Below are 53,664 nucleotides of genomic sequence, written 5' to 3' on the forward strand. Positions count from 1 at the left end.
TTCACCATGCTCACCAAGTGCCCCATCACCCGGTCCTCCAACCGGAGCCGTACGTGCTCCTACCTCAGTGTTACTCCTTTTAGCGCATCTATGAAGGCTCTTGTGGCCGGCGGGTCTGGCGGATCTCCGTAAACGGCCAAGTGGATGTGGCGGACGATGGGGAGTTCGGTGGAGCGGACGCCGGGAGTGCGGTGGGCGCGGAGGGCCAGGCCGGGGATGGTGGTGACGCCGAGGCCGGCGCGGACGAGGGCCTGCTCGACGATCACATCGTCCGTGGTGAAGGCGATCCGCGGCGTGAACCCGGCGTCGGCGCAGTGCTGCAGCAGGTCGCGCCGGCAGTTCGGGCAGCCTGCGATCCAGTCGGAGTCCCGGTGGTCGGTCAGCGTCTCTCCGGTACGGCGGCTCAGCAGGTAGACCGGGTCGTCGCGCAAGTACGTGTAGCGGATGCCGTCGTCCGGCTGTTCCTCGCCGTACCGGAAGACGATCGCGAGGTCGAGCTCGCCGGCTCTCAGCTGCTGCACAGCGACCCGCGGGTGGACGTCGGTGAGTTCGAGCTCGAGGTCCGGGTGGTCGCGGCGGAGTTCGACGGCGGCGGGCGGGACGAGTTCGCTGAGCGCCGAGCTGAACGCGCCGACCCGGACCCGGCCGGACCGCAGGCCGACGAGCGCGGCGAGCTCGGCGTCGGCGGCGTCGACCCGGCCGACGATCTCCGCGGCGCGGCGGGCCAGCACCTCGCCCTCGGGGGTGAGGCGGATGCCGCGACCGGCCTTCCGGACCAGCTTCGCACCGGTCGCGACCTCCAGCCGGGCGAGGTGGTGGCTGACGGTGGGCTGGGTGTAGTGCAGCACCTCGGCAGCCGCGGTGACCGAACCGTGTGCGGCGACCGCGGCCAGCACCCGCAGCCGGACGAGATCAAGCATGTATCGATGGTATCTATATGTTTTGCGCCGGATTGGCATTGGACGCATGAATCCAGGTGGCGCACGCTGGTGGTCATGACCGGAACAGTGATTTGGCACATGACAATGTCGTTGGACGGCTTCATCGGCGACCGGGACGACGGGGTCGGATGGGGGTTCCTCGGCGACAGCGCCCCGTCGGAGCTGGCGGCCGAGGTCGTCGCGGGGTGCGGGGCGTTCCTGTGCGGCGGCCGGCTGGTCGAGGTGATGGGCGAGAACCGCCCGTACGGTGGTGCGTGGACGGGGCCGATCCTGATCTACACGCACAAGGACCCGGCATCCAACCCGGTGCCCGAGTTCACGTACGTGTCCGGCGACATCCGCGACGTGGTTGCAGACGGCGTGAAGGCAGCCGGCGCGAAAGACCTGGTGGTCACCGGTGGCGCCGTACCGCGGCTGGCTCTCGAAGCCGGGCTGGTCGACGAGATCGTCCTGCACATCGCACCTGTACTGCTGGGCGAAGGCACCCGCTTCTACGACAGTCCCGGGGTCTCGCCGACGACGCTCAAGGTACTCTCCTCCGAAGGCTTGAACTTCCGCTTCGCAGTCGTGAAGTAGTTAGGGCCTGGCGGAACCCAGGCGCTTGCTGCAGGCAACGAACCGGACAGCACCACAGCCGCGACCTGTCGACTGGGGAGAGGTTCTATGCGATTTGCTGTGATCGGCGCCGGAGCGATCGGCACTGTGCATGCACGGTTGATTCACGCGCTGGGTGAGGGAGCCGTCTTGGTCGCGGTGGTCGATCAGAATCTCGAACGGGGTGTGAAGCTCGCCGAGCAGTACGGTGCGAAGCCGTATGCGTCGGCGGCTGAGGCCCACGAGGCCGAGGAGATCGACGCGGTGGGGATCTGTTTGCCCAGTGCGCTACACGCAGACGCTGCGATCGAGGCGTTGCAGGCCGGCAAGCATGTCATCGTCGAGAAGCCCGTAGACATCACGCTCGAGGCCGCGGATCGGTTGATCGCGGCGCAGCGGGCTACCGGGCTAACCGTGTCGGTGGTCAGTCAGCGGCGATTCCAGCCGCCGGTGGCGCAAATCCGGGCGGCAATCGACGGTGGTGCGCTCGGGCGGGTGACCTCCGGGATCGCGGAGTCGGCGTTCTTCCGGCCGCAGTCGTACTACGACGGCGACGACTGGCGCGGAACACTCGCCGGCGACGGCGGTGGGGCGTTGATGAACCAGGGCATCCACGCGCTCGACCTGCTGGTCTGGATGCTCGGCCGGCCGGTGCAGGTGAGCGCGCAGACCGGCCGCCTCGCGCACGAAGGGATCGAGGTCGAGGACCTGGCCGGCGCGTCGATCGTCTTCGAGAGCGGAGCGATCGGGCTGATGCTGGCGAGTACGGCGGCCTACCCAGGTCGTCCGGTGCGGCTGACGATCCACGGAGACCAGGGGACGGCGGTCTTCGACGATGACGCGCTGGCGTACTTCGCGTCCGCGAACGGCGAGGCACCCGACGCACCCACCCTCGAAGGCCCGGACGACTGGGGCGCGGTCGAGTTGGCGCACCTCGCGCAGTACCGCGACTTCGTCGCCGCGGTCCGCGAAGGCCGCCCGCCCGCGATCACGCTGGAGTCCGGACGCCGTTCGCTGGCGACCGTCCTGGCCGTGTACGAGTCCGCCCGTACGGGACGTCCTGTCGACCTGGAGGACTGATGCGCATCGCTCTGGTCGGTACGGAGAACAGCCACGCCGACGAGATCGTCCGGCACCTCAACGTCGAGCAGCTCGCCGGCGACACCCGCGTCGTCACGCTGGTCGGCGCCGTCGACGAGCGGAACCAGAAGCTCGCCGCCGCGGGCGGGATCACCCGGATCGTCCCGACCGCGGTCGAGCTGCTCGGCGACGTCGACGCGCTGATCGTCATGAACCGCGACGGCGCGCTGCACCGCGAGTACGCCGTACCGTTCCTCGAGGCCGGCGTACCGGTGTGGGTGGACAAGCCACTGGCGGCGAGTACGGCTGACGCGCAGGCGATCCTGGACGCGGCGAAGCGAGGCGACGCGCCGGTGACGTCGTACTCCGCGGTGCGCTGGGTCGCGGACGCCGACGCGCTCGATGCCGCCCAAGTTGACGACCTGCAGGCGGTCACGGTCACCGGCCCGGCGGATCCGGACAGCGCGTACAGCGGCATCTTCTTCTACGGCATCCACGCCGCCGACCTCGCGCAGCGACTGGCCCCGGGTGAGCCCGGACCGGTCGAGGTGCAGCGGGTCGGATCGACGGTCGTCGTCCGGTATCGCTGCAACGGCGTCCTCGTCACGTTGCAGCTCGTGAAGCCGGCCGACGTCGGGCGGGTCCCGTTCCATGCCGCGCTCGTCGGGCGCACCGAGCTCGTGAGCAGCGACGTACGGCTCGACTCGGAGTACGTCGTACCGGGCCTCAAGGTCTTTCTCCGAATGCTCGAGACCCGCGAGCAGCCGCTGGACGACGCCGCGATGCTCGCGCCGATCACCGTGCTGGAGCAGACTCACACGATCCTGCACCAAACCGTTCAGGAGGTATGAACAAGTACGAACGACGAGTCGCCGGAGCCGACTGGGAGAGCGTCACCGCCGAGGTGAACGACCTCGGCTGCGCCCTCTTGCCGCAACTGCTGACACCGAGCGAGGCGGCGACGATCGCCGGGATGTACGACGACGCACACCGCTTCCGGTCGACGATCGACATGGCCCGGCACCGCTTCGGCGAGGGCCAGTACAAGTACTTCGACGCCCCGTTCCCGGAGCCGATCGACGCGCTGCGCCACGCGCTCTACCCGCGGCTCCTGCCGATCGCGCGCGACTGGTACGCGAAGCTCGGCCGCGACGCCGAGTGGCCGGACACCCTCGACGACTGGCTCGACATCTGCCACCGGGCCGGACAGACCCGCCCGACCCCGATCCTGCTGCGGTACGGCGCCGGCGACTGGAACGCGCTGCACCGCGATCTGTACGGCGAGAAGGTGTTCCCGCTCCAGGTCGTCATCAACCTCAACGAGCCCGGTATCGACCACACCGGCGGCGAGTTCCTTCTGGTCGAGCAGCGCCCGCGCGCCCAGTCCCGCGGTACGTCGACCCTCGTGCCGCACGGCCACGGGCTCGTCTTCACCACCCGCGACCGCCCCGTCCGCCCCGTCCGCTCGGCCCGCGGTTGGTCGGCTGCCCCGGTCCGGCACGGTGTGTCCCCGATCCGCTCAGGTCGACGCCATACCCTCGGCCTGGTCTTCCACGACGCTACATAGAGCTGCAGATGTCCCACGCCGCCTGCTGAAGGAGTGCGGTGTCGACGCCCTTGACGGGTACGCCGATACCGACCGGATCCTCCTCGAACAGAGCGATCAGGAAGACGCAGGCGGCGAGGTAGCTGCCGGCCGGAGCCGGGTGACTGTTGTCGGCGTCGTGCAGCGCCGGCTCGTCATGGGTGGCGAGGAACTTCTCCCACACCATGCCGACCGGGATCAGCGTCGCTCCGAGCTCCAGCGCGGCCGCGCCGTACGCAGCGGTGAGCGCCTTCTGCGTCTCCGGAGCGTTGCGCCGCGCCCAGGTCTCGTACAGAACAGTTCGCAGGCCGGCCGCGGAGATCGCGGCGTCGAAGTCGCGGGCGCTTTCGCGGAAGCGGTCCGGGCTCTTGATCGGCAGCGTGCTCTGCTCCTGCAGTACGACGGTGTCGAAGCCGCCGCTCGCGATCGCCTCGAGCGCCTTGCCCGCATTCAGGTGCTGGCGGAGCGAGGCGCCGCCGGCGGAGATCAGCTTGTGCTCGATCTCGATGCCGCGCGCACCGGCCAGACCCTTGATCAACCCGGGCAGGTTGTTCCGCGACGTGAAGCTGTTACCGACGAAGAGGATCCGCACCCCACGGACGCTACTACTCATCTGACCAGCAAGGTATGGCGTTGCCGGCTGTCCGGATGTTGCCTACTCGAGGTCGCGTACGGCAATGAGCGCCGGCCCTGTGGTCGGCGCCCACCCGGAACCGGGTCAGAATTCGCCGGGAGTCAAGCCGAGGGTGTTGGCCGGGTCGGCCGGGTCCGGACCGACGACCTGGCCGACGTAGAGCTGCACCTGCGAGCGGAACCGCTCCACCGCGTCCCGGTTGCTCATGAACGCCTGAAACCCGGCCACATCGGTCTGGTGATACGTGGCCAGCGGCCGCAGCCCGGCCGGTGGGGCGACGTCCTTGCGCACCGACCAGGTCCACGGAGCGATCAGCTGTTGCTGGGCCGTCCGCGACGTCAGCCAGCTCAGGAACAGCTTCGCGGCGGCCTTGTGCGGAGCGTTCTTGAAGATCGCACCGTGCTGCACCCAGCTGTTGAACGGGTCGTTCGCCGGGAAGATCATGGTCGCGTTCGGCGTCGGATCGCCTGCCGTGCCGAGCGTCGCCAGGTAGTCCCCGGCCGCCACGGGTCCGGCCGAAAACGGCGTGCCGCGCACGAACGCGGGATTCTGTGCGACCAGGGAACGCAGCCAGGTCCAACCGTACTTGTCGACGGTCAGCTTGAAGTCGTAAAGGACGGCGTCGTCATCGTTCGGGTACGTGAAGATCAGCTTCTTCTTGAACTCCGGCTTCAGTAGATCGGCCGCGGTGAACGCCGACGGATCCGGCCCGGCCGCCTTGGTGTTCACCATGTCGGCGAGAGCGCCGTAGAACACGCCGGTCCAGTAGCCCTGCGAGTCCTTGGCGTTGTCGAAGACCTCGTCGGAGCCGATTGGCCGGTACTTCAGCAACTGGCCGGCGCGCTTCCAGCGGTCGAAGTCCTGCACAGTCTGCAGCACGGCCACGTCAGCCACCTGGTCGTGGGTGGCGATCTGGTTGTCGATCCGAGCGTCGTGGATCTTGCTCAGATCGGTCACCAGATGGATTTTGACGCCGGGGAACTGCGCGGCGAACGCCTTGGCGATGAAATCCCACTGTCCCGGTTTGTCGCCGCCCATGTAGACGGTCACTTCGCCGCCGTCGGCCTCAGCCTGGCGGTAGAGCGCCTGCAACTTGGCCTGCTCGCCCGACGCGCCGGCCGTTGCCTTCGTGCTCGCATCGGCGACGGCGTAGCTCGCGCTTGCCCCCACCGCCACGACGGCCGCCATCAGCGCGGTCCCGGCCTTCCTGGTGAACCTCATGACACCTCCCAAAAGTTTGAGCTTTCAAACGTTCGGGTCGACGGTAGCCCGATTTGTTTGAGAGTTCAAACCTTCGGCTATGCTGGTGTGGTGAGCGACACCCCCTGGCTCTCCGAGGAGGAGATGCGCGCCTGGCTGGCATACATCGACCTCTCGACGCTGCTGGGCGACTACCTGGAGCGGCAGCTGCAACGGGACGCCGGCCTGTCACACGCGACGTACAACCTGCTCAGCCGGTTGTCCGTGGCCCCCGACCGGTCACTGCGGATGAGCGACCTCGCCGAGCACCTGAAGGTCACCCGCAGCCGGCTCTCGCACGCACTGTCGGCGCTGGAAAAACGCGGCTGGGCGAGACGCACCGACGACCCGATGGACCAGCGCGGCCAACTCGCGGTGCTCACCGACGAAGGCTTCGCCGTCCTCACCGCTGCAGGCCCCGGTCACGTCGCGGCGGCGCGCCGGGCGATGTTCGACCACCTCACGCCTGACCAGGTCCGCCAGTTCGCAGAGATCGGCGAGGCCGTCATCAAGGGTCTCACCCATGAGGACGACTATCGGGCTGAGCTCCCTTGGCGGCGCAGATAGCGCGCACCGGGTGACGTACCTGCTGCCGGGCGACACGGTTCCGTTCGTCGAACTACGGTTGTGACCATGCGATTTTCTGTGAACATTCCGAACTTCGGGGACTTCGCCGACGCCCACGTCGTGGCCCGGGTGGCCAAGGCCGCCGAGGACGCCGGGTGGGACGGGCTGTTCTTCTGGGACCACGTCGTGCACAGCAAGGAGCACCGGCGCGGGCAGCCGTTCGGGGATCCGTGGATGCTGATGACCGCGGCCGCGCTGGCGACCTCGCGGATCAAGCTCGGTCCGCTGGTCACGCCGGTGGCACGGCGGCGGCCCGAGCAGCTCGCCCGGCAGGTCGCGACCCTCGACTCGCTCAGCGGCGGGCGGGTGATCTTCGGCGCCGGGCTGGGCGGCCCGATCGACGACGAGTTCGGCAGCTTCGGCGACGAGACGGATCCGCGCGTACTGGCCGAGAAGCTCGACGAGGGCCTCGACCTGATGGCCGCGTACTGGTCCGGCGAACGCGTGCACCACGACGGCAAGCACTACCACGCCGACGACGTTGAGTTGCTGCCGGCAACGGTTCAGCGTCCACGCCCGCCGGTGTGGATCGCCGGGTACTGGCCGCGCAAGGCCCCGATGCGCCGCGCCGCCCGCTGGGACGGTGCCGTACCACTGTTCGCCACCGCCAACCACGGCGAGGCACCCGCGGTCGAGGAGGTCCGCGACCTGATCACGTTCCTGAACGACCACCGCGCCAACCGGAGCACTCCGTACGACGTCATCGTCGGCGGAATCAGCCCCGCCAAGGACCCCCGCCCCCTCATCGAACCCCTGGCCGAAGCAGGCGCCACCTGGTGGGACGAACGCCAACTGATAACCGGCACCGACTTCTACCGCCTCGCCCCGGTCCTCCACCGCATCGAACAGGGACCACCGAAGCTCAGATAGCGAGCGGTATGCCTATTGGTATCCCTGGTTTGGGTAAGGACTGGTAAGCTGTTGGTATGTCTGAGATGACCTCCCTCAAGGTGCCGAAGCACGTGCGCGACACCGTCATGCGATCCGCGCGCGCCGAAGGGCTGACTGCTGCGGAGTTTCTGCAGCGGGTAACGGAGGAGCACGCCCGGCACCAGCGGTTCGCCGCCGTACGCCGTGCCTATGCGGACAGCGGCCGCGACAGCGACTACGAGGAATTGACCGCCGCATGGGACGAGGCAGGCGAGGACGGTCTGGCTGATGCGTGAACTGCGCCGCGGAGACGTGGTGTGGGTCGACTTCAACCCGACTCGTGGGCGCGAGCAGTTCGGTGAGCGGCCGGCCGTCATCGTCGCATCGAACGACTACTTGGACGCTGTCCCGGATCTCGCGATCGCCCTCCCGGTAACAACGAAGGATCGTGGCTGGCCCCATCACGTACGGCTCAGCGGCGCCGGTCTCAAGCTGCGCAAGGCCAGTTGGGCTCTCACCGAGCAGCCCCGCGCCATCAGCCGCGAACGAGTCAGCCGATCGGCGGGCCAGATCGACACGGGCTGCCTCGACGAGATCGACCAATGGCTCCGGGACTTTCTCGATCTCCACTGAGACCACCATCTCCGACAGGCGAGCTGTCTGTCGGCGTGTTCCGGTACGGAATCTAAGCTGCCCGTATGACCGACGAGCAGCCGTCCTGTTGTGCGCCCTCGCGGGGGGAGAGTGGGCCGGCGCCCGCGGTGCCTGTGGGGCGGGGGGAGCATGGGGTTGAGCAGGTTGTGCTTGGTGGTGGGGTGTTTGTTATGGGTAACAGCCTCGGGGACGAGAACGCTGGTGATGGTGAGACGCCGGTGCACGAGGTTGAGCTGGCGGGGTTCAGTATTGATGCGACCAGCGTGACCAATGCGGACTTCGCGCGGTTCGTGGACGCGACCGGGTACCGGACCGAGGCGGAGAACTTCGGGTACTCGGCGGTGTTCCACCTCGCGCTGGCGGCCGAGCCGGACGAGGTGATGGGGCCGGCGTCCGGTACGCCCTGGTGGGCCGGGGTTCGCGGTGCGGACTGGCGGCACCCGGGAGGTTCGCGTTCGGACCTGGACGGGCTCGAGGATCATCCCGTCGTCCACGTCAGCTGGAACGACGCGTCGGCGTACTGCCAGTGGGCCGGACGGCGGCTGCCGACCGAGGCCGAGTGGGAGTACGCGGCGCGTGGCGGCCTGGAGGGCAAGCGGTACCCGTGGGGCGACGAGCTGATCGGCGACGACGCTGAATGGCGGTGCAACATCTGGCAGGGCGAGTTCCCGCGGACGAACACTGAGGAGGACGGGTTCCTCACCACCGCGCCGGTGCGTACGTTCGAACCGAACGGATACGGCCTGTGGCAGATGGTCGGGAACATCTGGGAGTGGTGCGGCGACTGGTTCGGCCCGCGGTACTACAAGTTCTCCCCCGCCGCGAACCCGCCCGGACCGTCGCTCGGCGCGGCCCGGGTGATGCGCGGCGGCTCGTACCTCTGCCACGACTCGTACTGCAACCGCTACCGCAACGCCGCCCGCTCGTCCAACACGCCGGACTCGTCAATGGGCAACGCCGGCTTCCGCACTGTCGCTCTCTGACCTACCGGACAGGCCCGGCGTGCTCGCAGCCACCGCTGCGACGGCCGCGACACACAGCAAGGCGCCCGACGCCAAGGATGCGACCGGTGACGTCCACTGCGCGACCACACCGCCGCGGAGGTTGCCGAGGTCCGGACCGGCCTGACCGACGATCTGCTCGGCGGCACTGACTCGGCCGAGCAGCTCGGACGGCGTGTGCAGCTGGACGATCGTACTGCGGGACACGACGGCGACCGTGTCCGCTGCACCCGCGACCGCGAGGCAAACCAACGCCAGCCACGGCACCGGCGAGAACGCGAACAACAGCAGGGCGATCCCCCAGCCCGCCGACCCGCACAGCATCACCAGCCCGTGCCGCGGCAGCCGGGTGAACGATCCGGAGAACAGCGACGCGGCGACTCCCCCGACGGCGATCGCGGTCAGGAACAACCCCAGCGTCCGCGGGTTGTTGCCGAACCGCTCCGCGTTGATGACCGGGAAGAGGCTGATCGGCATCGACAACACCGTCGCGGCGAGGTCGGTGATCAGCGCGCCCCGGATCACCGGGGTCACGGCGATGAACTGCAGCCCGTCCCAGACCCCTCGTAGACCGGGCTTCGCGGTGGTCTCGATCTGCATCCGCGGCAGGCCGAGTACGCCGTACAGCGCCGCGAGGAAACTGAGGGCGTCGACGAGGTAGCAGACGCCGACACCCCACGCGCCGATGACCACGCCGCCCAGGGCGGGACCGAGCAGCATGGCGCCCTGGAACCCGATCCGGTTGAGCGCGATCCCGGCGGCCAACTGGTCCCGGGTGAGCAGCTTCGGGAGTACGGTCCGTGCCACCGGTCCGGCGGTCGCGCCGAACGATGCCTGTACGGCGATCAGCCCGAGCAGCACGCCGACCGGGACCCGGCCGAACAGCAACTGGCCCGCCATCACGGTCGCGACCAGCCACTGCCCGATCGTGGTGACCAGGTAGATCCGGCGGCGCTCCAACCGGTCGACGAGCGTACCCGCGAACAGGCCGAGCACGATCAGCGGCAACGCCTGCGCCAGGCCGACCGCACCGGTCCACGCCGGGCTGGACGTCTGGTCCCAGACCTGGAACATCACCGCGACGAACGTCAGCTGGCCGCCGAACCCGGACAGCACCTGCCCGGTCCACAACCGCCGGTACGTCCGGACCCGGAGCGGGCCGAGGTCGATGAGCGCGTTCTTCACTTCAGCTTCTCCGCGATCCGGTCGTGGAAGCTCTTCTGCGCAAGGGCTTCCTCGACATCGCGGACCACCTGGGACATCGGGTACGGCAGCTCGGCCTCGAGCTCGGCCAGCGCCGCCTCGGTCGCCCGCCACTCGGCGGCGAGCAGCTCGACGAGCTTCTTCGACTTCGCGGTCAGCGTGACCTGCTTGCTGCGCGCATCCGCCCCCGGGACCGTGCGGACCAGGCCGGCGGTGCGCATCGCGGACACCTTCTGGCTGAGGGCGGAGTGGGTCCGCCCGATCGCGCCGGCCAGCTCGGTGATCGTCATCGGGCCCTTGAGATGCAGCTGCAGCAGCTCACGGACGTACGCCGGCTTCAGGCCCTTGATCTCCCGGTCGGTGTAGATCCGGCCGATCTCGCCGTCCATCCGGGCCAGCAACTCGTGCAGCGGCCGCCACAAACTCTGCTCGGTGGGATCTTCCATACCGCGATCATAACAGTACTCATATAAGTGCTGTTACTTTTGCCGCCGGTGCGGTCCGGCTCCGGCGGGAGATCCAGGTTGCGGCCGCGGCGGCGGAGAGCAGGCTGATCACGGCGAGCGCGGCGAACCCGAACCGGGTGTCGGAGTGGCCGGTGACGATCGAGGCGATCAGCATCACGACGACGGTGGCCGCGAGGCCGTACCCGTTCGCGATCCCGAAGGCGTGCCCGACCCGGGACTCGTCGACCGACGTCATGAGCAGGGAACGGGTCGCGATGCGGGACTGGCCGAAGAGGAACGCGCCGAGCAGTACGAACCCCATCAGCTGGGGTACGCCGAAGAGTGGCTGCAGGATGAGGAGTGCGCTGCAGATGATGAACCCACCGACCGCGAGCCGCAGATCCCCGAACCGGTTCGCCGACCGCCGGTAGACAGCCGCAGCGAGCAAGAACCCGACCCCACCCAGGGCATCCGTAATCCCAAGCACGCCCGCCCCGCGATGCCACTCCCCGACGACAAGCACAGGCATCAACGCGTTGAAGACAGTCACCACCACAAGCCCCTGCCCGAACAACAACGCAAGCGGTGCAAGCGCAACCCCGGTTGCAGAGTGCGCGGCGGGCTTGGCGGGCACGGTTGCTGGGGGCAACTTGGCTGGGCGGCGGTTGGTTCCTACTGCGAACACGAAGGCGGCTGACAGGACGAAGGTGCAGGCGTTGAAGGTGAAGAGGGGTTGGGGACCGAAGTACTGGAGGGCGAGGCCGCCGGCGGCTGCGGAGAGGAGCATGCCGGACTGCAGGGCGATCTCGTAGTGGGCGTTGAAGGGGCGCAACTGGTCAGCGGGGACACGTTCGCGGATGAGGGCGGCGCTGGCGGGCGTGAACTGGGCGGCGATGACCGCGAGGGCGAAGTTGGTCGCGTAGACGATCGGCTGCTGGGGTGCGCCCAGGGCGAGACCGATCGGCAGGGCGAGCGCGACTGCCGCACTCAGTACGTCGCAGATCACCCACAGACGGCGCCGGTCGAAGCGGTCGGCGAGGCGGCCGAAGTACGGCGAGAGCACCGCCTGCGGGACCGCGACCGCGATGAACAGCCAGCCGACGTCGAGCATCGAGCCGTGCGCGCGGACCAGCAGCAACGCGGCGCCGAGGAGCTGGATGTTGTTGCCGAGAGAGGTGATGAAGGCTGCCGGAAGCAGCAACCGGGTTCGTGAAGTCACCTCCCCAGGGTGGCAGCAAAACCTGACAATCAATGGCAGCGATTAAGCCCGAACCTTATACGCTGAATGCATCAACTCTGCCCACAAGATTCATTGGACGGATCATCGTGGGGCTGGTTGGCTCGTGGGTATGGAGATGCGCACGTTGGGACGGTCAGGAATCGAGGTCAGCCCGGTCGGGTTCGGGTGCTGGGCGATCGGAGGCCCGTTCAGCAACCCGGCCGGTGAACCACTGGGTTGGGGTGAGGTGGACGACGACGAGTCGGTGCGGGCGATCCGCCGGGCGGTCGAGCTCGGGGTGACGTTCTTCGACACTGCCGATGTGTACGGCGCCGGGCACAGCGAACGAGTTCTCGGCAAGGCGCTCGAGGGCATTCGGGACGAGGTGGTGATCGCGACGAAGTGGGGCAACACGTTCGACGAGTCGACCCGAATCATGCACCACCAGGACAGCACCCCGGAGTACGTCCACAAAGCCGTCCGCGCCTCGCTCGAACGCCTCCGTACCGACTACCTCGACCTGTATCAGCTGCACTTCGACACCACCGACGAGATCGCGCTGCCGCTGCGGGAAGCCTGTGAGGAACTGGTCCGCGAGGGCCTGATCCGCGCCTACGCGTGGAGCACCGACACCGTGCACAGCGCCGAACTGTTTGCGCAGGGCAAGCACTGCGCCGCGGTCCAGCACGAGGCGAGCGTGCTGCACGACGCGCCGGAGTTCTTCGCGCTGTGCGAGCGCGAGGACCTGGCGAGCATCAACCGGACGCCGCTCGGGATGGGCATCCTCGGCCGCCGCGACGCGACCAAGCCCGCGACCGGCGCGGACATCCGTACGCTGCCGCCGTCGTGGCTGCTCTACTTCAGCGAAGGTGGCGTACCGGCGCCGGAGTGGTGGGAGAAGGTCGCCGCGATCCGCGACATCCTGGAATCGGACGGGCGGACGCTGGCGCAGGGTGCGCTCGGCTGGCTGTGGGCCCGAAGCCCGCGGACGGTGCCGATCCCCGGCTTCCGCACCGTGGCACAGGCGGAGGAGAACGCCGGCGCGATGGCCCACGGCCCGCTCAAGCCCGAACAGTTGACCGAGATCGCGACCCTGCTCGCGGACTGAGACCAAAGGCGCGGACCTCCAGCACTCATCAACCCACCGATCGCGGGCGGCCGCACGCTCAGCAGCCCCCTTCGGGACGAGGTTGATGAGTGCTGCGGGTCCGCCCCGGTCTTGCCACGATCGAGGTATATCGATATACCTACCGGCAACGAAACTGTGCGAGGTAGGTCGTGGTGTCAGTCGAGTGGTGTGGTGGTGCCGCGCTGGATCAGCCGGGCCGGTACGACCACTTCCTGCGGGTCGCCGGTCGGGCCGTCGGTGATCTGCGCGGTCAGCAGCGCCGTGATCCGGTCGGCCATCTCGTCGTGCCCGGGGTTGACCGTGGACAGCGACGGGACCAGGTACGCCGCCTCGTCGATGTCGTCGAACCCGACCACCTGGACGTCGTCCGGCACCCGCAGCCCGGCGTCGGCGAGCGCCCGCAGCGCACCCATCGCGACCACGTCGGTCAGCGCGAACACCGCATCGAACCTCGTACCCCGCTCGAGCAGCGACCGGATCGCGTCGTACCCGTCCTGCAGGCGGAAGCTGCTGCGGACGTTCAGCTCCGGGTCCACCGGGACGCCGGCGTCGGCGTGCCCCCGCGTATACCCCTCGGCGCGCAAGGCCGGCATGGTCGCCGTACCGGTGGGATCGCCGCCGAGCATCGCGATCCGTCGGGCGCCGGCCGCGAGCAGGTGCGCGGTCGCCTGGTAGGCGCCGTCGACGTTGTCCATCATCACGTGGTCGAACCGGGACGGCTGCGCCCGCTCACCGATCATCACCACTGGAGCGTCGGTGCGGAGCCGGCTCAGCTCGGCCGGGTCGGTGCCGACCACGCTCAGGATCAGGCCGTCGTACATCCGCAGCCGGGAGAACGCGACCGCGTCCAGCTCCCCCTCGCGGCTGGCGCCGGTGCGCTCCATCACGATCCGCAGCCCGTGCGCCTCGAACCGGTCCGCGAGCCGGCCGGCCAGCTGTGCGAAGTACGGGCGTTCCAGCTCGGGGACGGCGAGACCGACCACGCCGGTGCGCCCGGCGCGCAGGTGCCGGGCGGCCAGGTTGACTTGGTAGCCGAGGTCGCTGATCGCCGCGAGCACCCGTTCCCGGGTGGCCGCGCCGACCCGGGGCCGGCCGTTGATCACGTTCGACACGGTCATCGTGGACACCCCCGCGGACCGCGCCACATCCGCCATCGTCACCACACCGGACGGCTTCCCCATGCCGACAACTGTAAAGAACCAGGAGGGCTCAATGCCTGAAGCACGGATCGCGATCGACCTCGACGTGCCGGGACCGGCCATCAGCCGGCACCTGTACGGGCACTTCGCCGAGCATCTCGGCCAGTGCATCTACGGCGGGTTCTACGTCGGGGAGGACTCGCCGATCCCGAACCTCGGTGGCATCAGGCGCGACGTGGTCGAGGCCTTGCGCGCGCTGGACATCCCGAACCTGCGCTGGCCGGGCGGGTGTTTCGCCGACGAGTACCACTGGAAGGACGGCATCGGCCCGAAGGCGGACCGGCCGGCGATGGTGAACACGCACTGGGGCAACGTCGAGGAGAACAACCACTTCGGCACCCACGAGTTCATGGCGTTGTGCGAGCTGCTCGGCGCGGACCCGTACGTGAACGGGAACGTGGGCAGCGGAACCGTCCGGGAGATGAGCGAGTGGGTCGAGTACCTGACCCGCGAGGGTGACAGCCCGATGGTGCGGTTGCGCAAGGCGAACGGGAGGGACGAGCCGTGGAAGGTGCCGTTCTGGGGCATCGGCAACGAGGCGTGGGGCTGCGGCGGCAACCAGCGCGCCGAGGCGTACGCCGACCTCGCCCGGCAGTACGCGACGTTCCTGAAGGACCACGGCGGCAACAAGCTGTACCGGATCGCGGCCGGCGCGTCCGACGACGACCTGGCGTGGACAGAGGCGCTGCTGAAGGCGGTCAGCTGCCTGGGTTGCGGGCGGGACCCGAAGAACATCTTCCAGGCGATCTCGATCCACTACTACACGGTCGCCGGGACCTGGGATCACAAGGGCAGCGCGACCGACTTCGGCCTGGACGAGTACTACCGGACGATCCAGAAGGCCCAGGGCATCGAGCGGATCATCAAGGCGCACTCGGCGCTGATGGACGCGTACGACCCGGAGCGCAAGATCGGCCTGGTGCTGGACGAGTGGGGTACTTGGTGGGACGTCGAACCGGGGACCAACCCGGGCTTCCTGTACCAGCAGAACGCGATGCGGGACGCGCTGGTCGCGAGCGTGCACTTCGACGTGTTCCACCGGCACTCGGAGCGGCTCGTGATGGCGAACATCGCGCAGACGGTCAACGTACTGCAGGCGATGCTGCTGACCGACGACGAGGGAGGGCTGGTCCGGACCCCGACGTACCACGTGTTCGAGATGAACAAGGGGCATCACGACGCGGCCGCCCTGCCGGTGCACGTTCTTGATGGTCGTACCTACGATCTGGACGGTACCGCGATGGAGCTCGTGTCGGCGTCCGCGTCGGTGAAGGACGGCCGGGCGCTGGTGTCGTTGAGCAACCTCGATCCGTCGTCGGCGCTGGACGTCGTCCTGGATCTTCGGGGTGCGTCGTCGTGGGAGTCGTCCGGACGGTTGCTGACGGCATCGAAACCGCAGGCCTACAACACGGTCGGCGATCCGGACGCGGTGGCTCCGGTTCCGCTGGCGATCGAACCGGAGCCGCGCGGGTTGAAGGTGACGCTGCCGCCGCACTCGTTCGCGACGGTCAGCCTGGTTTTGTGACCTGGATCTGGAACTCGTGCACCCAGTTCTTCGGGTTGTCGGGGTCGAACTGCAGCGTGACCTCGCGCGCGTACCCCTGACTGCGGTAGCCGTTGTCCTCGATCCACCTGGCCAGCGTCTGCATGCTGCGATCGGCCTCCGTCATGTCGCCCTGATGGACGATGGTCGCAGCTTGCGGGAGCTCCGGTAGCTCCAGTGCATCCACGTCCGCCGTGATCTCGTCGTCCACGGGTACGGCGGCGTGGACCCGGACCGTGTCGTTCTCGGCGTCCTCGTAGTACGCGATCGGCGATCCAGACGGATGCACTCCGGCCGCGCCGAGCCGGTCGAACAACTGCCCGAACAGCGGCTGGATCACCGGGCCGACGTCCTCGCCGTCGTAGCTCGGCGCGATCGCGGACAGCTCCGCGACCCGGATCGGGGTGATGCGTTTCAGTACGACGTCGTCGGTAGGCATGTGACCTTCTCTCTCGATGAGCCGGAGCCTCGCCTCGACGCTGGTCAACTGGGCCGCGCTCCGCGCGAGGTCGTCCTCGAGCTGCGCCTGCCGCAGCCGGAGCATGCCTCGCAGCTCCTCCGCCGACAGCTTCACGTCGACGATCTCGCCGACCTGCTGCAGGCTGAAGCCGAGATCCTTCAGCGCGACGATCCGGTTCAGCCGGCTGAACTGGTCGGCCGAGTAGTACCGGTAGCCGGTCGCCTCGTCGACCACCGCCGGCCGGAGCAACCCGAGCGCGTCGTAGTGCCGCAACATCCGCGCAGACACCTGCCCGAAGGCGGCGAAGTCCCCAATGGTGAACATGCACCCACCTTCCGCCTTGACACAGTGTCAAGGTCAAGTGGGCTTCAGGAGTTGACCCGGGTACGGCGGCGGTCGCGGATCGCAGTGAAGGTGATCGCGGTGATGCCGAGGGCCAGACCGCCGACGCCGAAACCGGCCACCAGCGTGCCACGGCTGCTCAGCCGCGCATCGCACTGCATCGGCGTGATCCCCTCCCCCGGCCGGAACACCGAACCGCAGGCGTCACCACCGGCGCGTACCGGGCGAACACCGAGCACCACCCCGACGATCAGCAGCACCGCTCCCGCCACGCCGAGGATCCGGCTCAGCACCGGCCGCCCTCTCCGACGCCGCTCTCGGTGCCGTTCTTGGCGCTCCGCGGGCGCACGAGGACCGACCACGAGTGGTGGCTCAGCTCCCCCTTGCGCACGTTCACTCCCTGGCAGCTCATAAGATTTGATCAAATCTAACGCAGCTAGCTGCTTCCGCTGAAGCCCCGCACGACCGCTGTGCGGAATCTTCACTCTTTTCTAACGCATCCCGGCACGGACCGGTTCAGTCGTCGAGAACGGCGACCAGGGAGCCGCTCGCGCGGCCGTGGGCCAGGTCGGCGAGCGCCCGGTCCACGGCTCCGAACGGGACGACCGTCGTGTGCGGGACGACCGGCAGCCGCTCGATCAGGCGGAACAGTTCCTCGCCGTCGCGGCGGGTGTTGGAGGTGACGCTGCGCAGATCGCGCTCGTGGAACAGGTACCGCTCGTAGTTCAGTACCGGTACGTCGGACAGGTAGATACCGGCCACCGCAACCGTCCCACCGGGGCGCACCGCCTCGAGTGCGGGGAGGACCACTTCCCCCGCCGGCGCGAACACGATCGCCGAGTCGAGCGCGACCGGCGGACGATCCGCGGTCTCGCCCACGAACGCGGCGCCCAGCTCGCGCGCCAGCGCCCGGTTCCGCTCGCCTCGCGTCATCACGAACAACTCGGCGCCCTGAGCGGCGGCGAGCTGCGCCGTCAGGTGCGCACTGGACCCGAAGCCGTAGATCCCGAGCCGGCCGCCGGGCGGAAGGTTCGCGCGGAGCAAGGAGCGGTAGCCGATGATCCCCGCGCACAGGAACGGCGCGAGCTCCACCGCGCTCCGATCCGCCGGGAGCGCGTACGCGTACTCCTCCGGCACCACGGCGTACTCCGCGAACCCACCATCGGCATCCCAGCCCGTGTAGATCGACCGCGGACAGAGGTTCTCTGCCCCCCGTCGGCAGAACTCACAAACCCCACAAGTCCCCCGCAACCAGGCGATCCCCACCCGATCCCCCACCCCGAACCGCGCCCCACCCACCTCCGGATGATGGTCGACGCCCGCCGCCTCCCCGCCCCGGGCGATGACGGTGCCGACTGCTTGGTGCCCTGGGACAACACCCGGGCGTTTCGGGGTCAGGTCGCCCTCCGCCAGGTGCAGGTCCGTTCGGCAGATGCCGCAGGCTTCGACCTTGACCAGGAGTTCACCGGGTGCAGGTTCGGGGACGGTACGGCGTACCAACTGCAGCGGGCCGCTGTCGATAAGACCCGGTTGAGCGACGGCCCATACCTGCATCTCGTCCATGGCTCCATCATGCGACTCGCTGAAGAGCACGTTCGCGGCGAACTCAGCGCAGGATCGTGCTGAGCAGGCGCCGGGTGAGGCCGCCGTCGGCCAGGCCTAGTTCGACGAGGTCGTCGAAGACGAGTTGGTCGTTGGCGGCGGCGCGGATCCCGGCGTCGAGGATCCGGTCGGAGCGGCTGAGCTGTGCGACGAGCGCGGTGTCGCGGAGGTGGCGACGGAGCAGGCGGGACGTGCGGCGACGGTACGGCGTACCGGCGTCGGTGGATCCGGCTCGGAGGGCATCGGCGATCGAACGACCGGCGAGCAGGCCGGTCGCGACGGCGTAGTAGATGCCTTCGCCGGTCATCGGGTTGATCAGACCGGCCGCGTCGCCCGCGAGGAGTACGGGTCCGCGCTGCGGCCGCCAGGTCCGGCCGGCGAGCGGGAGGTGATGGCCCCACCACGATTCGCCGCCCTCGGTCGCGCCCGGGAGAAGAGTTTCCAAGTTCTCGAGGAGGTCGGCGCGGGTCGGGCGGGTGCCGGCGAGGAGTTCGCCGTACCCGACGTTGGACCAGCCGTCGCCACGGTCGAAGGACCAGGCGTACGACGGTTGCCGGCCGGGCCCGTACGCGATCACCTGGCTCGCGGCCCGGGCCGGCGGCGTGGGTGCGTACCCGCGGATCGCCAGCGCGACCGGGCCGGCTTTGACGCCGAGTTCCCGCCGTACGACGGAATGCGCACCGTCGGCGCCGACGACGAACCGCGCGTCCAGGTCGTCCACGTCGACGTACCCGCTGCGGATCGCCAGCCCGCGGACGCGCCGCCGGACGAACTGCGCGCCCGCCGCCCGCGCCGCCTCGACCAGCCGATGATCGAACACGGCCCGCGGCACCACCCAGGTCGGCCGCGCCAGCTGCCGATCCACGCCGACCACGCCCCGGGTCAGCGCGAACCGCTGTACCGGAGTCCAGTCGTCGAGGATCCCCTTGACACCCACACCGGCGAGCAGATCGAGCACGTGCGGTGCGATCCCGTCTCCACACGCCTTGTCCCGCGGGAACTCGTGCCGATCAACCATCAACACCGACAAACTGGGGTCCGCAGCCAACGCCCCGAGCGCAGCCGCCGTCCCAGCAGGCCCCGCCCCCACCACGATCAAGTCCCACACGTCCGCCAGTGTCCCAGCTCGAGGTGACAGCCGCTCACCTACCGCCCGTACGCCCGATCCGGCGGCTGCTCGGCCGCACCGCATGCAGGCCCCGGGCGGAGGTGGTCAGCGGGACTTGCCTTCGTTGCTGCCCCGGCTCCTGCCCGAGCCGAGCCGCCGCCGCAGGTCCTCGGTCGCCTCGACCTGCACCGGCCCATTCCCGTCATCGACAACGAACGGCTCGGTCGGATCCCCACGCCACCCATGGAGCGCCTCCAGCGCCGCCTTCTGCTCCTTCGTCAAGAACTCGTCGTCGCTCATCCCAACTCCGTTCCCTCGTCGGTTACTCGATGTTCACACCCATCCGGGTCAACCGACCGCTCGGCCACATTGCCCGAGCGGGGAGCGGGGGTCAGGTGCCGGGGCGGCGGCCGGGTTTGTGGGAGCGGCGGGGGGTTCGGCGGAGGCGGGGGGTGGACGGGGTGGGTGTGCCGGTGGAGGTGACGGGACGAGCTTCGTCCAGGTCGACGATCTTGGGTGGCGGGGGGACGAAGAGGGGGATGGTTTCTTCGTCCGGATCGGCTTCGGGAGCGAGGGCGGGTGGCGCGGGTGGCGGTGTCGGCTCGGCGCGCGCGGCTGCTTCTTTGCTGACCCGGGGGCGTGCGGCGGCGACCGCCGGGGCCGCGATGGGACTGCGGGGTTGGCGACGGGACGGGCGACGGCGTGGGAGGCGGGTGCTGAGCTCGATGCCCAGTGCATCGATCAGCTTGCGGCAGGCAACGATCGAGATCGCGACGGCGAACACGGTGCACGCCGCGAACAGAACCGACTGGCCGCCGGCTGTCCAGTTCGAAGGGTCGGTACGGGTCATCGCGGCGATCATCGCGACCACGATCGCGTTGGTGATGCCGAAGGCAACGGCCACACTGACGGTGCGGAGCAGTACGCGCCGCTCGAGGCCGACATCGTCAGCCGCGGCGACCAACCCGGCGATCAGCCCGGCCAGCACCGGCACCGTATAGACCAGCGCCAGCGTGAGTCCCGGGCTCGCGACCAGGTAGAACACGTCGAACACCAGCGCCGTACCGGTCAGCGCGGCCGCGAAACACACCACCATCGGCGGATAGGCACGAAGCACCGCGACCGCGTCCGCGGGCACGGTCTTGAACATCCGCAAGGCCAACAGCAACGACTCATCCCCTCGTCCACCCCCATTGTGCAGGTACCCAGCACCCTGAGTGAGATGCACCGACCAGCGAGTCGCCGCAACGGTCAGGCTAGGTTCGAGGGGTGGATGAAGAGGTGCGGGCGGCGGTCGACGGGGAGCTGCGGTTGTTGCTTCCTGAGGTTCGGGGGGATGCGGGGCAGGTCGACGTACTGCTCGATCCTGAGTTCGTGGAGGTCGGGGCATCGGGACGGCTGTGGGACCGGGCCGCGATCGTTGCCGCGTTGGCGTCCGGTGAGATCACCGACGCGGAGCCGATCGAGGCTCGCGAGGTCGCCGGGGTACGGCTTGCCGACGACCTCGTGCACGTTACCTATGTGTCGCAGCGTTCGGGCGGTACGGCGGTCCGCCGCAGCTCGATCTGGCGACGCACCGACGGAACCTGGCGGCTGTACTACCACCAGGGCACCCCAGCCACCGAGAACTAGCCGGGACGACAGGACGTATACGCCTGCTGCCGAGCGATCCATTGTGGTTCGCAGGCTGTCGGCCGCACGTAGCGGACGTATACGTCCTGTTCCGCTGTTCCGCTGTTCCGCTGCCGGCTCAGGCGGCGGCTTGTTCCGGCGCCAGCTTTTCGCGGAGGTCGTCGAGGATCCGGCGGAGGACCCGGGAGACCTGCATCTGGCTGACGCCGATGTCCTCGCCGATCTCGGACTGCGTCCAGCCCTCGACGAAGCGGAGCTGGAGGATGCGGCGGTCGCGGTCCCCGAGATCCGCGAGTACCGGCTCCAGCATCTCGACCGTTTCCAGCTGGTCGATGGTCGAGTCGTCGTCGTCGGCGACCACGTCGGCCAGCGTCAGCTCGGCGTCGGCCTCGGCGGGACGGTCGAGCGACAGCACGTTGAAGCAGCCCTTCGCCGCCAGTGCCTGCTCGACCTCGGCGACCTCGACCTCGAGGTGTTCGGCCAGTTCTGCCGGTGTCGGTTCGCGGTTCAGCTCCTGTTCCAGTTCGGGGAGCTTGTTCGCGATCGTGCCTTGCATCTCCTGCAGCCGGCGTGGGATCCGGACCGTCCAGGCGCAGTCCCGGAAGTACCGTTTGACCTCGCCCCGGATGGTCGGGATGGCGAACCCGATGAACGGGGTGTCGGCCTCCAGCCGGTAGTGGTGGGCCGCCTTCACCAGACCCAGGTAGGCGACCTGCTCCAGGTCGTCGGCCTCGGCGCCCCGGCCGCGGAAGCGGCGCGCGATGCCCTTGGCCATCTCCAGGTTCAGCTCGACGACCTGTTCGAGAAGTTCCTGCCGCTCTTGCTCGGTGGTGCTCGCCGCCCGGCGTTCCATCAGTTCCCGGGTGGCTGCTTCTCGGGCGGCCCGATCTGTCGGGGCGCCGTGCGGGGCCGAAGCCCGCTCGATGATGCTCGTGACCATTGGTATGACCTCGCGACTGTCTCGTCACGGCGTGGCACTTAGCTGAACCACGGTCATGCCTGCACGACAACATGTACCCCACCTCACCGGATCTCATGCACAAGCCGGTCCACGGTCCGGTAACCGTCACCGATCGCGACCGAATCGGGGATCGAAACGGGCGTTTGACCGCACGGCGATCACAAGAAGTAAGGGTGCGGACACAGGAGCCAAAAGTGTGTACGATGCAGATGCAAGGTCAAATGCACGTGCATCTGCAGCCGCATATGGAAGGTGCAGACAAATGACAGGGATCTACAACGGCATGCCGGGCGACTCGAACGGCGAGTTGAGCTGGAAGAAGAGCCAGCGCAGCGGCCCCCAGGGCAACTGCGTCGAGGTAGCCAAACTGCCGGACGGCGGTGTCGCGGTGCGCAACTCGCGCTTCGCCGGCGGACCGGCGCTGGTGTTCACGAAGGCCGAGATCGAGGCGTTCCTCGGTGGCGTCCAGGACGGCGAGTTCGACTACCTCGTCTGAGCATCGCAGAGCAGTTCACAGCAGTTGAAAGCAGTACGTAGTAGTACAGCACTAGGAACCACGAGCAAGGGCCCCTTCGCCAGGCGAGTGACGAAGGGGCCCTTTCTCGTGCCTCGAAGTCCGGCGCGCCACGCCGGCGTCCTACGGCCCGTCCGAGGGCAAATGGAAACGCCCGGGCCGACTCTCCGGCGAGAGTCGGCCCGGGCGTGCTCGAGGGGCGGGTTCGGACTACTGGACGGTGAGCGGCCAGAGCTGTTCGCTCGGAAGCTCCGAAGCCTTACCGGTGGCCGCATTGTCAACGGTGATTCGCAATCCGGTGAACTTCGGGGTCATCACCCGCTGGTACCGCGAGGCGCGGTCCGGCTCGGCGACGTACTCGGCGATCAGGTGGTCGCCCAGCCAGATCCGCACCATCTTCCGTCCTCCTGAGGGTCTGTCGGTGGTCATGGGGCCAGGCTCACGATCGGGTCGCCGTCGAGTTGGCGGACGCCGCGCAACCAGCCCTCGAAGGCCCAACGCTGTTGCTCGGGGCAACGCGCTACCAGGTCCTGGATCTCCCGCTCGGTGAGCTCCTCGGGCGCGCGGCCGCCGGCCATCGTGGCGGTCTGCTCCACAACCTCACTGTCGTCGTAGTTCATCGACTCGGGTTCCCCAACCAGTCAAGCCAACGGGGGGCCGTCGGCGCGCTCTGTAGGACCGGCCTGCCGGTTCACGCGATGTCACTTTTCGCGAGAGCCAGCTCACCTTCTGTGCATGAATCAATCATGGCGTCGGCACGCGGCGAATGCAAGCGCCCGATGCACGTGCATCCGCACGTTTTCCATTTCGAGACCACTTTGACCCTCTCTCCGCCTGAAACAGGCTGGATCGCGGCCGTCGAACGGTGTTCGCCACCGCACGGCCAACCTACTATGTACTGACAAATAGCCCTGATCGTGGCTCGGCTAGACTTACGCTCCGTGATCGCCGATCCGGATTCGCCGCCGTTTTGTAAGAACTTCGGCAGATCGGCGCCGCCCCGTGCGATGATGTGCACCTGCGGGTGAGGTTGATGAGGATCGCTGGGGCCGCTGGGAGGTGGGTGTGACCGAGTCGGGCGCGCAAAGCGGGCCGACCACGCTGCGGATCATTCTCGGAGGGCACCTTCGCCGGATGCGGGCGGCGGCCGGAATCAGCCGGTCGGACGCGGGGTGGGAGATCCGTTCGTCGGAGTCCAAGATCAGCCGGATGGAGCTGGGCCGCGTCGGCCTGAAGGAACGCGACGTCGCCGACCTCCTGAAGCTGTACGGCCTGGACGACGACGAGGAGCGCGAGCGGCTGCTGGCTCTCGCGCGTGAGGCGAACAACCCCGGCTGGTGGCACCGCTTCGGCGACGTGCTGCCGAGCTGGTTCCACTCGCACCTCGACCTCGAGGCGTCCGCGCAGCTGATCCGTATCTACGAGCTGCAGTTCGTCCCGGGTCTGCTCCAGACGAAGGAGTACATCCGCGCGGTGATCCAGCTCGGCCGCGGCATGATCCCGGCCGAGGAGGTCGAGCGCCGGATCAATCTCCGGGTCAACCGCCAGGAGGTGCTGTCCCGTGTGTCGGACCCGGTCCGGGTCTGGGCCGTCATCGACGAAGCCGCCTTGCGCCGCCCGATCGGCGGCACGAAAGTCATCGTCGACCAGCTGAACCACCTGATCGAGGTCTCGCACTGGCCGAACGTCACGCTCCAGGTGGTTCCGCTGTCGATCGGCGGCCACGCGGCGGCGGGCGGCTCGTTCAGCATCCTCCGTTTCCCGGAGTCGGACCTGCCCGACACGGTCTACATCGAGCATCTGACGAGTGCTCTGTACCTGGACAAACTCGAAGAACTCGACCAGTACACGGCGGCGATGGAATCCCTGTGCGTCGCGGCACCCCAGCCCAACAAGACCCGCGACATCCTGCTGGACATCCGCAAGGACTTCGAAGCCTGATTCCGGCTCGGCAGCGGGGGCGGGTACTCAGCTGTTGTCGGTTAGCCAGGTTATTAGGGGTTTGGTGGCTTGCCAGTCGGTGCGGATCTGGGTGAGGAGGGCGGGGGTGTGGATGACGGGGGCGAAGCCGTAGTCCTTGCCGACGGTTAGGGATTTGTGGCGGAGGAGGTCGATGCGGGGGTGGTCGGCGTCGTAGCCGCGGGGGGTGGTTTTGAGTTTGTCGCCGCCGATGGTCCAGCCGGATTTCGCCAGCTTGGCGAGGATCTTCACGAGTTGGTTGCCGCGGCGGTCGTCGTCGATGGCGGTGCGGACGCGGGCTAGGCGGTCCGCGGTGGCGTCGTAGAAGCCGGCGCCGACGCGGACGCCCGGCGCGGAGATCTGGACGTACCAGCCGGTGGCGGGGGCGACTGCGACGTACGCGCCCTGGTGGGTCTTGTACGGCGTCTTGTCCTTCGCGAAGCGGACGTCGCGGTACGGGCGGAAGAGCTTCGCCGGGCCGAACTCCTCCTCGAGCTCGGCGGTGAGGTCGGCCATCGGGACGCGGACCGACTCCTCGTAGACGTGCTTGTGGGCCGTCCAGAAGCTCTTGGTGTTGTCCATTTCGAGATCGTCGTAGAAGTCCAGCGCGGCCGCCGGAAAACCGGTAAAACTCATGCGGTAACGATAGTTCGCCCGGAAGATCGGACAGGACCCCCATATGCGCGCCATCCAGGTCACCGAGTTCGGCGGCCCCGAAGTACTCGTCCCGGCCGAGCTCGATCCGCCGGTCGCCGGACCTGATCAGCTGCTGGTCGAGGTGACCGCCGCAGGCGTGAACTTCGCCGACACGCACCGCACCGACGGGTCGTACCGCGGCGGCGTGACGCTCCCATTCGTACCGGGCGTCGAGATCGTCGGCCGTACGTCGAACGGCCGCCGGGTCCTCTCCCCCGTCTTCGAGACGGGAGGCGGGTACGCCGAGTACGCGGTGGCGCCGAAGCGCCGGGTGGTCGACGTACCCGAGGAGGTCTCCGACGGGCAGGCGCTCGCCCTGCTGATCCAGGGCCTGACGGCCTGGCACGTTCTGCGGAAGAGCGCCCGGATGGACTGCGGCGATTCCGTCCTGGTGAACGCGGCCGCGGGCGGGGTCGGCTCGCTCGCGATCCAGCTCGCGAAGCACTTCGGCGCCGGGCAGGTGATCGCGGCGGCGTCCACTCCGGCCAAACGCGAACTGGCCCTGGAGCTCGGCGCGGATGTTGCCGTGGACAACAACCTGGACGGGTACGTCGAGCGGGTCCGGGCGGCGGCCGGCGGCGGTGTCGACATCGTCCTGGATCCCACCGGTGGCGCGGCGACGCAGGCCGGGCTCGACTGTCTCAAAGACTTCGGCCGACTGGTCAACTACGGCAACGCCGGGCGCGAGGGGCGGCCGCCGATCGACCCGAGTGCGCTTGCCCAGCGCAACCTTTCGGTCGCCGGCTTCTGGCTCGTCCCGGCGATGGACCTCCCCGGCAAGTACGCCGAACCGCTGGCGGCGATGCTCGACCTGACCGCGCGCAAGCAACTCCACCCGCTGGTCGGCGCGGAGTACCCGCTGGAGGAGGCCCGGCGGTCACACGAGGACCTGCTCGCCCGCCGAACCACCGGCAAGCTGATCCTCAGACCTTGAAGAACTCGCGGATGTCGGCAGCCAGCACCTGAGGTTGTTCCAAGGCCGCGAAATGTCCGCCGTCCGGACGCGAGGTCCAGCGGACGATGTTGTCGGTGTGCTCGACCTTGTGCCGCAGCGGGATGAAGTTCTCGTGCGCGAAGTCGAGCAACGCGGTCGGCGTCCGGGACGGCTCCGCCGGCTGGCCCCAGTACGGCGCGTGTGCGCGCTCGTAGTAGATCGCGCCGGCCGATCCCGCGGTCCGGGTCAGCCAGTACAGCATCACGTTGGTGAGCAGCAGGTCCCGGTCGATCGGCGTGTCCGACCAGGTCGCGAACTTCTCCGCGATCCAGGCCAGCTGTGCGACAGGTGAGTCGGTCAGCGCGTACGCGAGGGTCTGCGGCCGCGTCGACTGCAGATCGGCGTACGCCTGCTGCTCCGACGCGAACGCCTGCTGCCGGCGCCACGAGGCCCAGGTCCGCTGCTGCTCCGCCGCGTCCAGTCCGGCGAGCTCGGAAGCCGTCGGCTCGGACGTCGCGCCGCCGCCAGGGATGAGATTGAGATGTACGCCGACCACGCGCTCCGGGTCGATCCGCCCGACCTCGCGGGAGATCGCGGCGCCCCAGTCCCCGCCCTGTACGCCGTACCGCTGGTACCCGAGCCGCGCCACCAGCTCGGTCCACGCGCGGGCCGTCCGCTTGAACTCCCAGCCGGCCTCCCGGGTCGGGCCGGACAACGTGAAGCCGGGGATGGTCGGCAGGATCAGGTGGAAGTCGCTCAGCAGCGGAACCAGGTCCGTGAACTCCACGATCGAGCCCGGCCAGCCGTGCGTGATCATCAGCGGGAGCGCATCCGGCGACGTCGACGGGATATGGGCGAAGTGCACCGTGGCGCCGTCGATCACGGTCGTGTACTGCGACCAGCTGTTCAGCCGCGCCTCGGCGGCCCGCCAGTCGTACTCGTTCCGCCAGTACGCGACCAGGTCCTGCAGGTACGCCAGCGGCACGCCGCGGGACCAGCCGGCGCCGGGTACCTCCGACGGCCAGCGCACCAGGTCCAGCCGGCGGCGCAGGTCGTCCAGGTCGCTCTCCGGCACGTCCAGCCGGAACGGTTCGATGGTCATCACCGAACCCTGACATGACCCCGGTAGGTCAGGCGACGACTTTTTCCTGGCCGCGGTCGTGCAGCACCTTCACCGCGACGGCGGCGATCAGGCAGAGGACGCCGGCGCTGATCACGATCGTGGTCAGCGTGCTGGCGCCGTTCAGAGCGTTGTCGCACGCCATCGGCGTGATCCCCGCGGCCGGCCGGAACGCCGAACCGCAGCTCGTGCCGCTCGCCGAGACCGTGCGGAACCCGAGCAGCGCGCCGGCCACCAGCAACACCACCCCGGCAGCGCCGAGCACCTTGTTCAGCGCGGTCACGAGGCACCACCTGGTGTTGGGCATGCCAACGGCTCGCACCTTGAGCCCCGTAGCACTTCGTTCACTCCTCTTCGTCGGACCACCCACGACCGACGGTACGGTCCGGCCCGCGATGATCCCCACCCGTGCAGCCGGTCAGCAACGATTCTTCACACAGTCCTTACTCAGAACATGACCGGCTGTGACGGTGATCTCAGATCAAATGGAAGTGACTCTCATCAGAGCCGCTCCTCCAGATGAACGGTGATCTCGTCGCCCGGCTGCTTGCCGATCAGGCTGCGCAGTGCGCCCTTGACCGGCAGCTTGTGGGTCCCGTCACCGAGAGCCATGAACGAACTCTCGAACGGGTGCCCGTCCATCGTGCCGCGAACCTTGACCAGGCCACGGGTCCCGAAGTACTCCGCCGAACCCTGCATCTGCACGTAGGTCCAGCCGCCCTTCGCGTCGCTCTTCTGCAGCGGTGCGGTGAACGTCTTGTCCAGCTTGCTCATGGTGAGCTCCTCTCTACACCCCATAGGTAGAGACCGCGGTCGGCGTTTCGACATCCCCGGCCAACCTATTCTGGACATCGTGGAGATGACGATCCGGCGGGCCGGGCGGGACGACGTACCGGCGGTGCTGGCGCTCCTGGACGGGGCGACCGAGTGGCTGGTCGCCCGGGGCCGGACCGATCAGTGGGGTACGGCGCCGCATTCGACGAGCCCGCGCCGGGTCGAGCAGATCGCCGGTTTCGCCGCCGACGGCGAGCTGTGGGTGGGGACCGCGGACAGCCGCGTGGTCGGGGCCCTGGCGGTCGGCGCCGCGCTGGATCACGTGCCGCCGGCAACCGAACCCGAGCTGTACGTACGCCTGCTCGTCACCGATCGCGCGTCCGCCGGGCAGAACCTCGGCGGGATCCTGCTCGACCACGCCCGCGAACTGGCCCGCGCCCAAGGCGTCCACCTGCTCCGGGTCGACTGCTTCGCAGGAGGTGACGGGGCCCTGGTCAGGTACTACGAGCGGCAAGGCTTCACGCGGGACGCCGCTTTCGCCGTACCGCGGGTCAATGGGCCGGACTGGCCGGGTCAGGTGCTTGCGCAGCGGCTGTGACGGACGACCGGTGTACGACACCGTGCGCGTCGCTGCAGTGCTCCTCGGCGCGGCCCGCCGAGGCGTGGTCGACCTGGAGCGTGGAGTGCGTCAACTGGTGGCGCTCGGCAAGTACTTGCTCGATCCGGATCCGGATCTGGTGACAGTCCAGGCCCTCGGCGACCAGGACGTGCGCGGACGCGGCCGGCTCGCCGGAGGTGATTTCCCAGACGTGCAGGTCGTGCACCTCGACGACGCCGTCGACCGCGCACAGTTCGGCGCCGAGCGCCTGCGGGTCGATCGCGGCCGGCGCCGCCTCGAGGAAGATCCGGCCCGATGCGCGGACCAGGCCGACACCGGCCTTCAGCATCAGGACGGCGACCACGAACGCGGCGATCGCGTCCGCCCGGGTGAAGCCGGTGAGCAGTACGACGAGACCGGCGATCGCGGTGGCGACGAACGCAAACAGGTCGTTGAGGATGTGCTGGAACGCGCCCTCGACGTTCAGGCTGGTGCGGTTCGCCTTGCTGATCAGCCAGGTGGCGAGCAGGTTCACGACGATGCCGGCGAGACCGGTGATCAGGACGAGCGCGCCCTTGACCTCGGGCGGGTGGATCAGCCGGTTGACGGCCTCGTACACGAAGTAGGCCGCGAGCAGCAGCAGCGTGATGCCGTTCGCCTGCGCGGAGAGGATCTCGACCCGCTTGAAGCCGTACGTGAACCCGCCGCGCGGGGGCTTCGCGGCGAGCCGGATCGCCAGCAGCGCAAGGGCGATCGCGATCGCGTCGGTGAGCATGTGCGCGGCGTCGGTGACCAGTGCGAGCGAACCGGCCGCGAGCCCGACGACCACCTCGGCGATCATGAACCCGACGATCAGCGCCAGCGCGCCGCTCAGGAGTTTGCGGTCGGCCACCGCGTTGACGGCGTGCCCGTGGCTGTGCCCGGCGCTCATGCGTGCGACCTTTCGGGATGGATGGCGTCGGTGTGCTCGGTGTGTGCGACGGCGAGGTCCAGCAGCATCCGTACGTGCGCGTCGTCGAGCCGGTAGAAGGCGTTCCGCCCGTCCCGCCGGACGGCGACCACACGATGCGCCCGCAGCAGCCGGAGCGCGTGCGACGTCGCGGACTCGCTCAGCCCGGTGATCGCGGCGAGATCGCAGACGCACAACTCGCCGTCCAGCAGCGCGACCAGCAGCTTCAACCGCCGCGGATCCCCAAGCAGCCCGAACACGTCGGCCGTGTCGACGATGTCGCCCTCGCCCGGCATCCTGGCATTGACGCTCGCCACCCGCTCCGGGTCCACCAGCCGTACGCTGCACGAGTCATGCTGCACATCTGCAGAACTCTTCATATATTCACGGTAGAGCATCACGCCCCGGACCACCAACAGCACGGTGCGTCAGGCGAGGCCCAGGCGGTAGGCGTAGGCGACGGCCTGGGCTCGGTCGCGGAGGTTGGCTTTGGCGAAGAGGTGGTTGATGTGGGTCTTGACCGTTGCTTCGCTGACTACCAGGTGGCGGGCGATCTCGGTGTTGGAGAGGCCTTCGGCGATCAGCCGGAGGACTTCCAGTTCCCGGGGAGTCAGGCCTGAGTCGGTGACTGCGACAGGTTTGGCAGTGGTGCCTTCGATCAGGCGGCGTTGGACGTCGGCGTCGAGGATGGACTGGCCGTTGGCGGCGGCTTCGAGGGCCCGGCCGATCGATTCGGCGTCCGCGTCCTTGGTGAGGAAGCCGCGGGCGCCGGCGCGCAAGGCGGACAGCACGGAGTCGTCGTCGCTGTACGTCGTCAGTACGACGACCTCGGTCCGCGGATGTTCCGTACGTACGAGCCGGGTCGCCTCGACACCGTCCATCGTCGGCATCCGCAGATCGACCAGCAGTACGTCGGGGTCGTGCTCCGCGACCAGCGCGACCGCCTCCTGGCCGTCCGACGCGGCCGCGACCACGTCGATCCCGGGCAGCAACTTCAGCAACGTGACCAGCCCGTCCCGTACCACTGTCTGGTCGTCCGCAACCACCACTCTCACACTCACGCTGGCACCTTCAGTTCGACCCGCCAGCCCGTCGATGTCGGGCCGGCCTCCAGTGATCCGCCGACCAGGTCGGCCCGTTCGCGCATCCCGAGCAGACCGTACCCGCCGGGCGCCGCCTTCTCCGGCAACTTCTCCTGCTGGTCGTCGACGGTCAGCACGACCACACGGCCGTACGACAACCGCACCCGCACCGGCGCACCCGGAGCATGCTTGCGAATGTTCGCCAGCGACTCCTGCAACGTCCGGTACAACGTACTCATCACCTCGGCGGACAGTTCACGCGACGAACCGTCCACCTCGAAGGAGGCGGCGGCCCCAGTCTCCAGCCGGTACGCCGTGACCAGATCGCCGAGCGCCCGTACGTCGGGAACCGCGTCCTCCCGCAGCGCCGCCACCGCCCGCCGCGCCTCGGCCAGTCCTTCCGCCGCCAGCCCCTGCGCCCGGGTCACCTGCTCGATCGCTTCCGGTGACGCGCCGTCGCGGACCAGCATCAGCCGCGCACCCTGCAGGCTCAGCGACAACCCGGCCAGGGAGTGCGCGAGTACGTCGTGCACGTCGCGGGCGATCCGCGCCCGCTCGGCCAGCGCCGCGGCCCGCTCGTGCTCCTCGATCGCGGCCTGCTTACGCGCCAGCGACACCTCGAGGTCCTCCAGCTGCTGCTCCCGCGACCGCCGGTTGACCGCCGCGAGCGTCAGCGCGACCACCCCGAACGCCGCCCCGAAGGCTCCCGGAACGGACCGCGTCGTCACGAACAGCGGCACACTCGCGCCGACGATGCTGATGGCAACGATGATCCACTCCAGCGGCTGCGCCCGGAAGTACCGGACCGCGGCGCGGGCGGCCCAGAACGGGATCACGATCATCGCGCTGGCCGGCAACGCGTACCAGAGCAGGCAGCCGGCGGCGGTGAACACCAGCAGCCCGTACCCGGCCCGCCCCGGCGGCGAGCCGTACTTCAGCCCGAACAGCGAAATGTTGCCGAGCACAACGATCACGCCGAGCACGACGACCGCCCAGTACGGCAGTCGCTGGACGCCGTGACCACGGGCCGCGACCAGCACCGAGAGGATCGTGATCACCCCGGGCACCGCCCGCAGCAGCAGGCCAGGCACGGAGGAATCCCGTACTTGGCCCGACAGCGTCCAACTCATGCTCACATCATGCCCGCTGGGTGGCGAGCGGTGCGTTCATCGCCAGCGACCGGCGGTAGACCATCGCGTTCTGCGCGCCGATCGTGAGGCCGATGGTCAGCGCGATCGAGGCCTGGCCGATCGGGCTGTGCGGCCAGAGCGCGGCGGCGGCGACCGACGTACCGATCCGCAGGCCGATGGTCAGCAGCCACAGTACGAGCGTCGCGGCGGTGCCCTTCTGGAACAGCCCCTGGTCGGTCGGGGTCAGCCGGACGCTGGCGCCGCGGGCGAAGCCGAGACCGATCAGCACGACCGCTTCGAGGGCGAGGAAGGCGAGTTCGCCCGTGGTCGCGGTGTGCGCAACCGACGACAGCGAGAGGACGCCGACCCCGAGCAGGATCGCGGGCATCACGAACAGCGACTTCTGCGTGACCAGGGAGCCGGTCACCTGCCGGCCGATCACCCGCACCAGCACCAGGACGCCAATCAGGATTCCGATAACGGCCGACATTTGCCTGTTCCTTCCGAGGAGTTTGGTTGTTGGTCCCAACCCTCCTCGGATCCGGCCTCCGGGACGTCAGCCCGGAGGTGAGACCCGGGTGGATACCGGGCCTCAACCCCAAGGTTGACTCAGGCCAGCGAGACCAGGTCCAGGTAGTCGTCGGACCAGAGGTCCTCGGTGGCGTCCGGGAGGATCAACACCCGGTCCGGGCGGAGCGACTCGATGGCGCCCTCGTCGTGGGTGACCATCACGATCGCCCCCGGGTAGCTGCCGACCGCCCCGAGGACCTCGTCCCGCGAGGCCGGGTCGAGGTTGTTCGTCGGCTCGTCCAGCAGCAGTACGTTCGCGCTCGAGTGGACCAGCCCGGCCAGCGCCAGGCGGGTCTTCTCGCCGCCGGACAGCACCCCGGCCGGCTTGTCCACGTCGTCGCCACTGAACAGGAACGACCCGAGCACGTTCCGGACCTCGCCGTCGGTCAGACCGGGCGCGACCGCGGCCAGGTTCTGCCGTACGGTCCCGGCCAGGTCGAGCGTGTCGTGCTCCTGGGCGAAGTACCCGAGCCGCAGACCGTGACCAGGTACGACCCGGCCGGCGTCCGGCTGTTCCCGCCCGGCGAGGAGCCGGAGCAGCGTGGTCTTGCCGGCGCCGTTCAGCCCGAGGATGACGACCCGGCTGCCGCGGTCGACGGTCAGGTCGACGCCGTTCAGCACCTGCAGAGCGCCGTACGACTTCTTCAGGCCGACCGCGGACAGCGGGGTACGACCGGACGGGGCCGGTGCCGGGAGGCGGATCTTCGCGACCCGGGACGCCCGCCGTACCGGCTCGAGGCCGGACAGCAGCTTGTCCGCGCGCCGGGCCATGTTCCGTGCAGCCACGGCCGTCGACGCACCGGCCTGCATCTTCGCCGCCTGGGCGTGCAGGACCGCGGCCTTGCGTTCGGCGACGGCACGCTCGCGCTGCCGGCGGCGCTCGTCCAGCTCCAGCTGTTCCTGGTACTTCGTCCAGCCGGTGTTGTGCAGGTCGATCGTCAGCCGCTGCGGGTCGAGGTGGAAGACCCGGTTGACCGTTGCCTTGAGCAACTCGCGGTCGTGGCTGATGACGATCAGGCCGCCGGGGTACGACAGCAGGAACTGCCGCAGCCACAGCACCGAGTCGGCGTCCAGGTGGTTGGTCGGCTCGTCGAGCAGCAACGTGTCGTGCTCCGCGAACAGGATCCGGGCCAGCTCGACCCGGCGGCGCTGCCCACCGGACAGCTCCCCGATCGGCTGCTCCAACGCCCGGTTCGGCAGCCCGACACCGGCCGCGAGCCGCGCCGCCTCCGCCTCGGCCGCGTACCCGCCGCCTGCCTGGAACGCCGCCTCGGCGCGGGTGTACGCCGCCATCGCGCGATCCTGTGCTGAGCCGGTGGCCGTACTCATCGCGGTCTCCGCCGCGCGCAACCGCCGTACGGCGTCGTCGAGGCCGCGGGCGGACAGGACGCGGTCGGTGACCGTGATCGCGGGATCCGCCGCGCGCGGGTCCTGCGGCAGGTACCCGATCGAACCGGTGACGGCGATCTGCCCGGCGGCCGGACGGGCCTCACCGGCCAGGGTCTTCAGCAGCGTGGTCTTGCCGGCGCCATTGCGGCCGACGAGCCCGACGCGGTCGCCCGCACCGACGGTGAACGAGATGTCTGCCAGCAGCAGCTGGGCGGCGACGCGAATATCAACACCGCGAACGGTGATCATGATGGTTACTCTCCGTGAATACTAGTGGACGCACTTCACCTGTGGGGATGAGTGCGCCGGCTAGACACAGAGGCAAGTAGCCATGCGCCAACGGTAACCGGGCAGGCCAACAGCCGTCAGCTGGTTTTTGCCGGCAGCTCGATCACGAACCGCGCGCCGCCGCCCGGGCGCTCGGTGACATGGATGGTGCCGTGGTGCCACTGGACGTGCCGGGCGACGATCGCGAGGCCGAGTCCGACCCCGCGGCCGCGGCCGGAGGTCTCGCCGCGGCCGAAGCGCTCGAAGATCCGGGTCCGGTCCTCGACCGCGATACCGGGGCCGGCGTCGTCGACGGTGATCACCACGCCGAGGCCGCCGGTCCGGACGCCGACGCCCTTGCAGCCTCCGGCATGGTCCTCGGCGTTCTCCACGAGGTTCGCGACCACGCGCTCGAGCCGCCGCTTGTCGGCGTGCAGGGTGAGGCCCTCGGCCTCGTGCTCGACCTCGGTCACCTCCCGCCCGGCGGCCGCGTCGGCCGCGGCCCGGACGAGGTCGGCGATCCGGACTATCTCCCGGCTGCCCCGGTCACCGCCGTCGTCGCGGGAGATCTCCAGCAGGTCGATCACCAGCCGCCGGAACCGGTCCAGGTCGTCGCCGAGCAGCTCGACCGGCTCGCGGACCGCGGCCGGCAACTCGTCGCGGTGGTTCTGGATCAGCTGCATCGAGTTCAGCATCGTCATCAGCGGCGTCCGCAGTTCGTGGCTGACGTCGCCGGCGAACCGCGCGTCCGCGGCGACCCGGCGTTCCAGGTCCGCGGCCGTCTGGTTGAACGACCGCGCGAGGCGGCCGAGGTCCTTGTCGTTCTCGGCCTGCAGCCGGGCGTCGAGCTTGCCCCGGGCAACGGCATCCGCGACGCCGGCCAGCTCGGCGAGCGGCCGGAGCGCGACCGTACTGGCCAGCCGGCCGACCGCGAGACCGATCAGCGTGGTCGCGATCGCCGCCGCGATCAGCGTGTACTTCAACGTCTGCAGCGTCTCGTCCAGCGCGGCCAGCGGATGCCATTCGAAGAACGCGTCACCCTTGACCCCCATCGGTACAGCGACCGCGAGCACCGGCTGTCCGCCGACCTGGATCCGGCGCTGCGACGGCGTACCGGCGACCGCCGCCTGGATCATGTCCGGCGGCAGGTCCGAGGGCTGCCCGGTCATCGCGTACCAGTGGTCGTCCAGGTAGAGCATCGAGGCCGCGGCGTCCGTGGACGGCAAGCTGTCGAGGACCGGCATCGGGGTCACGCCGTCCTGCAGCGTAGGCGTCGGGCACTCCACGCTTTCCCGGGCCGGCCGGCACGGTTTCGGTGGGCCGTACAGCCCGAAGCGGAGCGCGGCCGCGTTGTCCTCGGTGACGAACTTCGCGGACTCCTCGCGCTGTTCGGTCAGGTACTGCGAGACCACGCCCCAGGTCACCATCGCCAGCAGGGCCGACAGTCCGAGCGCCAGCAGGCCGTACGCCAGCATCACCCGGCCCCTGAGGGTGACTCGTCCCAGCAAGGTCAGCTCACCAGTCGATAGCCCAGGCCGCGGGCGGTGACGAGGTGCTTCGGGCTGGCCGGGTCGCGTTCGATCTTCAGCCGCAGCCGGCGGACGTGCACGTCGACGATCCGGCTGTCGCCGAAGTACCCGTAGCCCCAGACCTTCGAGAGCAGCTGCTCGCGGCTGAGTACCTTGCCCTCGGCGCCGGCCAGTTCGGCGAGCAGTTTGAACTCGGTCCGGGTCAGCGGCAGCACCTCGCCGTCCCGGGTCACCTCGGCGCCCGGCAGGTCGATCCGCAGGTCGCCGATCTCGAACAGCTCGGCCTGCCGGGAGTTGCCGGGCTCGACCCGGCGCAGCAGCGCCCGGATCCGGGCCGACAGCTCCTTGGCGACGAGCGGTTTCGTCACGTAGTCGTCGGCGCCGGCCTCCAGACCGGCGACCACGTCGTGGCTGTCGGCGCGGGCGGTCACCATGATCACCGGTACGTCACTGGAGCGGCGGATCTCCCGGCAGACCGTGAAACCGTCCCGGTCCGGCAGCATCAGGTCCAGCAGCACCACGTCCGGCGGCTCCCGGCGCAGGGCGGCGAGGGCGTCGTACCCGTTGGCCGCCTCGGCGACCTCGTACCCCTCGTCCTCGAGCGCAAGCCGCAGTACCCGCCGGATCCGCGGTTCGTCGTCGACCAGCAACAGGCTGTGTGCCACAGACACAGTGTCGCTCACCCGCGCCAGAACCGTCGGTAACGGTTGTCATGAATCCGACATCATCAAGCGGGAGCCCGGTGACATCTGTTTGACGGTTCCGTGACCCCAGGTTCCGGCCGCGCCCGGAAGTCCTAGCTTCGGCCGTACCGAGTCCGAGGAGGACCAATGGCCAGAAGACGGCTGGCGGCAGTATCCCTTGCCGCCGTGGCGAGCATCGCGCTCGCGGCTTGCAGCAATGGCGGGAACACACCGTCCGGATCGAGTACGGCCGGCACCCCGGTCACCGGCGGCACCCTGAACATGCTCGGGACCGGCGATGTCGACTACATGGATCCCAACGTCAGCTACTACTCCATCGGCTACCTGAACCTGCGGATGTGGAGCCGCCAGCTGTTCACGTACCCGGCCGATCCCGGGAGCGACAACACCAAGCCGGTCGCCGACCTGGCTGTGGACACGCCGACGGCCGCCAACGGCGGGCTGAGCGCCGACGGGAAGGTCTACACGATCAAGATCCGTCCGGGCGCGAAGTGGGACACCACCCCGGCCCGGCAGGTGACCGCGGCCGACATGGTCCGCGGCGTGAAGCGGACCTGCAACCCGGTCCAGCCGTTCGGCGGTATCCCGGACTTCGCGACCCTGATCGACGGGTACAAGGCGTACTGCGACGGCTTCGCGAAGGCACCGAAGACGGTCGCCGGGATCAAGGAGTACATCGACAAGACGCCGCTGCCGGGCGTGGTCGCCAAGGACGACACGACGGTCGAGTTCCACCTCACCCAGCCGGCCACGTACTTCGTCGACATGCTGACCCTGCCGGCCTTCTCGCCGGCGCCGGTCGAGTCGCTCAACTACCTGCCGGCCAGCACCGAGATCGGCAACCACTTCCCGTCCGACGGCCCGTACAAGGTCGATTCCTGGGTACCGACGAAGTCGATCACGTACTCCCGCAACCCGGCCTGGGACGCCGCCTCCGACCCGGTCCGCAAGGCGTACGTGGACAAGATCGTGGTGAACGAGACGGTCAGCCAGGACTCGATCCAGCAGCAGTTGCAGACCGGGACCCCGGCCGCCGACATGGAGTTCGACCAGGGCCCGCCGCCGTCGCAGCTGCCGGCGCTGATCGCCAAGAAGGACCCGAAGCTCAACCTCGGCCTGACCGCGTCCAGCAACCCGTACGTCATCTTCAACACCGTGTCGCCGAACAACAACAAGGCGCTCGCGAACGTGAAGGTGCGGCAGGCGCTCAGCTACGCGATCAACCGCGACCACATCCTGCAGGTGCTCGGTGGCCCGACCATCAACCCACCGCTGACGCAGGTCCTGCCGGACAACATCGTCGGCTCCAAGAAGAACGACCCGTACCCGTACAACGTCGACAAGGCCAAGCAGTTGCTGGCCGAGGCGGGCTTCCCGCACCTGACGCTGAAGTTCCTGTACCGGAACGCCTCCGAGGGCAGCAGCAAGGCCTTCCAGACGGTCCAGCAGGACCTGTCGAAGGCCGGGGTCACGGTCACCGGCGTACCGTCGCCGAACGCGGACTTCTACGTGAAGTACCTCCAGGTACCGAGCGTCGCGCGCCGTGGTGTCTGGGACGTGTCGCTGGCCGGCTGGGGCGCCGACTGGTACGGCAACGCGGCCCTGTCGTTCTTCAACCCGCTGTTCTCCGGCGAGCCGTCGTACCCGCCGATCGGCAGCAACTTCGGTCTGTACAACAGCCCGGCCACCAACGCCCTGATCACCCAGGCTGCCACTGCGCCCACCCAGGACCAGGCGGCCGCTCTGTGGGCCAAGGCCGACGCGCAGGTGATGACCGATGCGCCGTTCTTCCCGCTCACCAACCCGAAGAACCCGAACTACCACGCGGCGCAGGTGCACAACGCGGTCTACGTACCGGCGATGCAGAACTTCGACCCGACCAACGTATGGATCGACAAGAACAAGCAGGGCTGACCTCATGGCACTGCTGGAGGTAAGGGACCTCAAGGTCTCCTTCGACACCCCGGACGGCACCGTCCGTGCCGTCCGGGGGTTGTCGTACGACGTGGAAGCCGGCCAGACGCTCGCGGTGGTGGGCGAGTCCGGGTCCGGCAAGAGCGTCTCCACCCAGACCATCACCGGCCTCACCCGCGGCGCGAAGGTGTCCGGTACGGCGTTCTTCGACGGCACCGACCTGATCACCGCGGACGAACGGACGCTCCGCGGGTTGCGCGGCGCGCGGATCGGGATGATCTTCCAGGACCCGCTGTCCAGCCTGCATCCGCACTACCGGATCGGCTGGCAGATCGTCGAGATGATCCGCGCGCACGACCAGGAGATCAGCAAGCAAGGGGCGCGGAAGCGGGCCGCCGAACTGCTCACGCTGGTCGGCATCCCGCGGGCGGCGGAGCGGATCGACGACTACCCGCACCAGTTCTCCGGCGGGATGCGGCAACGGGTGATGATCGCGATGGCGATGGCGCTGGACCCGGCGCTGCTGATCGCGGACGAGCCCACCACCGCGCTCGACGTGACCGTGCAGGCCCAGGTGCTGAACGTGATGCGCCGCCTGCAGCAGCAGTTCGGCACCGCGATCATCCTGATCACCCACGACCTCGGAGTGGTGGCCGAGATGGCCGACGAGGTGGTGGTGATGTACGCCGGCGCGGTGATGGAACGCGCGCCGCGCCGGGACATCTTCTACCGCAACCACCATCCGTACACCCAGGGTTTGCTGGCCTCGCTGCCCGCGCGCAGCGGCGACCGGCTGACCCCGATCCCGGGGACTCCGCCCAGCCTGATCAACCTGCCCAAGGGCTGCCCGTTCGCGACCCGGTGCCCGCACGTGTTCGAGAAGTGCTCGGAAACCCCGCCGCTGCTGAACGTCGGCGGCGATCCGCACCATCAGTCCGCCTGCTGGCTTCCCCACAACGTGAACGAGGCGGTCGCATCATGAATGAGCGAAGCGAATTCATCAAACAACACAGCACGCTTGGAGCCTCATCCGCGCCCGGAGCGAAGCGAGGACGTGGATGAGTACCGAAGTACTGCTGAAGGTCGATGACGTCCGGAAGGAGTTCCCGACCCAGTCGAAGGAGGTGGTGCAGGCCGTCGCCGGTGTCTCGCTGGAGGTGCACAAGGGCGAGACCCTCGGGCTGGTCGGCGAGACCGGCTGCGGGAAGTCCACGCTGGCACGCTGTATGGCTCATCTGTACGACGTGACGTCAGGCTCGGTGTGGTTCGAGGGCAAGGACATCACGAAGCTTTCCCGCAAGGCGATGCGGCCGTTGCGCCGCGACGTCCAGGTGATCTTCCAGGACCCGTACGGCTCGCTGAACCCGCGCCGCCGGGTCGGCTCGATCATCGGCGACCCGTTCGCCATCCACAACATTGCCTCCGGCAACGAGCGGAAGAAGAAGGTGCAGGAACTGATGGAGCTGGTCGGGCTGAACCCCGAGCACTACAACAGGTTCCCGGCCGAGTTCTCCGGTGGCCAGCGGCAACGGATCGGGGTGGCCCGGGCACTGGCGCTGCGGCCGAAGCTGGTGATCTGCGACGAGCCGGTGTCGGCGCTGGACGTGTCGATCCAGGCGCAGATCATCAACCTGCTCGCGGATCTGCAGCAGGAGCTGAACCTGACGTACGTCTTCATCACGCACGACCTGTCCGTGGTCCGGCACGTCAGCGACCGGATCGCGGTGATGTACCTGGGCAAGATCGTCGAGCTGGCGCCGACCGACGAGCTGTTCGGGATGACCCGGCATCCGTACACGCGGGCGTTGCTGTCCGCGCTGCCGGTGGCCGACCCGGACACCGCCGACAGCCGCGAACAGATCATCCTCGGTGGCGACATCCCGGCCGCGACGAACCCGCCGGAGGGGTGCCGGTTCCACACCCGGTGCCCGAAGGCGCGGCTCGACTGTGCGGCAGAAGTACCACCGCTGGAACCGGTGCTGGACGACAGACCTGAGCACCGAACCGCGTGTTTCTACCCGTTGACGGTGGGCGAGGATCTGTCTACCGCAGTACCTGACTTGAAGGCATCATGACGACTGCCATCGAGCTTGTCGACGTAGTCGACGAACCCAAGGTCATCGAGGGTCGGAGTCCGTTCTCGCTCGCGATGCGGCGGCTGCGCAGGGACAAGGTGGCGATGATCTCGCTCGTCGTGATCCTGCTGATCGTGCTGATGGCGCTCCTGGCGCCGCTGTTCGCGTCCGTCACCGGGCATCCGCCGAACGAGCAGTACCGCGACATCGGGCTCACCCCGGACGGGTTGCCGCGCGGGCCGAACGGCACGTTCTGGCTCGGCACCGACGACCTAGGCCGCGACATCCTGGTCCGGATCGCGTACGGCGCCCGCATCTCACTGCTGGTCGGCGTGATCGCGACGGCCATCACGGTCGCGGTCGGCGTCGTGCTGGGTCTCGCCGCGGGGTTCCTCGGCGGGATCGTCGACACGATCCTGGCGCGGCTGATCGACGTCGTACTGTCGGTGCCGTTCCTGCTGGTCGCGATCGCGCTGGTGTCCGTGACCGGCCCGAGCCTGACTGTGACGGTGCTGGTGATCGGCTTCTTCAGCTGGGCGTCGGTGGCCCGGATCGTCCGCGGCCAGGTGCTGTCGATCCGCGAGCGCGAGTACGTCGAGGCGGCCCGTTCGCTCGGAGCGGGCGACGGCCGGATCATGTACGTCGACGTTCTGCCGAACGTGATCGCACCGGTGATCGTCTACACCACGTTGCTGATCCCGGTCGTGATCGTCACGCAGGCGACGTTGTCGTTCCTCGGGCTCGGTCTGCCGCCACCAACCGCCGACTGGGGCGGGATGATCAGCGAGTCGCAGAACTACTACACGACCGCGTGGTGGTTCATCCTGTTCCCGGGTCTGGCGCTGCTGATCACGACGCTCGCCTTCAACCTGTTCGGTGACGGGGTCCGGGACGCCTTCGACCCCCGCGCGGATCGGACCTGATCATGGGGATGTTCCTGGTACGACGGATCGGCCACGGGCTGCTCGTGCTGTGGCTGATCAGCGTCGCGGTGTTCGCGCTGTTCTTCGTTGCGCCGAGCAACGTCGCGCAGACGCTGGCGGGTCGGCAAGGTACGCCGGAGACGATCGCGTTGATCAAGCACCGGCTCGGCCTCGACCTGCCGGTGTGGAAGCAGTACCTGCATTTCCTCGGCAACGCGGTGAGGGGGAACCTCGGGTACGACTACTACCACCAGGTGCCGGTGACAACGATCATCGGGCAGGCGTTGCCGATCACGGTCTCGCTGGCGTTCGGCGCAGCCGTTCTGTGGTTGCTGCTGGGCGTCTTCAACGGGGTCGTCTCGGCGACCCATCCGCGATCGCTCGCGGACCGTGGGCTGACGTTGTTCTCACTGTTCTTCTACTCGTTCCCGTCGTTCCTGCTCGGCCTGCTGCTGCTGTACTTCCTCTACTTCCGGCTCACGCTGGGCGGCTTCAGCTGGTTCCCGGCCGGCGGGTACGCGCCGTTGACCGGTGGCGTCGGTCCCTGGGTGCAGCACCTGGTACTGCCCTGGGTCGCGCTCGCTTTGTTGCTGGCGGCAACCTATACCCGGTTGACCCGGGGTTCGATGCTGGACGTGCTCGGTGAGGACTACATCCGGACCGCCCGGTCGAAGGGGATCCGCGAGAGCCGGGTGATCTACGTACACGGTCTGCGCAGTGCGCTGACGCCAGTCGTGACGCAGTTCGGTATCGACCTCGGCCAGCTGATCGGCGGGGTGGTGGTGACCGAGACCGTGTTCAGCCTGCCGGGCCTGGGGCAGACCGCGGTCGTCGCGATCAACCAGCAGGACCTGCCGGTGATCATCGGCATCGTACTGTTCGCCTCCGCCGCGGTGGTCGTCTCCAACATCCTCGTCGACATCGCCTACGCCGTACTCGACCCACGCGTGCGGCTGCACTGAGGGTCGGTACCGAACGACAGGAGGTGTGCCGTCCATTTGGCTCGCTCGAGCGGGGCAATACGGATTGGCCGACCACACCTCCTGTCGTTCGGTACGTTGTGCTCATGATTGCCGTCTACGGTGCGGGTGGGATCGGCTGCTACGTCGGCGGCCGGCTGGCAGCTACGGGTACGCCGGTGACGTTCATCGGCCGGCCGCGGATGGCGGCCGAGGTGGCGGCGCACGGGCTGCGGCTGACCGACTATCTCGGTGCCGACCTGCGCGTCGACGACGTACGGTTCGAGACCACTCCCGCCGCGGCCGCCGACGCGGATCTCGTGCTGGTGACGGTGAAGTCCGCGGCAACACCGGTCGCGGCGGACGAGCTGGCGGCGGTGCTCAAGCCGGGAGCCGTCGTGGTGAGTTTCCAGAACGGCGTGCGGAACGGCGACGTGCTCCGCGAACGGCTGACCGAGCAGGTCGTGGTGACCGGGATGGTCCCGTTCAACGTACTCAACCGGGGCGGCGGTGCGTTCCACCAGGGCACCGCGGGCAAGCTCGACGTACAACGGGATCCCGCGCTTGCACCGTACGTCGACGCCTTCGAGCGGGCCGGGCTGCCGCTGACCCAGCACGACGACATCCTGCCGGTGCAGTGGTCGAAGCTCCTGCTGAACCTGAACAACCCGATCAACGCGCTGTCCGACCTTCCGCTGCGGGACGAGCTCTCGCAACGCGCGTACCGGCGGTGCCTGGCGGAGGCACAGTCCGAGGCGTTGGGGTTGCTCGACGCGGCCGGAATCCGCCCGGCGCAGCTCCTCGCCGTACCGATGCACCGTTTTCCATCGGTACTGCGGCTGCCCGACTTCCTGTTCCGCCGCCTCGCGAGCAAGGTGCTGGCGGTCGACCCGCTCGCCCGGACCTCGATGTGGGAGGACCTGGAGGCGGGCCGGCCGACCGAGATCGACTATCTGAACGGCGAGGTCGTCCGGCTCGCAGCATCACTCGGCCGCACCGCACCGGTGAACTCGAGGCTGGTCGACCTGATCCGGGCGGCCGAGACCGACCGGCGGTCGTGGTCAGGACCCGAGCTGCTCCGGGAACTGCAGCGGTAGCTCCGCGCGGACGTTGACGCTCACCGTCCGGTACGTGAAGCCGAGGTGCTCGTTGAGCTGCCGCATGTTCTCGTTGCCCTCCTGGGTCCAGGTATAGATCTCGGTGATGCCGTGATCGGCCGCCCAGGCCATGCTCGTCCGCTTCAGCGTCGACGCCACTCCCTTGCCCCGCCAGTCCGGACGGACGGCGGTGTAGCCGACCTCGGCCCGCTCCGGGAAGTCGGTGTCGAGCCACAGCCCGGCGACACCGATCACCTCGTCGCCGACCACGGCCAGGAACATCGAGGCCGGATCGTTGATCCACTCCGTCGCCCACTCGTCCGGTGTCACGTGCATCGGCGAGGTGGTGTCGAGGTCGGGAAGCGTCGGGATCGCGACCTGCTCGTACGCCACGGCCCACAGCTCCGGGCGCTCCGCGACCGGTACGACGTCGTACTCAGGCGGAACGACCGGCCAGGGCTCGTCGGCGATCCGGCGTACCTGCTCCACCTGGCGGAGGAACTCGGTGAAGCCGAAGCGCTTCGCGAACGCGAGCGAACCGTCGTCGTCGATCGCGCAGCCGGCGATCGTGAAGCCCTGCTTCTCGGCGTGCTCGGCCAGCACCCGGAGCAGCGCGGTACCGACGCCCTGGCGGCGGGCCTCGGGACGGACGCGCGCGATCACCGACGCGCGGTCCTCCTCGTTCGAGCGGTCGGAGTTGCCGTGCGCGACGACCTCGCCGTCCAGCTCCGCGAGTACGAGAAGTCGCTGCGGCGTCTGGGACTTCCGGATCTCGGCGACGCTCGGCGCGCGCTCGTACGGCAGTACGGCGAGGCGCACCTGGCGCCAGGCCTCGTAGTCGGCGTCGGTCTCGACGGGCCTGATCCGGATCACTCGGTCATTAGGCGGTCCAACGGCTGGGCATGGCCACCGAATTTCGGATCATGAGACTCGTAATCTCGCAACCTGGATGCTGTGGCGCGGAGTCAGACCTGGGCGGCAGGTGGTAGGCGGCCCGGGTCCGCGATCGGCCAGTCGACAGGTTCGGCCGGGAGCTCGTCCAGTTGCAGGAGGCACCAGGGCGAGAGGTCTGGCTGGGTACGTACCTCGGCCCAGGTCACCCAGCGGTAGTCGGCGACCTCGGCCGGGTTCGGCGCCGGGTCGCCGGTCCACCGCACCCGGTAGACCGGGCAGAGCTCGTTCTCGACCGTGCCGCTCGGCATCTCCGCGCGGTACCGGAACTCGGGCAGCACCAGGTCGACCGAGTCCACGACGATGCCCAGTTCGTCGGCGAGCCGTCGCCGTACCGCGCGCTCGACCGGCTCGCCGGGTAGTGGATGCCCGCAGCAACTATTCGTCCAGACGCCCGGCCAGGTCGGCTTGCCGAACGCGCGCTGGGTGAGCAGCACCCGCCCGGCCGTGTCGACGACGTAGCTGGAGAACGCCAGGTGCAGCGGCGTCGCCGCGTGGTGGACCGTGGCCTTCGCCTCGGTCCCGATCGCACGCCCGCCGTCGTCCACCAGTACCACCCGCTCGTCGATCACACGGTCGAGCGTAATCGGTTCCTCATCGGTTCCGATGCCTGCTAGCCTCACGGTGTGACCAAGCACTGCGTGACCTATCGACCGGCTCTGGGTGGAGCCGGCCACTAGCAGTCGCTGTCCCCAGAGCCTCCGAGGCAGGAACCGATCCGGTTCCTGCCTCTTTCCGTTCGCCGGAGGCACTGGTGGTACCGGGTGCCTCGTTCTGAGAGGAAACCCATGAATGCTGTGATCGACCGGTTACGACGGACCACCGACCTGATCGTCGGTGCGGACGACCTGCGCGAGCGGCTTGAGTCCGGCCGGCCGCTGCGGATCAAGTACGGCGTCGACTGCACCGCGCCGGACCTGCACCTCGGGCACGCGGTCAACCTGTGGATGATGCGACAGCTGCAGGACCTCGGGCACCGGGTGGTGTTCCTGCTCGGCGACCTCACCACCCGCGTCGGCGACCCGACCGGGCGCTCCGAGACCCGCCCGGTTCTCTCCCCCGCGCAGATCGACGCGAACGCGGCGTCGTTCCTGGAGCAGGTCTCGCTGGTTCTGCGTACGGACCCGGACGTCTTCGAAGTACGGCGGAACTCCGAGTGGTACGACACGATGCCCGTGGCCGAGCTGTTGAACCTGTTCGCGCAGGTCACGCATGCGCAGCTGATCGCGCGGGACATGTTCCGGGACCGGGTCGCGGCCGGGCGGGAGATCGCCGTCCACGAACTCGTGTACCCGGTGCTGCAGGGATACGACAGCTTCGCGATGCAGAGCGATCTGACGATCGTCGGGTCGGACCAGCTGTTCAACGAGCAGCTGGGGCGGCACTTCCAGCAGCGGTTGGGTGCGCCGCCGCAGGCCGTGATCACGACCACGATCACGCCGGGGATCGACGGCCGGGCCAAGCAGTCGAAGTCGCTGAACAACTACATCGGGCTGACCGACAGCCCGCGGGACAAGTTCGGGAAGCTGATGAGCATCCCGGACTCGCTGGTGGAGCCGTATGCGCGGGTGTACACGGAGCTGCCGCTCGAGACGGTGGCGGCGCTCGCGGATGCCACCGGGCCGGCGGCGCGGGACGCCAAGCTGCGGCTCGCGGCGGCGGTCGTCACGCGGTACCACGGTGCGGGAACGGCGAAAGCGGAGCTGGATGCGTTTCGCCGTACGTTCACGGAGCGGGCGGAGCCGGCGGAGATGCCGGAGCTCGTGGCCGGGCAGGAACGCATGGCGGTGCTCGAGTTGCTGCGGATCGCACATCCGGACGCCAGCAACTCGGAGCTGCGACGGCTGCTGCGGCAAGGTGCGGTGTCGGTGGACGGCGTACGGGTCGAGGATCCGGCGGCTGTGGTGGAGCTGGGTGATGCGGTGGTACTGAAGTCGGGCGCGCGGACCTGGCACCGAGTGCGCCCTCGGTGTGACAGGGTTGAGCGGTGACGATCCTTATTACCGGTGCGACCGGAAACGCCGGCGGCGCAGTGGTGCAATCCCTGGCGGAACAAGGCATCCCGGGCCGGGCGCTGGTCCGGACCGCGACCGAACTACCGGCCGGGATCGAGCCGGTGCTCGGCGACCTCAATCGGCCGGAGACGTTCGCGGACGCACTACCCGGGGTCACCGGGATTTTCCTGCTGAGCGGTTACGACCGGCTGGACGAACTACTCGCGAACGCGGTCGGGGCCGGGGTGCGGAAGGTCGTCGTCCTGTCCAGCAGTTCGCTCGACGGCGAGCTGACCAACGCGGTCGCGGCGTATCACCACGCCACCGAGGAAGCGGTCAAGGCGTCGGGACTGGGGTGGACCTTCCTGCGGCCGAACTCGTTCATGTCGAACACGTTGCGCTGGCGGGACCAGTTGCGGGCCGGCGACGAGGTTCGCGTGCAGTTCCCCGACGTACCGGTGTCGACGATCCACCCGCGCGACATCGCGGACGTCGCGGTCCGGGCGCTGCAGGGCGCACACGATTCCGAAGTACTGCGCCTCACCGGGCCGGTCGCGTTGACGCCGGTCGAGCAGGTCGCGATCCTCGCGGAGGGCCTCGGCCGGACGCTCACGGCGTACCCGATGAGCCGCGCGGAGACGCACGCCGACCTGTACGCGTCGATGCCGGAGCCGTACGCCGCCGCGATCGAGTCGTTCTTCGGCGATGGCACCGTCGACGAGACCTCGGTGAACACGACCGTTGCCGATGTCACCGGCCACCCGCCCCGCACCCTGCAGACCTGGGCGCGGGAGAACAAGTCGCTGTTCGGCTAGGTCAACGACTGCAGGTATTCGGCGGTGGTGCAGGTGGTGCCGAACCGTGGGAAGACGTACGTCGTGGCGAAGGTGTGGGCGTCGACGTCGAGGCCGGTCATCGCGTCGGTGAGGAAGAACGTCTCGTAGCCGAGGTCGGACGCGGCGCGGCCGGTGGACTCGACGCCGAAGTTCGTCGCGATTCCGGCCAGGACGACGTTCGCGATGCCGCGGGACTGGAGTTCGGCGTCGAGCTCCGTCCGGCCGAAGGCGCCGATCGTCCGCTTGACGATCTCCAGGTCACCGGGTCGCGGCTCCGCGCCGGGCGCGAAGCCGCTGCCTTCGGGTTGGACGTCGACGCCCGGGCGTTCCACCCGGACGTTGACGACCAGGCCGCCCGCGGCGCGGGTCGCTTCGGCGCAGGCCACGGATCGTTCCAGTACGTCGGGACCGCTCGACGGAGCGGTCTCCAGCCCGACGATCCGGGACATCAGGTCGATCAGGACGAGCGCGGTACGGCGTCCTTCCAAAGGATTCACGGGGCGAGCCTAAGGTCCAGCAGGTCAACGCCGGCGAGGTAGCCGATTGCTGCCGGGTTCTTGCCGGTAACGGTCACAGTGAGCTGATGCGTTCCCGCGCTCAGCTGAACGGTGCCGAGGTCAACGTTCTGCGTACCGACGCCGGACGCCTGGTACCCGTCGAACGCGACCGGAGCACCACCGTCCACCTGCACGCCGAGCGTCCCGTAGTCCGCGGCCTTCGTCAGCACCGTGGACAACTGGTACGCACCGGTCGTCGGCACGCTGAACCCGAACACGGTCTTGTCGCCGGCTTTCGTACCGTGGATCCAAGCCTGCGCACCACCCGACCAACTGACCCCGCAACAGTTGCCCTGCGCATCCACAGCCACCGTCGACGACACTGGCGGCAGCATTCCCTCCCCCTCGATGCGCAACGTCCGCCCACTGGTCCCCTCCACCGCCGCGGACCGCGCCCCCTCGTGCCCAGCCAAATCCACGGCGGCCACCCGATACCGCCAGGTCTCCCCCAGCCCAAGGCCTCGGTGCAGGAAGCCGGGAAGCGGACTCGTTCCGACAAGTTGTTCAACCGCGCCGGTCTTCGCCCCGTACACGTTGTAATACGCAATCCCACTCTCATCAGGCACGTCCGCCCACGTCACGTTGATCGCGTTGTCGGCCCGCCCCGCGGCAGCTACGCCTGTCACGGCGCCTGGCGCGCGGCGGTCGACGTACGGCTTGGTGAGCGACTGGACGACGTACGACGAAGCTGTCCACGCCGGGCCGGTGGGCCTCAGCTCGATGTCCACGTGGTCGCGGCCCGCGGTGAGTGCGGCAGGCAGTTGGTAGTTGTCGTCGAGCCAGCGTTGGTGGGTGTTGCCGAGCGGTTGTAGCCAGGTGCCCGAATCCTTGCCGTTGACAACGACCTGTACTGATTGCCCAGAACTGTTCTGATCACTTGCGCGGCGTAGTGTGACGCCGTGGTTGGCTGGCTCGATGGTTACGCGGAAGCGGATCGGTTGCGTAGTCGAACGGACCTGGTCGGTGAGGGTGATGTCGTCGTGGTCGCCTTCGTAGACCGAGGTCAGGTCTGTTTGGGTGGCGTTGTCGGTGTAGTTGTGCTGCTCGCGACTTACTGCTGAGCCGACGTCGATGCGGTCCGTCTCCCGCGCACCGAAACCGGCGGCCGTGTAGAGAAACGCAGTCGAGCCGTAGATCGCCGGGTGGTCGTCCTGCTGGCCGTGTTCGATGCCGAAGTCGAGCTGGTTCTCGAACGCGACCGAGTCGGTGATGTGCAGCCGCCAGGCCCCGTCGCACTCGTTCGTGCAGAAGCCGGCGCGGACCTCATGTGCCGAGTTGCCGTGGAACGGTGTCGAGTACGTGCCGTTGTTGAAGTACCACCCGGACTCGTAGAAGTCCTCGGTCCCGGTCCCGTGGATCGCCGGCGTGCGCTCACCGTCGACGTACACCCGCTCGTCGCCCTCCAGGTATCCGCGGGTGTTGCCGTCGGCAAGCAGTCCCTCCATGGTCTGCGAGACGCCGACGAACTTGCCGCGCCCGGCCACGTCCGCGAGCGTCCAGTCACTGCCCTGCGTTGTCTCGCCGCGCTTCGAGATCGCGGTGAAGTACCCGATCTTCCCGGTCGCCAGCTCGGCCGCCTTGTTCGCGTCGGGCGCGGCCGTCACTTCCGCCAGGCCGTTGAGCGGGTACGTCGTCGGGTTGACGAGCGTCACCGTTGCGCGGGCGGCGTACGGCATCGGCCACCACGACGAGTACCAGCCGTCGGGGTCCATCGCGAAGAACAGCGAGCGGACCGGGTCCTCACCGAGGCCCGAGCCGAAGAACTCGCCGAGCGGCGCGTCGACGCGCTTCTGTCCGTCGATCGTCACCTGGACGCGGACCCCGGAAAGCAACGTGTCGGACGGCTTGACCCGGGCGGCGTCCGCGTCGGTCGCGGCGTACGTCATCGCGTGCTCGCCGCTCCAGTTCTGCTTGCTGATCGAGTACCCGTGGGCTTGCTCGTCGGCGACGTGGTTCGGTCCGACGTCCAGCGTGTCCGTACGCCCGGCCTGAGAGTCGACCCAGTACGCGAACTCGTTGATGTCCAGGTCGGACGAGACGAACTGGTTGGTGATCGTGATCTGCGACTTGCCCGCGGTCAGCGCGGCCGGCAGATCGACGGACTGGTCGTACCACTGCGCGCCCTGCGCCTTGAGCGGCGCCCATTCACCGGCCGGTGCGCCGTCGACGAGGATCTTCGCGCGCTGGTTGCCGATCCGCAGGTCCATGCGCCGGGTCAGCTTCACGCCCGTGTTCGCGGGGTCGATCTTCATCGTGAACGAGCTGCCTCCGAGGAACGCGCGGCCGTCGTCGGTGACGCTCTTCAGGTCCAGGCCGACGATGCCAGGCAGCTTCAAGCGGAGCGCGCTCAGCTCACCGGGTCCGCGGGTATCGGCGAGAGTGATTTGTTTGCCGGGGGCAAGGTTCAGTGCGGTGGACGTCGTACGGGCTCCTGGCTGCGGTGGCTTCGGGTCCTTGATGCCGGCGGCCTTCAGCATCTCGAGGACGTCCTCGGCCTTGTCGGCCGGGTCGAACGTGCGTACGCCGTTCGCGTCCGGGAACTGGCGGTAGTCGACGTGGTAGAAGAGCGGGTTGTTCTGGGTCGTGATCCGCATCGAGGAGCAGTACGGCATCGGAACGCGGAGGTACACGCCGCCACTGGACTGGACCGCGTTCGCGACCAGCGGGTAGCTGAACGGCGCACCGAGCTTGCCGTCGACGATGTCCTGCAGCGAGCCCTTCAGGACCTGCTTGCCGTCGAGCTCGACCGTGATCGTGCCGGTCTTCGCCACGTTGCCCTCGTCCCGGGTGAACCAGATCGAGGCGATCTCCCCCGGGCCGCTGTCCTCGGCGATCACGCAGCCCGCGTCGGTCGTCCGGAGACAGGAATAGGTGCCCTCGAAGCCGTCGTTGTTGGTGCCGTCGCGGCCGAAGCTGGAGAACTGCTTGGTGCGGATCCCGGTCTGCAGCTCGGGCAACCGGTCCAGGTTCCGGTACACCTCCCACCCGACTGGACCGTTGCCGGCCGGCTGGGCCGAGGCCGGCACCGAACCTGTCGACAAGAGGATTGTTGACAACACGAGAACGACGGCACGACGGAGCATGGGCGGTTCCTTCGTCCTGGGAAATCGATTTCTGAGATGGTAACCACCGATGTTTGCGGTTGAGAAGGCCTCAGGCAGACTGGACCCCGCCAACAACTTCAGACTTGCGGGAGATTCGATGAGCTCTGCCAAAGCCCAGATCGGCGTCACCGGACTAGCGGTGATGGGTCGCAACCTGGCCCGGAACCTCGCGCGCAACGGGTTCCGTGTCGCCCTGCACAACCGCTCGCAGGCGCGGACCGACTCGCTGGTGGCGGAGTTCGGCTCCGAGGGCGAGTTCGTCCCGTCCACCGACCTGGCCGGCTTCGTCGAGTCGCTGGAGCCGCCGCGCCGGGTGATCATCATGGTCAAGGCCGGCGCCCCGACCGACGCGGTCATCGACGAGTTGGTCCCGCTGCTGGACGAGGGCGACATCGTCGTCGACGCCGGCAACGCGCACTTCCTGGACACCCGGCGCCGCGAGGCCGCGCTGCGCGAGAAGGGGCTGCACTTCGTCGGCTCCGGCGTCTCCGGCGGCGAGGAGGGCGCGCTGAACGGCCCGAGCATCATGCCCGGCGGCTCCCCGGAGTCGTACGCGGCGCTCGAGCCGATGCTGACCAAGATCTCCGCGCACGTGAACGGTGAGCCGTGCTGCGTGCACGTCGGCCCGGACGGCGCCGGCCACTTCGTGAAGATGCTGCACAACGGCATCGAGTACGCCGACATGCAGCTGATCGCGGAGGCGTACGACCTGCTCCGGCACGTCCTCGGGCTCTCCCCGGCCGAGCTCGCCGACGTGTTCCGGGACTGGAACACCGGCGACCTGGAGTCGTTCCTGATCGAGATCACCGCCGAGGTGCTCAGCCAGACCGACCCGACGACGGGCGGCTCGTTCGTGGACGTGGTCCTGGACCAGGCCGAGCAGAAGGGCACCGGCCGCTGGACGGTGCAGTCCTCGCTCGACCTCGGCATCCCGGTCAGCGGCATGGCCGAGGCCGTCTTCGCGCGGTCGCTGTCCGGTGACGTCGTCCGCCGGGAAGCGGCCGCCGGCGTACTGGCCGGGCCCGGCGACGTGAAGGCGGATGTGGACCGGGACCAGTTCATCGACGACGTACGGCACGCGCTGTACTCGTCGAAGCTGGTCGCGTACGCGCAGGGCTTCGACGCGATCCGGGCCGCCAGCGACGAGTACGGCTGGAACATCGACCTCGGCGCGATGGCGAAGATCTGGCGCGGCGGGTGCATCATCCGGGCCCGGTTCCTGGACCGGATCAAGGAGGCGTACGACCGCAACCCGGAGCTGCCGTCGCTGCTCGTCGACGACTACTTCCGGGACGCGGTCGTCAGTGGCCAGGAGGCGTGGCGCCGGGTGGTCGCGACCGCGGCCACGGTTGGCGTACCGGCACCGGGATTCTCAGCGGCTCTCTCGTACTACGACGGCCTTCGGGCCGAGCGCCTGCCGGCCGCACTGATCCAGGGTCTGCGTGACCTGTTCGGTGCGCACACGTACAAGCGCGTCGACCGCGAGGGCAGCTATCACCTGGAGTGGTCGGGCGACCGTTCCGAGAGTGTCCAGTAGACAGCAACCGCAGCAACACACAGGAAGCCCGCGGCACCGCGGCCGGCCACGTTGAACCCGTGTTCGGCTGCGATCGTGCTGAGCAAGGCGGTGCCCAGTGAGGCGCCCACCTGTTGCGACGTCATCACCATGGCGCCGGCTACCGCACTGTCGGGGCCGGCGCCGAGGGTGGCGGTGCTGTTCGCAGTCACCAGCACCCAGCCGGCTCCAAGACCGACCAGCAGGAACACCGGCATCACGTGCAGCCAGTAGCTGCTGTCGTCCCGCAGGACACCGAGCAGTGCGAGCCCTGCGGCGATGGTGAGCAGCCCGGGAAAGATGAGAGCTCTGACGCTGGCCTTCGCGAGCAGCCGAGCCACAACACGTACGCCGACCATGAGGCCGACTGTGAACGGCAAGAAGCAGAGGCCTGTCCGGACGGGTGAGTAGTGGCGGACTGTCTGCAGGTAGAAGGTCAGGAAGAACAGCGCTGCGAAGATGCCGATCGCCAGGCTGAACACCGCCAGGTACGAGCCCCCGCGCTTGCGGTCCTTCAGCACCCGCAACGGAAGCAGCGGAGACGTCACACGAGCCTGTACTGCCAGGAACGCTGCCAGCAGCGCTACGCCGACTCCCAACGACGCGTACGTAACCGGTGCACCCCAGCCGTCCGACTCGGCCCGGGCGAACCCGAACACGACCGCCATCAGTCCCGCGGTCGCCAGCAAGGCGCCTAGTACGTCGACTCGCACGCCGACGGCACGTGCCACCGGGCGAACGGCGTACAGAATGCCTGCTGCTGCCAGCACGGCGAACGGGAGGTTCACGAACATGGACCATCGCCAGTCCAGGTACTGCGTGAGCACACCGCCGGCCAGCACACCCAGGCCCGATGAACCGCCCATCACCGCGCCGTAGATCCCGAACGCCTTACCCCGTTCCGCAGGCAACGGGAACGACGCCGCGAGCGTGGCCAGCACCGCAGGCGTCAGCAGCGCACCGAACACGCCCTGCAACCCCCGTCCCGCCAGCAGCATCCAGGGCCTGGTCGCGGCCCCACCAACCGCGGAAGCGATCGCGAAGCCGCTCAGCCCGATCAGCAGGGCCCGCCGCCGGCCGATCAGGTCGCTCATCCGCCCGCCGAGCAGCAGGAACCCGCCGTACCCCAGCGCGAACAGCGTGATCACCCACTGCCGCCCCGGATCCGACATCCCCAGGTCCGCCTGCATCGACGGCAACGCGATGTTCACGATCGTCAGATCGATCCCGACCATCAACTGCGCCGTCGCCACCGCCCCCAACGCCCACCACCGCCGCACATCCAGCTGCGGCTCAACTCCGGTCTGCATCATGGTCATCCTTAAGTGAACAGGTGTAGTGTTACGACTGTAAGGCAACGTGCGTTGCAATACAATGGGATTCATGGACGCTCGAACGACGCGGAACCGGAACCG

The 53,664-nt window shown here is 68.6% G+C and carries 59 protein-coding genes (1 of these 59 only partly in view); 26 read left to right on the forward strand and 33 right to left on the reverse strand.

What is annotated here, in order from left to right:
• Positions 1-59 precede the first annotated feature (59 nt).
• Positions 60-920: a LysR family transcriptional regulator gene (locus ACZ5BU_RS15245; protein WP_465699267.1), complete on the reverse strand. Its 861-nt coding sequence runs from the start codon at positions 918-920 to the stop codon at positions 60-62.
• Between the two features lie 75 nt (positions 921-995).
• Here ACZ5BU_RS15245 and ACZ5BU_RS15250 point away from each other — a divergent pair, with 75 nt between their 5' ends.
• From ACZ5BU_RS15250 to ACZ5BU_RS15265, 4 genes are all read left to right on the forward strand, one after another.
• On the forward strand, positions 996-1,517 hold the full coding sequence (locus tag ACZ5BU_RS15250) for a dihydrofolate reductase family protein (protein ID WP_465699269.1): 522 nt from the start codon (positions 996-998) through the stop codon (positions 1,515-1,517).
• A gap of 87 nt (positions 1,518-1,604) precedes the next feature.
• Positions 1,605-2,615, forward strand: a complete 1,011-nt coding sequence (locus ACZ5BU_RS15255; protein WP_465699271.1) for a Gfo/Idh/MocA family protein — start codon at positions 1,605-1,607, stop codon at positions 2,613-2,615.
• Positions 2,615-3,466, forward strand: a complete 852-nt coding sequence (locus ACZ5BU_RS15260) for a Gfo/Idh/MocA family oxidoreductase (protein WP_465699273.1) — start codon at positions 2,615-2,617, stop codon at positions 3,464-3,466. The genes ACZ5BU_RS15255 and ACZ5BU_RS15260 overlap by 1 nt, the downstream gene beginning before the upstream one ends.
• On the forward strand, positions 3,463-4,182 hold the full coding sequence (locus ACZ5BU_RS15265) for a 2OG-Fe(II) oxygenase (protein WP_465699275.1): 720 nt from the start codon (positions 3,463-3,465) through the stop codon (positions 4,180-4,182). Before ACZ5BU_RS15260 ends, ACZ5BU_RS15265 begins: the two co-directional genes overlap by 4 nt.
• On the opposite strand, the gene ACZ5BU_RS15270 is transcribed toward ACZ5BU_RS15265, so the two are convergent.
• Positions 4,175-4,813, reverse strand: coding sequence for a hypothetical protein (locus tag ACZ5BU_RS15270; protein ID WP_465699276.1), 639 nt, complete (start codon positions 4,811-4,813; stop codon positions 4,175-4,177). The two genes, ACZ5BU_RS15265 and ACZ5BU_RS15270, sit on opposite strands and share 8 nt — an antisense overlap.
• A 105-nt stretch (positions 4,814-4,918) precedes the next feature.
• Positions 4,919-6,055 (reverse strand): ABC transporter substrate-binding protein, encoded by a 1,137-nt coding sequence (locus ACZ5BU_RS15275; RefSeq protein WP_465699278.1) that lies wholly within the window; start codon positions 6,053-6,055, stop codon positions 4,919-4,921.
• 90 nt (positions 6,056-6,145) lie between these two features.
• On the opposite strand from ACZ5BU_RS15275, the gene ACZ5BU_RS15280 reads away from it, so the two are divergent.
• The 5 genes from ACZ5BU_RS15280 to ACZ5BU_RS15300 all read left to right on the forward strand — a co-directional run bounded on the left by ACZ5BU_RS15280 (position 6,146) and on the right by ACZ5BU_RS15300 (position 9,207).
• Complete coding sequence (locus ACZ5BU_RS15280) at positions 6,146-6,640, forward strand: MarR family winged helix-turn-helix transcriptional regulator (RefSeq protein ID WP_465699280.1); 495 nt, start codon at positions 6,146-6,148, stop codon at positions 6,638-6,640.
• 66 nt (positions 6,641-6,706) lie between these two features.
• Entirely contained in the window at positions 6,707-7,570 is an 864-nt protein-coding gene (locus tag ACZ5BU_RS15285; protein ID WP_465699281.1) for an LLM class flavin-dependent oxidoreductase, read from the forward strand.
• 56 nt (positions 7,571-7,626) lie between these two features.
• Positions 7,627-7,866 (forward strand): hypothetical protein, encoded by a 240-nt coding sequence (locus ACZ5BU_RS15290; RefSeq protein WP_465699283.1) that lies wholly within the window; start codon positions 7,627-7,629, stop codon positions 7,864-7,866.
• Positions 7,859-8,203 (forward strand): type II toxin-antitoxin system PemK/MazF family toxin, encoded by a 345-nt coding sequence (locus tag ACZ5BU_RS15295; protein ID WP_465699285.1) that lies wholly within the window; start codon positions 7,859-7,861, stop codon positions 8,201-8,203. The genes ACZ5BU_RS15290 and ACZ5BU_RS15295 overlap by 8 nt, the downstream gene beginning before the upstream one ends.
• A 65-nt stretch (positions 8,204-8,268) precedes the next feature.
• The gene (locus ACZ5BU_RS15300; protein ID WP_465699287.1) at positions 8,269-9,207 is read left to right on the forward strand and encodes a formylglycine-generating enzyme family protein; all 939 of its coding nucleotides are present in this window, start codon (positions 8,269-8,271) and stop codon (positions 9,205-9,207) included.
• Here ACZ5BU_RS15300 and ACZ5BU_RS15305 read toward each other — a convergent pair.
• Genes ACZ5BU_RS15305 through ACZ5BU_RS15315 form a run of 3 tightly spaced genes read right to left on the reverse strand, consistent with a single transcriptional unit; the run spans position 9,169 to position 12,093 of the window.
• A complete protein-coding gene (locus ACZ5BU_RS15305) occupies positions 9,169-10,410 on the reverse strand; it encodes an MFS transporter (RefSeq protein WP_465699288.1) in 1,242 nt (413 codons plus the stop codon). The two genes, ACZ5BU_RS15300 and ACZ5BU_RS15305, sit on opposite strands and share 39 nt — an antisense overlap.
• Positions 10,407-10,874, reverse strand: a complete 468-nt coding sequence (locus tag ACZ5BU_RS15310) for a MarR family winged helix-turn-helix transcriptional regulator (RefSeq protein ID WP_465699290.1) — start codon at positions 10,872-10,874, stop codon at positions 10,407-10,409. Before ACZ5BU_RS15310 ends, ACZ5BU_RS15305 begins: the two co-directional genes overlap by 4 nt.
• Before the next feature lie 19 nt (positions 10,875-10,893).
• Positions 10,894-12,093 (reverse strand): MFS transporter, encoded by a 1,200-nt coding sequence (locus tag ACZ5BU_RS15315; RefSeq protein WP_465699291.1) that lies wholly within the window; start codon positions 12,091-12,093, stop codon positions 10,894-10,896.
• Positions 12,094-12,223: 130 nt separating this feature from the next.
• Between ACZ5BU_RS15315 and ACZ5BU_RS15320 the strand changes: the two genes are divergently transcribed.
• Positions 12,224-13,201 carry an aldo/keto reductase gene (locus ACZ5BU_RS15320; RefSeq protein ID WP_465699292.1) on the forward strand — a complete coding sequence of 326 codons (978 nt, stop codon included), beginning with the start codon at positions 12,224-12,226 and terminating at the stop codon, positions 13,199-13,201.
• 176 nt (positions 13,202-13,377) lie between these two features.
• Here the strand turns inward: ACZ5BU_RS15320 and ACZ5BU_RS15325 are convergent, their stop codons facing one another.
• Complete coding sequence (locus ACZ5BU_RS15325) at positions 13,378-14,403, reverse strand: LacI family DNA-binding transcriptional regulator (protein WP_465699294.1); 1,026 nt, start codon at positions 14,401-14,403, stop codon at positions 13,378-13,380.
• A 31-nt stretch (positions 14,404-14,434) separates the two neighbouring features.
• Here ACZ5BU_RS15325 and ACZ5BU_RS15330 point away from each other — a divergent pair, with 31 nt between their 5' ends.
• Positions 14,435-15,946 carry an alpha-N-arabinofuranosidase gene (locus tag ACZ5BU_RS15330; protein WP_465699296.1) on the forward strand — a complete coding sequence of 504 codons (1,512 nt, stop codon included), beginning with the start codon at positions 14,435-14,437 and terminating at the stop codon, positions 15,944-15,946.
• Here ACZ5BU_RS15330 and ACZ5BU_RS15335 read toward each other — a convergent pair.
• From ACZ5BU_RS15335 to ACZ5BU_RS15360, 6 genes are all read right to left on the reverse strand, one after another.
• A complete protein-coding gene (locus ACZ5BU_RS15335) occupies positions 15,930-16,748 on the reverse strand; it encodes a MerR family transcriptional regulator (protein ID WP_465699298.1) in 819 nt (272 codons plus the stop codon). The genes ACZ5BU_RS15330 and ACZ5BU_RS15335 overlap by 17 nt on opposite strands.
• A gap of 44 nt (positions 16,749-16,792) precedes the next feature.
• Positions 16,793-17,059, reverse strand: a complete 267-nt coding sequence (locus tag ACZ5BU_RS15340) for a hypothetical protein (RefSeq protein WP_465699300.1) — start codon at positions 17,057-17,059, stop codon at positions 16,793-16,795.
• A 223-nt stretch (positions 17,060-17,282) separates the two neighbouring features.
• Complete coding sequence (locus ACZ5BU_RS15345; protein WP_465699301.1) at positions 17,283-18,329, reverse strand: zinc-dependent alcohol dehydrogenase family protein; 1,047 nt, start codon at positions 18,327-18,329, stop codon at positions 17,283-17,285.
• Between the two features lie 43 nt (positions 18,330-18,372).
• The gene (locus tag ACZ5BU_RS15350; RefSeq protein ID WP_465699303.1) at positions 18,373-19,476 is read right to left on the reverse strand and encodes an NAD(P)/FAD-dependent oxidoreductase; all 1,104 of its coding nucleotides are present in this window, start codon (positions 19,474-19,476) and stop codon (positions 18,373-18,375) included.
• Between the two features lie 105 nt (positions 19,477-19,581).
• A complete protein-coding gene (locus tag ACZ5BU_RS15355) occupies positions 19,582-19,776 on the reverse strand; it encodes a hypothetical protein (RefSeq protein WP_465699305.1) in 195 nt (64 codons plus the stop codon).
• 91 nt (positions 19,777-19,867) lie between these two features.
• Entirely contained in the window at positions 19,868-20,644 is a 777-nt protein-coding gene (locus ACZ5BU_RS15360; RefSeq protein WP_465699307.1) for a hypothetical protein, read from the reverse strand.
• A gap of 101 nt (positions 20,645-20,745) precedes the next feature.
• Between ACZ5BU_RS15360 and ACZ5BU_RS15365 the strand changes: the two genes are divergently transcribed.
• Positions 20,746-21,108 (forward strand): nuclear transport factor 2 family protein, encoded by a 363-nt coding sequence (locus ACZ5BU_RS15365; protein WP_465699308.1) that lies wholly within the window; start codon positions 20,746-20,748, stop codon positions 21,106-21,108.
• Positions 21,109-21,226: 118 nt separating this feature from the next.
• On the opposite strand, the gene ACZ5BU_RS15370 is transcribed toward ACZ5BU_RS15365, so the two are convergent.
• Positions 21,227-22,048 carry a SigB/SigF/SigG family RNA polymerase sigma factor gene (locus ACZ5BU_RS15370; RefSeq protein WP_465699310.1) on the reverse strand — a complete coding sequence of 274 codons (822 nt, stop codon included), beginning with the start codon at positions 22,046-22,048 and terminating at the stop codon, positions 21,227-21,229.
• A 283-nt stretch (positions 22,049-22,331) separates the two neighbouring features.
• On the opposite strand from ACZ5BU_RS15370, the gene ACZ5BU_RS15375 reads away from it, so the two are divergent.
• Complete coding sequence (locus ACZ5BU_RS15375; protein WP_465699312.1) at positions 22,332-22,565, forward strand: DUF397 domain-containing protein; 234 nt, start codon at positions 22,332-22,334, stop codon at positions 22,563-22,565.
• 228 nt (positions 22,566-22,793) lie between these two features.
• On the opposite strand, the gene ACZ5BU_RS15380 is transcribed toward ACZ5BU_RS15375, so the two are convergent.
• Both ACZ5BU_RS15380 and ACZ5BU_RS15385 read right to left on the reverse strand, forming a co-directional pair.
• Entirely contained in the window at positions 22,794-23,012 is a 219-nt protein-coding gene (locus tag ACZ5BU_RS15380; protein WP_465699314.1) for a hypothetical protein, read from the reverse strand.
• Positions 23,009-23,203, reverse strand: coding sequence for a hypothetical protein (locus ACZ5BU_RS15385; RefSeq protein ID WP_465699316.1), 195 nt, complete (start codon positions 23,201-23,203; stop codon positions 23,009-23,011). Before ACZ5BU_RS15385 ends, ACZ5BU_RS15380 begins: the two co-directional genes overlap by 4 nt.
• A 445-nt stretch (positions 23,204-23,648) precedes the next feature.
• Between ACZ5BU_RS15385 and ACZ5BU_RS15390 the strand changes: the two genes are divergently transcribed.
• Entirely contained in the window at positions 23,649-24,524 is an 876-nt protein-coding gene (locus ACZ5BU_RS15390; RefSeq protein WP_465699317.1) for a helix-turn-helix domain-containing protein, read from the forward strand.
• Between the two features lie 27 nt (positions 24,525-24,551).
• Here the strand turns inward: ACZ5BU_RS15390 and ACZ5BU_RS15395 are convergent, their stop codons facing one another.
• The gene (locus ACZ5BU_RS15395; protein WP_465699319.1) at positions 24,552-25,178 is read right to left on the reverse strand and encodes a DUF2461 domain-containing protein; all 627 of its coding nucleotides are present in this window, start codon (positions 25,176-25,178) and stop codon (positions 24,552-24,554) included.
• A 43-nt stretch (positions 25,179-25,221) separates the two neighbouring features.
• Between ACZ5BU_RS15395 and ACZ5BU_RS15400 the strand changes: the two genes are divergently transcribed.
• Positions 25,222-26,172: a quinone oxidoreductase family protein gene (locus ACZ5BU_RS15400; RefSeq protein WP_465699321.1), complete on the forward strand. Its 951-nt coding sequence runs from the start codon at positions 25,222-25,224 to the stop codon at positions 26,170-26,172.
• On the opposite strand, the gene ACZ5BU_RS15405 is transcribed toward ACZ5BU_RS15400, so the two are convergent.
• The 3 genes from ACZ5BU_RS15405 to ACZ5BU_RS15415 form a co-directional block, all read right to left on the reverse strand.
• Positions 26,162-27,274: an epoxide hydrolase family protein gene (locus ACZ5BU_RS15405; RefSeq protein ID WP_465699322.1), complete on the reverse strand. Its 1,113-nt coding sequence runs from the start codon at positions 27,272-27,274 to the stop codon at positions 26,162-26,164. The genes ACZ5BU_RS15400 and ACZ5BU_RS15405 overlap by 11 nt on opposite strands.
• Before the next feature lie 28 nt (positions 27,275-27,302).
• Positions 27,303-27,599 carry a hypothetical protein gene (locus ACZ5BU_RS15410; RefSeq protein WP_465699324.1) on the reverse strand — a complete coding sequence of 99 codons (297 nt, stop codon included), beginning with the start codon at positions 27,597-27,599 and terminating at the stop codon, positions 27,303-27,305.
• A gap of 194 nt (positions 27,600-27,793) precedes the next feature.
• Complete coding sequence (locus ACZ5BU_RS15415) at positions 27,794-28,066, reverse strand: DUF1905 domain-containing protein (RefSeq protein WP_465699326.1); 273 nt, start codon at positions 28,064-28,066, stop codon at positions 27,794-27,796.
• A gap of 85 nt (positions 28,067-28,151) precedes the next feature.
• On the opposite strand from ACZ5BU_RS15415, the gene ACZ5BU_RS15420 reads away from it, so the two are divergent.
• A complete protein-coding gene (locus ACZ5BU_RS15420) occupies positions 28,152-28,664 on the forward strand; it encodes a GNAT family N-acetyltransferase (protein ID WP_465701051.1) in 513 nt (170 codons plus the stop codon).
• Here the strand turns inward: ACZ5BU_RS15420 and ACZ5BU_RS15425 are convergent.
• From ACZ5BU_RS15425 to ACZ5BU_RS15460, 8 genes are all read right to left on the reverse strand, one after another.
• Positions 28,618-29,595: a cation diffusion facilitator family transporter gene (locus ACZ5BU_RS15425; protein ID WP_465699328.1), complete on the reverse strand. Its 978-nt coding sequence runs from the start codon at positions 29,593-29,595 to the stop codon at positions 28,618-28,620. The genes ACZ5BU_RS15420 and ACZ5BU_RS15425 overlap by 47 nt on opposite strands.
• Entirely contained in the window at positions 29,592-29,993 is a 402-nt protein-coding gene (locus tag ACZ5BU_RS15430) for an ArsR/SmtB family transcription factor (protein WP_465699330.1), read from the reverse strand. The genes ACZ5BU_RS15425 and ACZ5BU_RS15430 overlap by 4 nt, the downstream gene beginning before the upstream one ends.
• 48 nt (positions 29,994-30,041) lie before the next feature.
• Positions 30,042-30,674: a response regulator gene (locus tag ACZ5BU_RS15435; protein ID WP_465699332.1), complete on the reverse strand. Its 633-nt coding sequence runs from the start codon at positions 30,672-30,674 to the stop codon at positions 30,042-30,044.
• The gene (locus ACZ5BU_RS15440) at positions 30,671-31,825 is read right to left on the reverse strand and encodes a sensor histidine kinase (RefSeq protein ID WP_465699333.1); all 1,155 of its coding nucleotides are present in this window, start codon (positions 31,823-31,825) and stop codon (positions 30,671-30,673) included. Before ACZ5BU_RS15440 ends, ACZ5BU_RS15435 begins: the two co-directional genes overlap by 4 nt.
• A 7-nt stretch (positions 31,826-31,832) precedes the next feature.
• Complete coding sequence (locus ACZ5BU_RS15445) at positions 31,833-32,315, reverse strand: hypothetical protein (protein WP_465699335.1); 483 nt, start codon at positions 32,313-32,315, stop codon at positions 31,833-31,835.
• Positions 32,316-32,434: 119 nt separating this feature from the next.
• Entirely contained in the window at positions 32,435-34,033 is a 1,599-nt protein-coding gene (locus ACZ5BU_RS15450) for an ABC-F family ATP-binding cassette domain-containing protein (protein ID WP_465699337.1), read from the reverse strand.
• A gap of 116 nt (positions 34,034-34,149) precedes the next feature.
• A complete protein-coding gene (locus ACZ5BU_RS15455) occupies positions 34,150-35,559 on the reverse strand; it encodes an ATP-binding protein (RefSeq protein ID WP_465699339.1) in 1,410 nt (469 codons plus the stop codon).
• 2 nt (positions 35,560-35,561) lie between these two features.
• The gene (locus tag ACZ5BU_RS15460; RefSeq protein ID WP_465699341.1) at positions 35,562-36,245 is read right to left on the reverse strand and encodes a response regulator; all 684 of its coding nucleotides are present in this window, start codon (positions 36,243-36,245) and stop codon (positions 35,562-35,564) included.
• A gap of 165 nt (positions 36,246-36,410) precedes the next feature.
• On the opposite strand from ACZ5BU_RS15460, the gene ACZ5BU_RS15465 reads away from it, so the two are divergent.
• The 6 genes from ACZ5BU_RS15465 (at position 36,411) to ACZ5BU_RS15490 (ending at position 43,252) form a co-directional block, all read left to right on the forward strand.
• Positions 36,411-38,198 carry an ABC transporter substrate-binding protein gene (locus tag ACZ5BU_RS15465; protein ID WP_465699343.1) on the forward strand — a complete coding sequence of 596 codons (1,788 nt, stop codon included), beginning with the start codon at positions 36,411-36,413 and terminating at the stop codon, positions 38,196-38,198.
• A 4-nt stretch (positions 38,199-38,202) separates the two neighbouring features.
• Positions 38,203-39,180 (forward strand): ABC transporter ATP-binding protein, encoded by a 978-nt coding sequence (locus ACZ5BU_RS15470; RefSeq protein ID WP_465699345.1) that lies wholly within the window; start codon positions 38,203-38,205, stop codon positions 39,178-39,180.
• 76 nt (positions 39,181-39,256) lie between these two features.
• Entirely contained in the window at positions 39,257-40,273 is a 1,017-nt protein-coding gene (locus ACZ5BU_RS15475; RefSeq protein WP_465699347.1) for an ABC transporter ATP-binding protein, read from the forward strand.
• Complete coding sequence (locus tag ACZ5BU_RS15480; RefSeq protein ID WP_465699348.1) at positions 40,270-41,196, forward strand: ABC transporter permease; 927 nt, start codon at positions 40,270-40,272, stop codon at positions 41,194-41,196. Before ACZ5BU_RS15475 ends, ACZ5BU_RS15480 begins: the two co-directional genes overlap by 4 nt.
• A 2-nt stretch (positions 41,197-41,198) precedes the next feature.
• The gene (locus ACZ5BU_RS15485; protein WP_465699350.1) at positions 41,199-42,158 is read left to right on the forward strand and encodes an ABC transporter permease; all 960 of its coding nucleotides are present in this window, start codon (positions 41,199-41,201) and stop codon (positions 42,156-42,158) included.
• Positions 42,159-42,262: 104 nt separating this feature from the next.
• Positions 42,263-43,252, forward strand: a complete 990-nt coding sequence (locus tag ACZ5BU_RS15490; RefSeq protein WP_465699351.1) for a 2-dehydropantoate 2-reductase — start codon at positions 42,263-42,265, stop codon at positions 43,250-43,252.
• Here the strand turns inward: ACZ5BU_RS15490 and ACZ5BU_RS15495 are convergent.
• Together ACZ5BU_RS15495 and idi are read right to left on the reverse strand one after the other, a co-directional pair.
• Positions 43,217-44,125, reverse strand: a complete 909-nt coding sequence (locus tag ACZ5BU_RS15495; protein ID WP_465699352.1) for a GNAT family N-acetyltransferase — start codon at positions 44,123-44,125, stop codon at positions 43,217-43,219. The genes ACZ5BU_RS15490 and ACZ5BU_RS15495 overlap by 36 nt on opposite strands.
• Positions 44,126-44,217: 92 nt before the next feature.
• Positions 44,218-44,775: an isopentenyl-diphosphate Delta-isomerase gene (gene idi, locus ACZ5BU_RS15500; protein WP_465699354.1), complete on the reverse strand. Its 558-nt coding sequence runs from the start codon at positions 44,773-44,775 to the stop codon at positions 44,218-44,220.
• A gap of 216 nt (positions 44,776-44,991) precedes the next feature.
• Between idi and tyrS the strand changes: the two genes are divergently transcribed.
• Entirely contained in the window at positions 44,992-46,194 is a 1,203-nt protein-coding gene (gene tyrS, locus ACZ5BU_RS15505) for a tyrosine--tRNA ligase (RefSeq protein WP_465699355.1), read from the forward strand.
• Entirely contained in the window at positions 46,191-47,012 is an 822-nt protein-coding gene (locus ACZ5BU_RS15510; protein ID WP_465699356.1) for an NAD(P)H-binding protein, read from the forward strand. The genes tyrS and ACZ5BU_RS15510 overlap by 4 nt, the downstream gene beginning before the upstream one ends.
• Here the strand turns inward: ACZ5BU_RS15510 and ACZ5BU_RS15515 are convergent.
• Complete coding sequence (locus ACZ5BU_RS15515) at positions 47,009-47,530, reverse strand: isochorismatase family protein (RefSeq protein ID WP_465699358.1); 522 nt, start codon at positions 47,528-47,530, stop codon at positions 47,009-47,011. The two genes, ACZ5BU_RS15510 and ACZ5BU_RS15515, sit on opposite strands and share 4 nt — an antisense overlap.
• A complete protein-coding gene (locus tag ACZ5BU_RS15520; RefSeq protein WP_465699360.1) occupies positions 47,527-50,673 on the reverse strand; it encodes a glycoside hydrolase family 172 protein in 3,147 nt (1,048 codons plus the stop codon). The genes ACZ5BU_RS15515 and ACZ5BU_RS15520 overlap by 4 nt, the downstream gene beginning before the upstream one ends.
• A gap of 118 nt (positions 50,674-50,791) precedes the next feature.
• On the opposite strand from ACZ5BU_RS15520, the gene gndA reads away from it, so the two are divergent.
• Positions 50,792-52,231: an NADP-dependent phosphogluconate dehydrogenase gene (gene gndA, locus ACZ5BU_RS15525; protein WP_465699361.1), complete on the forward strand. Its 1,440-nt coding sequence runs from the start codon at positions 50,792-50,794 to the stop codon at positions 52,229-52,231.
• Here the strand turns inward: gndA and ACZ5BU_RS15530 are convergent.
• The gene (locus tag ACZ5BU_RS15530; RefSeq protein WP_465699363.1) at positions 52,189-53,562 is read right to left on the reverse strand and encodes an MFS transporter; all 1,374 of its coding nucleotides are present in this window, start codon (positions 53,560-53,562) and stop codon (positions 52,189-52,191) included. The genes gndA and ACZ5BU_RS15530 overlap by 43 nt on opposite strands.
• 70 nt (positions 53,563-53,632) lie before the next feature.
• Here ACZ5BU_RS15530 and ACZ5BU_RS15535 point away from each other — a divergent pair, with 70 nt between their 5' ends.
• Positions 53,633-53,664, forward strand: partial view of a TetR/AcrR family transcriptional regulator gene (locus tag ACZ5BU_RS15535; RefSeq protein ID WP_465699365.1) — the 5' end (the start) only. It continues 586 nt past the right edge of the window; only the first 32 of its 618 coding nucleotides appear in the window; the start codon lies at positions 53,633-53,635; its stop codon lies beyond the right edge, outside the window.

Source organism: Kribbella sp. NPDC031520 (assembly GCF_055580825.1).

Coding starts and splice junctions, on each gene's coding strand:
- ACZ5BU_RS15380 (WP_465699314.1), bottom strand. CDS start 23,012: ATGACCACCGACAGACCCTCAGGAGGACGGAAGATGGTGCGGATCTGG.
- ACZ5BU_RS15445 (WP_465699335.1), bottom strand. CDS start 32,315: ATGTCGGCCGTTATCGGAATCCTGATTGGCGTCCTGGTGCTGGTGCGG.
- tyrS (WP_465699355.1), top strand. CDS start 44,992: ATGAATGCTGTGATCGACCGGTTACGACGGACCACCGACCTGATCGTC.
- ACZ5BU_RS15370 (WP_465699310.1), bottom strand. CDS start 22,048: ATGGTCACGAGCATCATCGAGCGGGCTTCGGCCCCGCACGGCGCCCCG.
- ACZ5BU_RS15480 (WP_465699348.1), top strand. CDS start 40,270: ATGACGACTGCCATCGAGCTTGTCGACGTAGTCGACGAACCCAAGGTC.
- ACZ5BU_RS15335 (WP_465699298.1), bottom strand. CDS start 16,748: ATGTTCACCATTGGGGACTTCGCCGCCTTCGGGCAGGTGTCTGCGCGG.
- gndA (WP_465699361.1), top strand. CDS start 50,792: ATGAGCTCTGCCAAAGCCCAGATCGGCGTCACCGGACTAGCGGTGATG.
- ACZ5BU_RS15320 (WP_465699292.1), top strand. CDS start 12,224: ATGGAGATGCGCACGTTGGGACGGTCAGGAATCGAGGTCAGCCCGGTC.
- ACZ5BU_RS15430 (WP_465699330.1), bottom strand. CDS start 29,993: ATGAAGAGTTCTGCAGATGTGCAGCATGACTCGTGCAGCGTACGGCTG.
- ACZ5BU_RS15245 (WP_465699267.1), bottom strand. CDS start 920: ATGCTTGATCTCGTCCGGCTGCGGGTGCTGGCCGCGGTCGCCGCACAC.
- ACZ5BU_RS15290 (WP_465699283.1), top strand. CDS start 7,627: ATGTCTGAGATGACCTCCCTCAAGGTGCCGAAGCACGTGCGCGACACC.
- ACZ5BU_RS15520 (WP_465699360.1), bottom strand. CDS start 50,673: ATGCTCCGTCGTGCCGTCGTTCTCGTGTTGTCAACAATCCTCTTGTCG.
- ACZ5BU_RS15310 (WP_465699290.1), bottom strand. CDS start 10,874: ATGGAAGATCCCACCGAGCAGAGTTTGTGGCGGCCGCTGCACGAGTTG.
- ACZ5BU_RS15485 (WP_465699350.1), top strand. CDS start 41,199: ATGGGGATGTTCCTGGTACGACGGATCGGCCACGGGCTGCTCGTGCTG.
- ACZ5BU_RS15330 (WP_465699296.1), top strand. CDS start 14,435: ATGCCTGAAGCACGGATCGCGATCGACCTCGACGTGCCGGGACCGGCC.
- ACZ5BU_RS15275 (WP_465699278.1), bottom strand. CDS start 6,055: ATGAGGTTCACCAGGAAGGCCGGGACCGCGCTGATGGCGGCCGTCGTG.
- ACZ5BU_RS15270 (WP_465699276.1), bottom strand. CDS start 4,813: ATGAGTAGTAGCGTCCGTGGGGTGCGGATCCTCTTCGTCGGTAACAGC.
- ACZ5BU_RS15375 (WP_465699312.1), top strand. CDS start 22,332: ATGACAGGGATCTACAACGGCATGCCGGGCGACTCGAACGGCGAGTTG.
- ACZ5BU_RS15325 (WP_465699294.1), bottom strand. CDS start 14,403: ATGGGGAAGCCGTCCGGTGTGGTGACGATGGCGGATGTGGCGCGGTCC.
- ACZ5BU_RS15395 (WP_465699319.1), bottom strand. CDS start 25,178: ATGAGTTTTACCGGTTTTCCGGCGGCCGCGCTGGACTTCTACGACGAT.
- ACZ5BU_RS15300 (WP_465699287.1), top strand. CDS start 8,269: ATGACCGACGAGCAGCCGTCCTGTTGTGCGCCCTCGCGGGGGGAGAGT.
- ACZ5BU_RS15425 (WP_465699328.1), bottom strand. CDS start 29,595: ATGAGCGCCGGGCACAGCCACGGGCACGCCGTCAACGCGGTGGCCGAC.
- ACZ5BU_RS15345 (WP_465699301.1), bottom strand. CDS start 18,329: ATGGACGAGATGCAGGTATGGGCCGTCGCTCAACCGGGTCTTATCGAC.
- ACZ5BU_RS15400 (WP_465699321.1), top strand. CDS start 25,222: ATGCGCGCCATCCAGGTCACCGAGTTCGGCGGCCCCGAAGTACTCGTC.
- ACZ5BU_RS15265 (WP_465699275.1), top strand. CDS start 3,463: ATGAACAAGTACGAACGACGAGTCGCCGGAGCCGACTGGGAGAGCGTC.
- ACZ5BU_RS15385 (WP_465699316.1), bottom strand. CDS start 23,203: ATGAACTACGACGACAGTGAGGTTGTGGAGCAGACCGCCACGATGGCC.
- ACZ5BU_RS15420 (WP_465701051.1), top strand. CDS start 28,152: ATGACGATCCGGCGGGCCGGGCGGGACGACGTACCGGCGGTGCTGGCG.
- ACZ5BU_RS15415 (WP_465699326.1), bottom strand. CDS start 28,066: ATGAGCAAGCTGGACAAGACGTTCACCGCACCGCTGCAGAAGAGCGAC.
- ACZ5BU_RS15250 (WP_465699269.1), top strand. CDS start 996: ATGACCGGAACAGTGATTTGGCACATGACAATGTCGTTGGACGGCTTC.
- ACZ5BU_RS15355 (WP_465699305.1), bottom strand. CDS start 19,776: ATGAGCGACGACGAGTTCTTGACGAAGGAGCAGAAGGCGGCGCTGGAG.
- ACZ5BU_RS15440 (WP_465699333.1), bottom strand. CDS start 31,825: ATGAGTTGGACGCTGTCGGGCCAAGTACGGGATTCCTCCGTGCCTGGC.
- ACZ5BU_RS15285 (WP_465699281.1), top strand. CDS start 6,707: ATGCGATTTTCTGTGAACATTCCGAACTTCGGGGACTTCGCCGACGCC.
- ACZ5BU_RS15470 (WP_465699345.1), top strand. CDS start 38,203: ATGGCACTGCTGGAGGTAAGGGACCTCAAGGTCTCCTTCGACACCCCG.
- ACZ5BU_RS15490 (WP_465699351.1), top strand. CDS start 42,263: ATGATTGCCGTCTACGGTGCGGGTGGGATCGGCTGCTACGTCGGCGGC.
- ACZ5BU_RS15450 (WP_465699337.1), bottom strand. CDS start 34,033: ATGATCACCGTTCGCGGTGTTGATATTCGCGTCGCCGCCCAGCTGCTG.
- ACZ5BU_RS15410 (WP_465699324.1), bottom strand. CDS start 27,599: ATGCCCAACACCAGGTGGTGCCTCGTGACCGCGCTGAACAAGGTGCTC.
- ACZ5BU_RS15255 (WP_465699271.1), top strand. CDS start 1,605: ATGCGATTTGCTGTGATCGGCGCCGGAGCGATCGGCACTGTGCATGCA.
- ACZ5BU_RS15475 (WP_465699347.1), top strand. CDS start 39,257: ATGAGTACCGAAGTACTGCTGAAGGTCGATGACGTCCGGAAGGAGTTC.
- ACZ5BU_RS15295 (WP_465699285.1), top strand. CDS start 7,859: ATGCGTGAACTGCGCCGCGGAGACGTGGTGTGGGTCGACTTCAACCCG.
- ACZ5BU_RS15465 (WP_465699343.1), top strand. CDS start 36,411: ATGGCCAGAAGACGGCTGGCGGCAGTATCCCTTGCCGCCGTGGCGAGC.
- ACZ5BU_RS15260 (WP_465699273.1), top strand. CDS start 2,615: ATGCGCATCGCTCTGGTCGGTACGGAGAACAGCCACGCCGACGAGATC.
- ACZ5BU_RS15405 (WP_465699322.1), bottom strand. CDS start 27,274: ATGACCATCGAACCGTTCCGGCTGGACGTGCCGGAGAGCGACCTGGAC.
- ACZ5BU_RS15530 (WP_465699363.1), bottom strand. CDS start 53,562: ATGATGCAGACCGGAGTTGAGCCGCAGCTGGATGTGCGGCGGTGGTGG.